The 57,240-nt window shown below is 69.1% G+C and carries 52 protein-coding genes and 1 pseudogene (1 of these 53 only partly in view); 30 read left to right on the top strand and 23 right to left on the bottom strand.

What is annotated here, in order from left to right:
* Positions 1–90 precede the first annotated feature (90 nt).
* From ACIBI9_RS59160 to ACIBI9_RS59190, 7 genes and pseudogenes are all read right to left on the bottom strand, one after another.
* Positions 91–1,026 (bottom strand): integrase core domain-containing protein, encoded by a 936-nt coding sequence (locus tag ACIBI9_RS59160; RefSeq protein WP_397236495.1) that lies wholly within the window; start codon positions 1,024–1,026, stop codon positions 91–93.
* A gap of 485 nt (positions 1,027–1,511) precedes the next feature.
* Entirely contained in the window at positions 1,512–2,081 is a 570-nt protein-coding gene (locus ACIBI9_RS59165; RefSeq protein ID WP_397236497.1) for a TetR/AcrR family transcriptional regulator, read from the bottom strand.
* 238 nt (positions 2,082–2,319) lie between these two features.
* Positions 2,320–2,904 (bottom strand): DUF3533 domain-containing protein, encoded by a 585-nt coding sequence (locus tag ACIBI9_RS59170; protein ID WP_397236499.1) that lies wholly within the window; start codon positions 2,902–2,904, stop codon positions 2,320–2,322.
* Positions 2,859–3,386: pseudogene (locus tag ACIBI9_RS59175) on the bottom strand (YhgE/Pip domain-containing protein); the annotation flags it as partial. The gene ACIBI9_RS59170 and the pseudogene ACIBI9_RS59175, both read right to left, overlap by 46 nt.
* A gap of 277 nt (positions 3,387–3,663) precedes the next feature.
* Positions 3,664–4,764, bottom strand: coding sequence for a 4Fe-4S binding protein (locus ACIBI9_RS59180; RefSeq protein ID WP_397236501.1), 1,101 nt, complete (start codon positions 4,762–4,764; stop codon positions 3,664–3,666).
* A gap of 723 nt (positions 4,765–5,487) precedes the next feature.
* Positions 5,488–7,968, bottom strand: coding sequence for a glycoside hydrolase family 2 protein (locus tag ACIBI9_RS59185; protein WP_397236503.1), 2,481 nt, complete (start codon positions 7,966–7,968; stop codon positions 5,488–5,490).
* Between the two features lie 416 nt (positions 7,969–8,384).
* A complete protein-coding gene (locus tag ACIBI9_RS59190) occupies positions 8,385–9,611 on the bottom strand; it encodes an ROK family protein (RefSeq protein ID WP_397236505.1) in 1,227 nt (408 codons plus the stop codon).
* Positions 9,612–9,864: 253 nt separating this feature from the next.
* Here ACIBI9_RS59190 and ACIBI9_RS59195 point away from each other — a divergent pair, with 253 nt between their 5' ends.
* Positions 9,865–11,361, top strand: coding sequence for a cellulase family glycosylhydrolase (locus ACIBI9_RS59195; protein ID WP_397236507.1), 1,497 nt, complete (start codon positions 9,865–9,867; stop codon positions 11,359–11,361).
* A 232-nt stretch (positions 11,362–11,593) separates the two neighbouring features.
* On the opposite strand, the gene ACIBI9_RS59200 is transcribed toward ACIBI9_RS59195, so the two are convergent.
* On the bottom strand, positions 11,594–13,321 hold the full coding sequence (locus tag ACIBI9_RS59200) for a beta-galactosidase (protein ID WP_397236509.1): 1,728 nt from the start codon (positions 13,319–13,321) through the stop codon (positions 11,594–11,596).
* Positions 13,322–13,366: 45 nt separating this feature from the next.
* Positions 13,367–14,539, bottom strand: coding sequence for an ROK family protein (locus tag ACIBI9_RS59205; protein ID WP_397236511.1), 1,173 nt, complete (start codon positions 14,537–14,539; stop codon positions 13,367–13,369).
* A 168-nt stretch (positions 14,540–14,707) separates the two neighbouring features.
* Between ACIBI9_RS59205 and ACIBI9_RS59210 the strand changes: the two genes are divergently transcribed.
* The 17 genes from ACIBI9_RS59210 to ACIBI9_RS59290 all read left to right on the top strand — a co-directional run bounded on the left by ACIBI9_RS59210 (position 14,708) and on the right by ACIBI9_RS59290 (position 31,494).
* Entirely contained in the window at positions 14,708–16,018 is a 1,311-nt protein-coding gene (locus tag ACIBI9_RS59210) for an ABC transporter substrate-binding protein (protein WP_397236513.1), read from the top strand.
* Complete coding sequence (locus tag ACIBI9_RS59215; protein ID WP_397236515.1) at positions 16,015–16,935, top strand: carbohydrate ABC transporter permease; 921 nt, start codon at positions 16,015–16,017, stop codon at positions 16,933–16,935. The genes ACIBI9_RS59210 and ACIBI9_RS59215 overlap by 4 nt, the downstream gene beginning before the upstream one ends.
* On the top strand, positions 16,932–17,789 hold the full coding sequence (locus tag ACIBI9_RS59220) for a carbohydrate ABC transporter permease (RefSeq protein WP_397236517.1): 858 nt from the start codon (positions 16,932–16,934) through the stop codon (positions 17,787–17,789). The genes ACIBI9_RS59215 and ACIBI9_RS59220 overlap by 4 nt, the downstream gene beginning before the upstream one ends.
* Before the next feature lie 41 nt (positions 17,790–17,830).
* The gene (locus ACIBI9_RS59225; protein ID WP_397236519.1) at positions 17,831–19,945 is read left to right on the top strand and encodes an alpha-galactosidase; all 2,115 of its coding nucleotides are present in this window, start codon (positions 17,831–17,833) and stop codon (positions 19,943–19,945) included.
* A gap of 350 nt (positions 19,946–20,295) precedes the next feature.
* Complete coding sequence (locus ACIBI9_RS59230) at positions 20,296–20,775, top strand: VOC family protein (protein WP_397236521.1); 480 nt, start codon at positions 20,296–20,298, stop codon at positions 20,773–20,775.
* A 778-nt stretch (positions 20,776–21,553) separates the two neighbouring features.
* The gene (locus ACIBI9_RS59235; RefSeq protein ID WP_397236523.1) at positions 21,554–22,501 is read left to right on the top strand and encodes a hypothetical protein; all 948 of its coding nucleotides are present in this window, start codon (positions 21,554–21,556) and stop codon (positions 22,499–22,501) included.
* Between the two features lie 5 nt (positions 22,502–22,506).
* The gene (locus ACIBI9_RS59240; RefSeq protein ID WP_397236525.1) at positions 22,507–23,229 is read left to right on the top strand and encodes a hypothetical protein; all 723 of its coding nucleotides are present in this window, start codon (positions 22,507–22,509) and stop codon (positions 23,227–23,229) included.
* A complete protein-coding gene (locus tag ACIBI9_RS59245; protein ID WP_397236527.1) occupies positions 23,165–24,046 on the top strand; it encodes a hypothetical protein in 882 nt (293 codons plus the stop codon). The genes ACIBI9_RS59240 and ACIBI9_RS59245 overlap by 65 nt, the downstream gene beginning before the upstream one ends.
* Positions 24,047–24,165: 119 nt before the next feature.
* Positions 24,166–24,807: a hypothetical protein gene (locus ACIBI9_RS59250; RefSeq protein WP_397236529.1), complete on the top strand. Its 642-nt coding sequence runs from the start codon at positions 24,166–24,168 to the stop codon at positions 24,805–24,807.
* A gap of 25 nt (positions 24,808–24,832) precedes the next feature.
* On the top strand, positions 24,833–25,039 hold the full coding sequence (locus tag ACIBI9_RS59255; protein ID WP_397236531.1) for a tautomerase family protein: 207 nt from the start codon (positions 24,833–24,835) through the stop codon (positions 25,037–25,039).
* A 165-nt stretch (positions 25,040–25,204) separates the two neighbouring features.
* Positions 25,205–25,612: a LysR family transcriptional regulator gene (locus ACIBI9_RS59260; protein WP_397236533.1), complete on the top strand. Its 408-nt coding sequence runs from the start codon at positions 25,205–25,207 to the stop codon at positions 25,610–25,612.
* Positions 25,576–26,094: a LysR family substrate-binding domain-containing protein gene (locus tag ACIBI9_RS59265; protein WP_397236535.1), complete on the top strand. Its 519-nt coding sequence runs from the start codon at positions 25,576–25,578 to the stop codon at positions 26,092–26,094. The genes ACIBI9_RS59260 and ACIBI9_RS59265 overlap by 37 nt, the downstream gene beginning before the upstream one ends.
* 103 nt (positions 26,095–26,197) lie before the next feature.
* The gene (locus ACIBI9_RS59270) at positions 26,198–27,016 is read left to right on the top strand and encodes an MBL fold metallo-hydrolase (RefSeq protein WP_397236538.1); all 819 of its coding nucleotides are present in this window, start codon (positions 26,198–26,200) and stop codon (positions 27,014–27,016) included.
* Complete coding sequence (locus ACIBI9_RS59275) at positions 27,013–28,320, top strand: ABC transporter substrate-binding protein (protein WP_397236540.1); 1,308 nt, start codon at positions 27,013–27,015, stop codon at positions 28,318–28,320. Before ACIBI9_RS59270 ends, ACIBI9_RS59275 begins: the two co-directional genes overlap by 4 nt.
* Entirely contained in the window at positions 28,317–29,207 is an 891-nt protein-coding gene (locus ACIBI9_RS59280; RefSeq protein ID WP_397236542.1) for a carbohydrate ABC transporter permease, read from the top strand. The genes ACIBI9_RS59275 and ACIBI9_RS59280 overlap by 4 nt, the downstream gene beginning before the upstream one ends.
* Entirely contained in the window at positions 29,182–30,030 is an 849-nt protein-coding gene (locus ACIBI9_RS59285; RefSeq protein WP_397236544.1) for a carbohydrate ABC transporter permease, read from the top strand. Before ACIBI9_RS59280 ends, ACIBI9_RS59285 begins: the two co-directional genes overlap by 26 nt.
* Positions 30,031–30,237: 207 nt before the next feature.
* Positions 30,238–31,494 (top strand): hypothetical protein, encoded by a 1,257-nt coding sequence (locus ACIBI9_RS59290; protein ID WP_397236546.1) that lies wholly within the window; start codon positions 30,238–30,240, stop codon positions 31,492–31,494.
* An 88-nt stretch (positions 31,495–31,582) separates the two neighbouring features.
* Here ACIBI9_RS59290 and ACIBI9_RS59295 read toward each other — a convergent pair whose 3' ends face one another.
* Positions 31,583–33,019 carry a hypothetical protein gene (locus ACIBI9_RS59295; protein WP_397236548.1) on the bottom strand — a complete coding sequence of 479 codons (1,437 nt, stop codon included), beginning with the start codon at positions 33,017–33,019 and terminating at the stop codon, positions 31,583–31,585.
* 247 nt (positions 33,020–33,266) lie between these two features.
* On the opposite strand from ACIBI9_RS59295, the gene ACIBI9_RS59300 reads away from it, so the two are divergent.
* Both ACIBI9_RS59300 and ACIBI9_RS59305 read left to right on the top strand, forming a co-directional pair.
* Positions 33,267–34,265 (top strand): DUF418 domain-containing protein, encoded by a 999-nt coding sequence (locus tag ACIBI9_RS59300; RefSeq protein WP_397236550.1) that lies wholly within the window; start codon positions 33,267–33,269, stop codon positions 34,263–34,265.
* 171 nt (positions 34,266–34,436) lie between these two features.
* Positions 34,437–35,213, top strand: a complete 777-nt coding sequence (locus ACIBI9_RS59305; RefSeq protein ID WP_397236552.1) for a thioesterase family protein — start codon at positions 34,437–34,439, stop codon at positions 35,211–35,213.
* A gap of 22 nt (positions 35,214–35,235) precedes the next feature.
* Here ACIBI9_RS59305 and ACIBI9_RS59310 read toward each other — a convergent pair whose 3' ends face one another.
* A complete protein-coding gene (locus tag ACIBI9_RS59310) occupies positions 35,236–35,895 on the bottom strand; it encodes a response regulator (protein ID WP_397236554.1) in 660 nt (219 codons plus the stop codon).
* Complete coding sequence (locus ACIBI9_RS59315; protein WP_397236556.1) at positions 35,892–37,157, bottom strand: sensor histidine kinase; 1,266 nt, start codon at positions 37,155–37,157, stop codon at positions 35,892–35,894. The genes ACIBI9_RS59310 and ACIBI9_RS59315 overlap by 4 nt, the downstream gene beginning before the upstream one ends.
* Before the next feature lie 145 nt (positions 37,158–37,302).
* Here ACIBI9_RS59315 and ACIBI9_RS59320 point away from each other — a divergent pair, with 145 nt between their 5' ends.
* Positions 37,303–38,865, top strand: coding sequence for an alpha/beta fold hydrolase (locus tag ACIBI9_RS59320; protein WP_397236558.1), 1,563 nt, complete (start codon positions 37,303–37,305; stop codon positions 38,863–38,865).
* Between the two features lie 30 nt (positions 38,866–38,895).
* Here the strand turns inward: ACIBI9_RS59320 and ACIBI9_RS59325 are convergent, their stop codons facing one another.
* Positions 38,896–39,759 carry a LysR substrate-binding domain-containing protein gene (locus ACIBI9_RS59325; protein WP_397236560.1) on the bottom strand — a complete coding sequence of 288 codons (864 nt, stop codon included), beginning with the start codon at positions 39,757–39,759 and terminating at the stop codon, positions 38,896–38,898.
* 170 nt (positions 39,760–39,929) lie between these two features.
* Between ACIBI9_RS59325 and ACIBI9_RS59330 the strand changes: the two genes are divergently transcribed.
* Together ACIBI9_RS59330 and ACIBI9_RS59335 are read left to right on the top strand one after the other, a co-directional pair.
* Positions 39,930–41,297: an MFS transporter gene (locus ACIBI9_RS59330; protein ID WP_397236562.1), complete on the top strand. Its 1,368-nt coding sequence runs from the start codon at positions 39,930–39,932 to the stop codon at positions 41,295–41,297.
* Positions 41,298–41,368: 71 nt separating this feature from the next.
* The gene (locus ACIBI9_RS59335; protein WP_397236564.1) at positions 41,369–42,496 is read left to right on the top strand and encodes an NAD(P)/FAD-dependent oxidoreductase; all 1,128 of its coding nucleotides are present in this window, start codon (positions 41,369–41,371) and stop codon (positions 42,494–42,496) included.
* A gap of 9 nt (positions 42,497–42,505) precedes the next feature.
* On the opposite strand, the gene ACIBI9_RS59340 is transcribed toward ACIBI9_RS59335, so the two are convergent.
* A complete protein-coding gene (locus ACIBI9_RS59340) occupies positions 42,506–44,020 on the bottom strand; it encodes a CHAD domain-containing protein (RefSeq protein ID WP_397236566.1) in 1,515 nt (504 codons plus the stop codon).
* 227 nt (positions 44,021–44,247) lie between these two features.
* Between ACIBI9_RS59340 and ppk2 the strand changes: the two genes are divergently transcribed.
* The 6 genes from ppk2 (at position 44,248) to ACIBI9_RS59370 (ending at position 49,598) form a co-directional block, all read left to right on the top strand.
* Positions 44,248–45,165, top strand: coding sequence for a polyphosphate kinase 2 (gene ppk2 / locus ACIBI9_RS59345; protein ID WP_397236568.1), 918 nt, complete (start codon positions 44,248–44,250; stop codon positions 45,163–45,165).
* A gap of 42 nt (positions 45,166–45,207) precedes the next feature.
* Positions 45,208–45,897, top strand: a complete 690-nt coding sequence (locus tag ACIBI9_RS59350) for a carbonic anhydrase (RefSeq protein ID WP_397236570.1) — start codon at positions 45,208–45,210, stop codon at positions 45,895–45,897.
* Between the two features lie 154 nt (positions 45,898–46,051).
* Positions 46,052–47,350 (top strand): MFS transporter, encoded by a 1,299-nt coding sequence (locus ACIBI9_RS59355; protein WP_397236572.1) that lies wholly within the window; start codon positions 46,052–46,054, stop codon positions 47,348–47,350.
* Positions 47,347–48,177 carry a carbohydrate deacetylase gene (locus ACIBI9_RS59360; RefSeq protein ID WP_397236574.1) on the top strand — a complete coding sequence of 277 codons (831 nt, stop codon included), beginning with the start codon at positions 47,347–47,349 and terminating at the stop codon, positions 48,175–48,177. Before ACIBI9_RS59355 ends, ACIBI9_RS59360 begins: the two co-directional genes overlap by 4 nt.
* Before the next feature lie 429 nt (positions 48,178–48,606).
* Positions 48,607–49,149: an SET domain-containing protein gene (locus tag ACIBI9_RS59365; protein WP_397236576.1), complete on the top strand. Its 543-nt coding sequence runs from the start codon at positions 48,607–48,609 to the stop codon at positions 49,147–49,149.
* A complete protein-coding gene (locus tag ACIBI9_RS59370) occupies positions 49,137–49,598 on the top strand; it encodes a hypothetical protein (RefSeq protein WP_397236578.1) in 462 nt (153 codons plus the stop codon). Before ACIBI9_RS59365 ends, ACIBI9_RS59370 begins: the two co-directional genes overlap by 13 nt.
* Positions 49,599–49,605: 7 nt before the next feature.
* Here the strand turns inward: ACIBI9_RS59370 and ACIBI9_RS59375 are convergent, their stop codons facing one another.
* From ACIBI9_RS59375 to ACIBI9_RS59415, 9 genes are all read right to left on the bottom strand, one after another.
* The gene (locus tag ACIBI9_RS59375; protein WP_397236580.1) at positions 49,606–49,881 is read right to left on the bottom strand and encodes a hypothetical protein; all 276 of its coding nucleotides are present in this window, start codon (positions 49,879–49,881) and stop codon (positions 49,606–49,608) included.
* A gap of 68 nt (positions 49,882–49,949) precedes the next feature.
* Positions 49,950–50,333: a hypothetical protein gene (locus ACIBI9_RS59380; protein ID WP_397236581.1), complete on the bottom strand. Its 384-nt coding sequence runs from the start codon at positions 50,331–50,333 to the stop codon at positions 49,950–49,952.
* Positions 50,334–50,349: 16 nt separating this feature from the next.
* Positions 50,350–50,556: a hypothetical protein gene (locus ACIBI9_RS59385; RefSeq protein WP_397236583.1), complete on the bottom strand. Its 207-nt coding sequence runs from the start codon at positions 50,554–50,556 to the stop codon at positions 50,350–50,352.
* 94 nt (positions 50,557–50,650) lie between these two features.
* On the bottom strand, positions 50,651–51,298 hold the full coding sequence (locus ACIBI9_RS59390; RefSeq protein WP_397236585.1) for a TetR/AcrR family transcriptional regulator: 648 nt from the start codon (positions 51,296–51,298) through the stop codon (positions 50,651–50,653).
* A gap of 71 nt (positions 51,299–51,369) precedes the next feature.
* The gene (locus ACIBI9_RS59395) at positions 51,370–51,762 is read right to left on the bottom strand and encodes a carboxymuconolactone decarboxylase family protein (protein ID WP_397236587.1); all 393 of its coding nucleotides are present in this window, start codon (positions 51,760–51,762) and stop codon (positions 51,370–51,372) included.
* Positions 51,755–52,618, bottom strand: coding sequence for an SDR family NAD(P)-dependent oxidoreductase (locus tag ACIBI9_RS59400; RefSeq protein WP_397236654.1), 864 nt, complete (start codon positions 52,616–52,618; stop codon positions 51,755–51,757). The genes ACIBI9_RS59395 and ACIBI9_RS59400 overlap by 8 nt, the downstream gene beginning before the upstream one ends.
* 5 nt (positions 52,619–52,623) lie before the next feature.
* Positions 52,624–53,859: a cytochrome P450 gene (locus ACIBI9_RS59405; protein WP_397236589.1), complete on the bottom strand. Its 1,236-nt coding sequence runs from the start codon at positions 53,857–53,859 to the stop codon at positions 52,624–52,626.
* A 14-nt stretch (positions 53,860–53,873) separates the two neighbouring features.
* Entirely contained in the window at positions 53,874–55,148 is a 1,275-nt protein-coding gene (locus ACIBI9_RS59410) for an NAD(P)/FAD-dependent oxidoreductase (RefSeq protein ID WP_397236591.1), read from the bottom strand.
* A gap of 1 nt (position 55,149) precedes the next feature.
* Positions 55,150–55,347 carry a ferredoxin gene (locus ACIBI9_RS59415; RefSeq protein ID WP_397236593.1) on the bottom strand — a complete coding sequence of 66 codons (198 nt, stop codon included), beginning with the start codon at positions 55,345–55,347 and terminating at the stop codon, positions 55,150–55,152.
* A 1,289-nt stretch (positions 55,348–56,636) separates the two neighbouring features.
* Between ACIBI9_RS59415 and ACIBI9_RS59420 the strand changes: the two genes are divergently transcribed.
* A protein-coding gene (locus ACIBI9_RS59420) for a hypothetical protein (RefSeq protein WP_397236595.1) crosses the window boundary here: on the top strand, positions 56,637–57,240 show its 5' portion. It continues 362 nt past the right edge of the window; 604 of the gene's 966 nt are visible here — the first part of the coding sequence; it begins with the start codon at positions 56,637–56,639; the stop codon falls past the right edge of the window.

Raw genomic sequence — 57,240 nt, forward strand, 5'->3', positions numbered from 1 at the left:
GAACAGCGACGATTGACTCAATCACACTCAAGATCATGGACAACGGCCATGTCGCCGCACGTCATCTACGTGCTCAAACGGAGTGTCGTTCTACAGCTGGTTGTAGTGGCGCTCATGCTCAGCCAGGATCTGTCTCAGGTGCCGCTCGCCATGGACCAGAAGGTGATCGAGGCATTCGCGTCGGAGCGTACCGACGAACCGCTCGGCGAACGCATTCGCCCGTGGCGAGCGCGGCGGAATCTTGAGCATGCGCACGTCCGCCCCGGCGAGCACATCGTCAAACCCTCCGCCGAATTTGCCGTCCCTGTCGCGGATCAGGAACTTGAACCCGTCGGCTCGCTCGCCCAAGTCCATCAGCAGATTGCGCGCCTGCTGCGCTGTCCAGGCACCGGTCGGATGAGCCGTGACGCCGAGAATGTGCACGCGCCGCGTTTCGATCTCCATAACGAACAACACGTACAGGCGCTTGAGGAACACCGTATCGACGTGGAGAAAGTCGCACGCCAGGATGCCGGAGGCCTGAGCAGTCAGGAACTGGCGCCAGCTCAGTGAAGCCCGACGCGGCGCGGGCCCAAGCCTCATCGCCGCCAGAACCCGGCGGACCGTCCCTTCCCCCACCCGCACCCCAAGGCCAAGTAGCTCGCCCCGGATGCGCCGATGCCCCCATCGTGGATTCTCCCGCGCCAACCGGACGATCAGGTCGCGGATCTCCTCAGAGATAAGCGGCCGGCCGTGTTTGGCAGGGTAGGTCCACTTCTTCTTCACCAGCCTGCGGTGCCAGGCCAGCAGCGTGCCGGGCGTCACGATGCGATGCAGCCGAAGGCGACCGGGTAACAGCCTGGCCAGCGCGGCCAACAGCGCCCGATCGGCCCAGTCCGGCCTGGGCTGGAGGACCTGGCGACGCAGCACCGCGACCTCATGCCGCAACATCAAGATCTCCACCTCTTTGGAGGCGCTGCCCCGAGTGAGCAGCACCAGCCAGCCGAACACCCTGACCACCAGCAGATACAGAAGCCGAAACAACACAAGAGACGAGCCTAGAAGACCAGGTCAGACCCTCATTGCCAGATTCTGGCACTGGACAGGCCTCTTTCCAGCCCGTGCCGGCGAACACCAGGATGGCGGCTTCCAACACCTGGGCACGGGTGGCCGCCGCCTCTTCAGCAGTGCGTTTCATAGGTACATCGCGCGACTTCGGGCGGCACCTGAAGAAGGGCCGCCGCGCCCCCTACGCCATCGACACCTACCTGCCGGCCATTGACGATTTCTACGCCCGTCCCGGCCTCGGCAAACCTCACGCCCAGCGTGAACGCGACTCCCGCCGTACCGCACTCGGCACTCAGCCTCCTCGATGGCCTATCGCCCGATCGCTACGCAACAGTGGGGCCGGCAGCCGGATGCCTGCCGACTTCCTCCCGGCCGGCCGGGAGGAACCTCCCTGGGCAAGACACCTGCAAACGATGCCGGCCATCGGCACACCATTCACCGAGCCTGCTCGGAAAAGCGATGCGTCAGCGCATGCCTGCCGCATCGAGCAGGGTGGCCACAGTGGGCGCAATGAGCCCTGTCAGGTTGTCGGCTCCGATCCCCGCACGGGCGCTGGCGCCGTCGAAGACCACGCTGAGCTGCCGGGCCAGCAGGTCCGGGTCGCTCGCCCCACCTTGCTCGGCCTCAGCGCGGAAAAAGGCCATCAGGTTCCCCTTGACCCGGTGCGCCACCTGGCTCGCAGGATGACTCTGATCCTTGAGCTCGATCTGCACAGCGAGGTACTGGCAATCTCGGAACTCGGGCGCACCCGCCTGCAACTCCACCTGCTCGAAGACGTGCAGGATCCGCTCGCGGGGAGGACGGCCATCGTCCGCCGCAGGCAGGAGCTTCGCCACGAAGGCAGACGAGCGCTCCTCCAGGCTCGCCGCCAGCAGTTCGTCCTTGCTCTCGAACAGCTGGTACATGGAGCGCTTCGACACCCCGGCCGCCTTGCACAGCGCCTCGATGCCGATGCCGACACCGTTTCGGTAGGTGAGCGTGGCCGCCGCCTCCAGCAGCCGCTCGCGGGGACTTAGCCTCACTTCGGTGGTCATACTGCGAGGTTAACTCCATTCCGGCGAAATGAAAACCGATCGGTTTCCAGCGTGTGCCATCGCGATATCCGGCGCCGCGCAGAGCCGAGCGGACACCCGAGGTCCGCTCAGAGGCTCGGCGACGGCCTTGGGGAGAGACCCGCGGCCGATTCCTGATGGTGTGCACACCTTCCCGCAAGGCGACACGCACCGGGACCGCTCGGCACCATGGCCCCGTTCGGGGGTGAGTTGCGTTCCGCTATGCCGGGACAGTGCTCTTCTCAGCCTTCGTCTCGGCGGGGATGCGGTGCAGCCCCTTGCGGTCGTACCAGCCTGTCACACCGAACCCGAATAGCGCGGCCGCCACGAGGCCGACGGCCATCATCACCCACCCCCGGGTCAGGCCCGCGTCACCTTGGGCGTCGTAGTAGAGGATCGAGCGGACACCGCCGGTGATCTGCCGCAGCGGCTCGAACTCCGCGAGGAAGCGGTAGAAGCCGGGCAGCGCCTCGATGGGGGTGGTGGCACCGGCCGTCGGCACCGCCATCGCGATATAGACCAACGTGACCACCAGCAGGCCGGGCGTGCCGAACACGGCAAGGAGGGCGAGCGCACCGATCCCGCAGACCGCGATGGCGCACACCGAGTACAGCCACAGCAGCGGCAGGTGGGAGGCGTCCAGGCGCAGCGGGCCCATGTCGTTGTGGGTGTAGCCGAGGGCGTGGTCCACCTGACCGCTGATGACATTGGCGGCGAGCATGGCGCAGACCACGAGGACAAGCGCGTAGTAGAACGCGGTCAAGCCCAGGCCGCTGTGCGAGTCGAGCAGATGGCTGTCCTCCACCGTGACGGCGGCCGGGTCGCCAGCAGGATGCGTGCCGCGGCGGGCAGCTTGGCCTGCTCGGCCCCATTCTGCGCGGCCAGTTCCGTGCCCACCTGGAGCGAGGCGCTCTTGGCCGCCGCCGTCGAAGCCGCGCGAGCCAGGCTGGGACCGAGGCTGCCGGCGGACTGGTTGGTCAGCACCCGCAGCGTCGGGCGAATCGGGCGCTCGGCGCCTGCGGCGCCGGTCAGTGCGGTGACGGAGGAGGTGAAGTTGCCGGGCACGACGAGCGCGCCGTACAACTTCCCCTTGCCGAGTTCCTCCTTCACCTCCTTCTCGTCCATCAGCTTCCAGTCGATCCTGTCCCCGCTCGCAGTGGACTTTTTGATCGACTCGGTGATCTGCGCTCCCAGGTTGACCTGCTTGCCACCGGCAGCGGCCCCCGTGTCGGCGTTGACCAGACCGACGGGCAGCTTCGTCAACTGACCGACGGGATCGATGTTGGCGCCGACGTAGAACGTTCACCCCTTGGCGCGCCCGGCCGCAGCAGAACGGTGGATCTCCTGGCTCGGTGAGTGCCACCCGGCGACCGCTCGCAGCTCCGTTGGATAAGTCGGGCATCAGGCCGGATGGCATGAGGGATGCTTCGCGAGAGCGAGCACAAAGCCCGTGGAAGCGTCGTACGCCGAAAAACACCTCATGCAGCACGAGCGGGCTCAGTATTCGCCGACAACAGTGCGGACGTTCGCGACCGAGCACGGGCGTGGCCGGGAGTGCGCCGGGTCAGGAGGAGACGGGGCGTTTCACCGGAGGCTGCCAGCCGCCGGTGACTTCTTTGACCGGCTTGTGGGGGAAACGGCGCTGGGCGTATTCCTGCGCGTGCGAGCCCGGCAGGACATAGAGGGTCTCCTCCTTATCCTGGAGCGGCCGCAGTACGGTGTCCATGAAGGTCTTGCGATCTTCCAGGTACGGGCCCAGGACGTCCTCGCCGCCGGGGCAGACGGCCATGCAGTAGCCGGACTTGTAGCCGGGGGGAGCGGCCAGGCTCTGCCACATCGAGGCGCTCTCGGAATCGGTGACCCGGGAGCGGTAGTCGGCGGCGTCCTGGCTGTCGGCCACGGTCTGCGCCCAGTCGGTGAACCCGCTCATGAACTCACGGTAGTTATGCGTGGTGCAGGCGAAGAAGTCGAAGTCGCCGTCCTTGCTGATGGCGCCGACCGGGCAGGCGGCGACGCACAGCTTGCAGTCGATGCAGGGGTTGTAGTCCAGCGCCTGCCCGTACTCGCTCACCTGGGCGTCCACCAGGACGGTGGCCAGCAGCACGAAATTGCCGAACTTCGGGTGGATGACGTTGCGGTGCAGGCCCATCACGCCGAGCCCCGCGGCCACCGCGACCGTCTTGTGTGCCACCACCCAGATCCGTCCGGGGTAGCGGCCCATCTCCTGAGGGAAGCCGACCGACGGGTTGAGCGCGCGGTAGCCGGCGTCCTGCAGTGCCTGGGTGACGCTGCGGGCGGCATGGTTGGCCTGCTCGTCGGTCTGGTGGAACTCCTGGTTGGCCACGCTGCGGGCCGGGGAGCGGCAGTTGTCGCGGTTCATCCGGACCGCCATCGCGATCAGAGTGCGGGTGCCGGGCAACGCGGCCAGCGCGTGCTCGCGCTCGCCGGCCAGGTCGGGGTGGTCCAGGCTGACCGCGGCCGCGTCGTCCGCACCGGCCGCCAGGCACAGCTCGCGCAGCCAGGCCGCGTCGATCACCGCCGGCGGGCTCGCGACGTCACCAGCCCTCCGCCGGGCGAGTACGGCCTGCACCGACGGATGCCCAGCCAGCTTCGCCGGCAGCTGCGGATCCGGCGGTTGCCGCTCGGCGTCGCGCGTAGTAGTCATCCGATTCCCCTAGTGAGTCTCGTTTTCGGACTCGCCTCCAGGACGAGAAACCGACCGGTTTCCACCACCGTAAACCGATCGGTTTCAGTATGCAAGCGCAAGCGGGGGCCCCGACCCACGCGGTCCGCCGAGTCAGAGGCGCGGTTCTCGCAAACGCTGGCCGCGCACGGCATCGACCGCGAGAAAATCTTTTCCCAGAAGATCTCGACGCGGCTGAAGGTGCGGCGGCTGTGCCGCTCGAATATTGAGTTACGTAGTCTGATCTGGGGTTACACCGCCTGGTGGTATTCGCGGATCATGCCTGCGACGACGGGTTTTCGGTGGACGGATCGCAGTTCGGCCACATCCCGGACGGGCTGCGTTTCGGAGTCCGGGGGTCGCTGGTGCCGAGGCGGCGATGCAGCAGGGCGAGGACGGCAACCACCACTGCTGACCTCATCCCTTTGCGACGGCTTCCGTCTGCCGCCCGGCCCAGTAACCGCGCGGGCCATCCTGTACGGACCCGAGGTGAGCATCTACCTCCAGGCGATCCACGACATCGACCCCGACACCGCCCTTTTCATCGTGACCGAAATGGCCACCGGCCTGCGCTGGGGCGAGATCGCCGGACTCCATGTGTCCGGCCTGGATCTGGTCAGCTGCGTGATCCACGTGACACAGACGTACGGCCTCCGGCCCACCGATGCGGCCGGGACGCGCGCCCGTACCACTTCGTCTTCCATGTCATCGCCGCGACCTCCAATCGGTGTTGGTGGTGCTGACTGCGATCGTGTTGGCGTGGCGCAGGACCCGGGCGCCGGCCAGCGCGGCGGGGTGGGGCAGCGTCGTGGCGGTGTGGATGTGAAAGGTGAATGTCTCCCCCGCCGCGAGCGAAACCAGCATGTCGTCGACGATCGCGTCAGGGGCGACCTTGTCCGCCAGGACCACGATGTCGCGCGTGAATAAGGCTGCATGCACTTCGATGCGGTAACCACCGGTGACGCGGTCCACAGTCGCGGTCAGGGGCACCGGGTGGTAGGCGAGGTCGCGGTCCTCGGCGAAGAAGTGGTGGGTCCGGGCGTCCGCGGTGGTCACGACCAGCACCTCGCTGCTCACGTCGACGGGTTTGAGCAAGTCGTCGGGCAGGTCGAGCCGGGTGGCCGACCGCGGTGCGACGGTAAGGGGGAACTCACCGATGGCACGGATCGAGCCGGCGAAGGTCTGTCTCGTCGCGACGATCTCCGCGGTCCAGGGTTCGTCGAGGTCGTTCACGGCGATCAGCGTGGGACGGCCGCCGCGGGGCTGCACGGTCAGCAGCCGGGGGGCGAAAGCGTGCTTGATCGCGTAGTAGAGGGGTTTGGGTCGCTCCGCGCTGTCCACGGCCGACCATGAGATGGCCGGCCAGCAGTCGTTGAGCTGCCATACGAGGGCGCCGGCGGTTCGTGGCCACCAGGAACGGAAGTGTTCGATGCCGAGTGCGACCGCGCGGGCCTGGTTGAGCTGTGTCGCCCAGTGCCAGTCTTCGAAGTCCGCCGGAACGGGCAGGTGAGGGGCAAGGCCGCGATGGAGGTTCCCGTTCCCGTCATGAGCCTTCTGGTGGTGCAGAAAGCCGGGAGAGGTCGATGTGATGGGCTCGTCGTGGATCCACCGGGTGAGCGTGGCCCAGGTCGGTGGTGCCTGAAAGCCGAACTCGGCGCAGAAACGGGGGATGTGGTCGCGGTAGTGGATGTAGTCGACCGCGTTCCACACGTCCCACTCGTGTCGGGTGCCGTGGTCCGGCTCGTTCGGCGGCAGGTCACCGGGGCTGTATGGGCTGCCGGGTGCGTACGGACGCGTGGGGTCCAGCTCGGCGAGGATCTTAGGCAGCAGATCGGTGTAGTAGCCGAGCCCCCAGCTTCGTCCCCGCAGGTCCTCCTGCCAGCCCCAGTCGTGGTAGGCGGGCAGGTTTTCGTTGTTGCCGTTCCACAGCACGAGCGACGGGTGAGCGACGAGTCGGGTGACGTTCTCCCGTGCCTCGGCCTCGACCTCGCTGCGCAGGGGTTCCTCTTCCGCGTAGAAGGCGCACGCGAAGGGAAAGTCCTGCCACACCAGCACGCCGCGCTCGTCGCAGACATCGTAGAAGTCGTCGGTCTCGTAAATGCCGCCGCCCCAGACCCGCAGCATGTTCATGTTCGCCTTGACTGCCTGGTCGACGCGGCGCGCGATCCGTTCGCGGGTGACCCGGGTGAGGAAATGGTCGTCGGGAATCCAGTTCGCACCCTTGGCGAAGAGCTGTTTGCCGTTGACGACGAAGGTGAACGGGGTACCGATCTCGTCGGGGTCGGTGTCGACGGTGACCGTGCGGAAGCCCACGCGGCGCCGGACGACATCCGCCGGGTCATCCGCTGGGTCTCCGTCGGACAGCACGGTCACGGTCAAGTCGTACAGCGGCTGTTCGCCGTACCCGACCGGCCACCACAGCCGCGCATTCGGCACCGCCACGCTGACCGTCGCCGTGTCACCGGTCACGGTCACCCGTTCCTCGCGTCCGTCCACCGCGGCCACCACGGTGTAGGCCCGGTCGTCGGCACGGTCCAGTTCCAGGTTCACGTCGATTCTGCCCGTGCCGTCCGCTTGAACAGTCACGAGGGGACGTACCCGTACCAGCCGCACTGTGTCCCAGCGTTCCAGCCGTACCGGCTTCCACAGGCCGGCGGTCTGCAGGTCCGGACCCCAGTCCCAGCCGAAAGAGCACGCCATCTTGCGGATCGCGTTGTACGGGTGGGGGTAGGCGCGCTGCCGTCGGCCGAGGCGGCCCTCCATGTCCTCGGCATAGGTGAGTGCGGATTTCAGCGTCACGGTAAGGTCGTTGCGCCCCTCGTGCAGCACCTCGCGAACGTCGAACCGGTAGCTGCGGTGCATGTTGGCGGTATGGCCCAGGACGTGGCCGTTCAGCTCGACGATGCCGACCGTGTCGATGCCGTCGAAGACCAGTTCCACCCGCTCGCCGGGGCGAGGCGCCTCGGCATGGAACGTCGTCGAGTACCGCCAGTCGACACGATGTGCCCAGCCCAGGTCGGCCTCAGTGCGATCCAGGTACGGGTCGGCGATGACACCCGCGGCCATCAGGTCCAGGTGTGCACTGCCCGGCACCTGGGCCGGCAAGAGGCGTCCGGCGAGAAAGTCGGGCACCGGCCCGCCCACGGCAGCCAGGTGCCATCCGTCGTGGACCGTGGTACGCATCATCGGAACTGCTCCGATCGGTCGGCGGCGTCGGACCTCACACAGAGGTCATGATCACGTAATAAACTTAATTAAGTCAACACTGCCGGGCTGAAGTCGATCGCGTCGTCGGAGAGGCGGCATGGTTTGAGCTGGCCGATCTTCGCGCCGACCAAGCTACTGAGCTCTGCTAAGACGCACATTCCAGGTGGCGCTAGCCCTGGCTGCACTTTCGTAGACGTCCGAACAAAGGGGGAGCTCCGCTGGGGCCACAGGCGCGCTGCGCCCCATCGGAGCAGATGCGTTCGGTAGGCCATCGCGATGGCGGCGAAAACGTGCTGACACTCCAGGCCCGCGGCGCGGGCCTCCTGCCCGGCGACCGCTGAACACCCTGCTCCGTCGAAGGCCGCGACAGGCCACGTCCGAGCATCCCGGCGACGTCACACGGCGGTCGCGTCCGCCGCCTCGCCCTCGGGAGACGGTGGTTGGGCGTTGTCCGTCGGACGGCCGTGGCCGAGGGTCAACTCGCTCTGCAGGACGAGGACCGCCCCACCGATCGCCGCGGCGTCCGATCCGCTGACCGATGGCACGACCCGCACCCGGTGAGCCCGCCGCGCGAAGGTGCGGCGGTCCACCTCCTCCTGGATCACCGACTGGTAGATCGAGCCGGCGACCGCGAAACTCGGCCCGGCGAGGACCACCGTGTCGAGGTCGAACAGAGTGGCCATGGTGACCGCGGCGCAACCCAGATAGCGGGCCGACCGTTCGACCAGGCCCCGGGCGGCCGGGTCACCAGCGTTCGCCGCGGCCGCGAGCCGCGCGAACTCGGTGAGGAAGTCGTCTCCGGTCGGGTCGAGCGCCAGCCGCTGGCCAAGCCCGGGCGTCGTCAGCGCCTGCCTGACCACCGCCGCCGGGCCGGCGTAGTTCTCCAGACAACCACGGTTGCCACAAGGACACTCGTCCCCGTTGACGTCGATGGAGATGTGGCCGACCTCCACGCTGTTCGAGGAGCTGCCGCGATACACCTCGCCTGCGATCACCACGCCACCGCCGATCCCGGTGGCCATGTAGATGCAGCCGTAGGTGCTGCGTGGCTCCACCGCGCCCATCCAGTACTCACCGATCGCGGCCGCCGCCGCGTCATTGTCCAACAGGACCGGCAGACCGAGGCTCTCGGCGAGACGGTCCGCGATCGGGTAACCGAACCACTCCTCGGTGGGCTGCGGGGTCAGCAACACGCCAGCCTGCCGATCTTGCGGCCCATAGCTGACCAAGCCGACTCCCAGCACCTTGTCGCGATCGACGGCCGCCGTGTCGAGCAGCGCGTTCACCTGCGTGGCCACCGACGACAGCCCACGCTCCGGCGGCATCGAGGACACTCCGCTGAACGACATCCTCGCGACCTGCCGGCCGGCCAGATCGACCACAACGATTACGCACGTATTGCGTTCCAGCTGCACCCCGACGCTGTAGCGGGCTGAAGGATTGAGCTGGACGAGCATCGGTCGCTTGCCACCCGTCGACGCCCCCAGCCCCGCCTCGACGACCAGACCGTCGACCATGAGCTCACGCACGACCTCGGAGATCGTCGGCGCCGTCAAACCGGTCGCCCCCACGAGCTCCACCCGGCTGATCGCCCGCGCCGCCCGGATCAAGTCGAGCACCATTCCGCGGGTCTTCGTCCGAGTTGCCCAGATGGGGCTCGTCACCGTGCCACCTCCCACACCCTGATGTACAAAAGCTACCTTATTTTCATCGATCCGCCGGACGAGCAGCTCCACGTCAAGCCCTTGAGCTGGGGCCTATCCCGACCTCCAGGTGCTCTGCTTCCTGCATATAACTTCGCGATTGACTTTTATAACTTTGCTAACTAAGCATGCTGGAGCAGCTGTCCGCATCTATCTCAAGTAGAGGGATCAGATGAAACATCGTCATGCGCTGCTCACGTTCGGCGCCGTCGGAGTCCTGGCACTGGGTAGCATGGCAGCGACCACGCTCCCCTCGTCGGCTGCTAGCACTGGCTGCTCCGTCACGTACACCGTCCAGAGCCAATGGCCCAGCGGATTCACCGCCAACGTGGCCATCACCAACCTCGGCTCCGCCGTCAAGGGATGGACCTTAACATTCGACTTCCCCAACACCGATCAGAAGGTCACCCAAGGCTGGAGCGCCGCCTGGACGCAGTCCGAGGCTCGCGTATCCGCCGCCAGCCTGGATTGGAACGGGTCACTGGAAACCGGGGCGTCCACCTCCATCGGTTTCGCCGGAGCATGGAAGGGCGCCAACCCCGTACCCGCCTCGTTCGCGCTCAACGGCACAACCTGCACCGGCTCGGTGGCCACGCCGACCCCCACCATAACCACCAGTCCCTCCCCCAACCCCAGCGGTCCAGCACCACGCCTTCGAGTGTCCGGCAACAAGATCGTCACGTCGGACGGCAAGCCTTACCGTCTGCTCGGCGTGGACCGCTCAAGCGGCGAATACGCCTGCGTGCAAGGCAAGGGCCAATGGGACAGTGGCCCGGTCGACCAAGCCTCGGTCGATGCCATGAAGAGCTGGAACATCCACGCGGTGCGCCTGCCGTTGAACGAGGAGTGCTGGCTCGGCGTCAACGGCTCGCCCAGCGGCGCCACCTACCAGCAGGGCGTGAAGGCCTACGTCAACCTGCTGGTCGCCAACGGCATCACCCCGATCCTCGACCTGCACTGGACCTCGGGCGCCTACAGCAACGGGCCGGACTGGCACTGCAAGGACGCCACCGCGACGTGCCAGAAGCCGATGCCGGACGCGCAGTACGCCCCCCAGTTCTGGACCAGCGTCGCGAACACCTTCAAGGGCAACGACTCTGTCGTCTTCGATCTGTTCAACGAGCCGTACCCGGAGATAGGCAGCGACTGGAACAAGACCTTGGGCTGGCAGTGCCTGCGAGACGGCGGCACCTGCACCGGCATTCCCTATGAGGTGGCCGGCATGCAGGAGCTGGTCGACGCGGTCCGGGCAACCGGGGCGACCAACGTCCTCATGGTGGGCGGCCTGGAGTGGGCCAACGACATGCGGGAGTGGCTGGCATACAAGCCGAACGACCCGCTGAACAACATCGCCGCGTCCTGGCACGCGTACAGCTTCAACGCCTGCGCCACCGCGTCCTGCTGGGACACCCAAATCGCCCCACTCGCCCAGCAGGTACCCGTAGTGATCGGCGAGTTCGGCCAGGACAACTGCGGCTACGACTACATGGACACGCTGATGGACTGGGCCGTCGCACACGACCTGTCCCACCTGGCATGGACCTGGAACCCGTGGGGCTGCAGCACTGGCGGCGTCCTTATCAAGGACTGGAACGGTACCCCCGAACCCGGCGTCGGCGAAGGCTACAAGGCCCACTTGCTCGCCCAAAACCCCTACACGACCCCGTAACCAACCACCCCAGAACACCTGGCGGCGCGGACGCCGTCGGGCTGACATTCGACGACGGACCCGGCTCCGGCCGCGTCGTCGTCCCCGCCGCCCGGCGGCGGGGCCTGCACGGGCCACGATTTCGCAGGCCGGCAGTGGAGCGACCGCTTCATCCTGTCGGTGACGGTCTCGGGCACGAGCTCGTGGATCGTCACGGTCACCGTGACCCCGCCGCAGAGATCATCGCAACACGTCAGCACGTGACGCCGGCCAGTGCCAGGACCTTGGCGTAACCGGGCGGGTCCAGCCTGGTGGAGACGTACCAGGCGGTTCCCGATCCCACCTGGTGCCGGGTGACCGCCGGGCGGCCGTCCGCGTACGTCGCGGTCGCCGTGGCGCCCGTCAACAGGACGGTCTCGCTCCAGAAGTCGCCGGTCGTCCCGTCGGACAGCGTCACGGGGCTGGCCAGCGGCTGGAACTCCGTGACCCGGACACCGAGGACGTCGCGCAGGGCGCCGGGGTAGCCGCCCAGCCGGACGCGGGTGTCAGGATCGACGACGCCGCTGAAGTACGACGCGATCAAGGTGCCGCCGCGTTCGACGTACCCGGCGAGGTTGGTGGCGGCCTCGTCGGAGATCAGGTAGAGGGATGGCACCAGGACAACCCGGTAGGACGAAATGTCGTGAGAGGGGTGGACGAAGTCGGCGGCCATGTCGTGCTGCCACAGCACACGGTGCGCCTGCTCTACCGACACACGGAAGTCCAGCCCGGTGGTCGGCAGGGCGGGGTTCTGGAGCGCCCAGTGTGCCTCGTCGTCCCAGAGGATGGCCACCTCGGTGGCCTCGGCGGGCCGCGCCGGAGGAAGCGCGCTGAGCGTCCGGCCTAGTTCCGCGACCTCGCGGAAGACACGGCTGTCGGCACCCGCGTGCGGGACCATGCCCTGGTGCCACTGCTCCGCCCCGCCACGTGAGGCCCGCCACTGGAAGTGCAGCACCCCGGCGGCCCCACGGGAGGCGTATTCGAGGCTGCGCCGGACGTGCTCTCCCGGCTCCAGCGCGACTGTCCGCTCGGGAGTGTACATGGCCGCGACGCCCTGCTCCATCAGCATCCACGGCTTCCCGCGCGCCCAGGAGCGGGCGAGGTCAGCGGCGAAGGCGACCTGGGCGAGGCCGCCGTCGCCGGGTTCGTCGGTGTAGTGGTCGATCGCCACGAGATCGACCTCGGCTGACCATTTCCAGTGGTCCAGGGGCGTCCATCCGGCCATGACGTAGTTGGTGGTCACCGGCTGGTCGCCGTGAACGCGCAGGATGTCACGCTGCTCAAGGTAGTGGGACAGCAGCGCGTCTGAGCAGAACCGGCGGTAGTCCAGCAGCTGGGCGGGGTTCGCCCGATACTGGGTGGCCCGCGGCGGCAGGATCTGCTCCCACGACGAGTAGTGCTGGCTCCAGAACGCCGTGGTCCACCGCTCGTTGAGCGCGTCGAGAGACTTGTGCCGGTCACGCAGCCAGGCGCGGAAGGCCGTCGCACAGTGATCGCAGTGGCAGATCGTGCCGTACTCGTTGTGCACGTGCCACATGGCCGTCGCCGGGTGCGCGCCATACCGCTCGGCCAGCGCCGTCACGATGTGGCGCGAGGCCGCCCGGTACGCGGGAGCGTTGACGCAGTACGTGTCCCGGCTGCCATGGGCGAGCCGGACCCCGTCGGCACGCACGGGCATCGCGTCCGGATAGGCCAGGGTGAACCAGGGCGGCGGAGACGCGGTCGGGGTCGCCAGATTGACCTGGATATCGTTGTCGTGCAGCAGATCGAGCACGCGATCGAGCCAGCCGAAGTCGTAGACCCCCTCCGACGGCTCAAGCCGCGACCAGGAGAAAACCCCCACGGTGGCGAGATTGACACGTGCCTGGCGCATCAGCTCGACATCCTCCCGCCAGACGTCCTCGGGCCACTGTTCGGGGTTGTAGTCTCCGCCGAAGAACATGCTTCCTCCATTGGGGGCGTCTGGGGGGTGTCGCGGCCGCGCCGACTAGTCGCTGCCGGTGACGAAGCCCTGGATGGCGACCACCGCGCCGCCACGGGCCCATTCGCGAAAGTCGTCCGCCTCGATGATCACCTCGGCCGAGTTCGTCACGCCGCGCCGGTTGACACTGAGGGCCCGGTCGAGATCGTCCTTCGCGACGCGGGCCAGTTCAACGCCTTCGCCGGCCACGATCACCCTCTTGACCATGGAGAACGTCGCGATGTGGGCGATGAGCCTGCCGAGAGCGTCCGCGGCCTCGCCGACGACGCCGAGGCACACCTTGTCCCCTCGCGCGGCCAGGCGCATCACCTCCTCGTACGTCACCGGCCGCCGTAGTCCTTGTCCGGCGGCGGTCACGATCGACTCGCTGGACAAGTACGCGGCGGCGCATCCGCGGTGGCCTTCCGGGCACATCGGTCCGCCGCCGTTCAGCACCAGGTGGGCGAACATGCCGAGGTCCGCCTCGGTCGCGGCCACCAGGTGGTCGTGCACGACGAGGGCGTAGCCGATCCCCGCCCCGATCGAGACGAGCGCGAAATCGCGCAACCCGCGGGCCGCCCCGAACCAGTGATGCTGGTGGGCCAGCGCCGCCACGTCGTTCTTGACCACACACGGGACCCCGAGCTCCTGCTCGAGCAGGAGCTTGAGCGGCACCTGCCGCCAGCCTAGGAACCCCGAGTCGACCAGCCGCTCGCCGCCGAGCTGAACCGCGGCGCGGGCGTCGCCGGCGAGCGTGACACCGGCGCCGACGGGTGGTTTCTCGCCGCCGGACAGCTCGTCGAGCAGCCGCCGGGCCTGGCGGCACACGGCCTCAGGAGCGTGGTCGGAGATCGGCTCGTCGCGGGCCGCGACGATCTGGGCGCGCAGGTCGGTGACGACGGCGTGGACGTGGTCCGCGGTCAGCTTGACACCGAAGAAGTGGTGCTCGCCCGCGGCCACGTCCAGGGGGCGAGTGGGGCGGCCGTTGACCGGGTCGTGCACCACGTCGCCTTCGACGAGGAGCCCGGCGTCGACCATGGGCTTGGTCAGTCTCGTCAGGCTGCCGGTCGACAGGCGCAAGATCCTGGCCAGCGCGGTCCGGGACGCGGGGCCGTGGATGATGAGCTCCTTGACGATGGAGCGTGCCGCGTCCGGCAGGTCGTCCCACATGCCGGACCAGCTTCCAAACTCAACCTCCATCAGCTCACCCCCTGTTGGCTTTGCCGCGAAACTAGCATGTCCGCGGAGTAACCGCATCTTCACATCGAAATCACTGAAAAGTGCTAATTGGTAGTGACATTTCTCTCAACTTGTCTCTAGGTTGGCTTTGTTGCGAAGCCACATCGCTTCGCAGTGAAGGAGGCACGGATGCGTATCTCGAGGCTCGGCGGCTCCATCGCGGCGCTCGGCACGGCCGCCGTCCTGGCGGCCTGCTCGTCGGGCACGCCCGCGAGCACCGGCACGCCGGCGGCGAGCGCCGGGCCGGTGACTCTGGAGTTCTGGTGCTGGGGCTCCGCCCAGAAGGCCAACGTCGAGGCGTTCAACAAGGCCCACCCGAACATCCAGGTCAAGCACACCGACGTGGGAGGTGGCACCGACACGGCGACCAAGCTGCTGACGGCGAACCGGGCAGGCAACGGCCCCGACGCCGCCTGCATGGAATACGAAACCCTGCCTTCCATGATCGTGGCCGGGGCGCTGGCCGACATCTCCGCTTACACCGGCGACGTGAAGGACGCCTTCAGCCCGGAAGTGTGGGACCTGACCAGTTTCGACGGCGCCGTCTACGGAGTGCCGCAGGACGTCGGCCCGATGGTCCTCGTCTACAACAAGAAGCGTTTCCAGGAGCTGAAGATCGAGCCGCCCGCCACCTGGCAGGACTTCGCGAAGGTCGCGGCGGACGTGCGCAAGAAGGACCCCGAGGCCTACCTCGCGACCTTCGCGCCGTCGGAGTTCGGCAACTTCGCCGGGCTCGCCCAGCAGGCCGGCGCCTCCTGGTGGAAGGTCCAGGACCAGACGTGGACGGTGGGCATCGCCGACCAGGCCTCCCTTGAGGTGGCCGACTTCTGGCAGGGGCTCATCGACAAGGACCTCGTCAAGGCCGAGCCACTGCTCACCCCCGAGTGGAACAACAAGCTGAACAAGGGCAAGATCCTCACCTGGCCGGCCGCCCTGTGGGCGCCGGGCGTGCTGTACGGAATCGCGGAGAAGCAGGCGGGCGACTGGGCCATCGCGCCTCTCCCGCAGTGGAAGGCGGGCGACGACCGGGTGGCCTTCCAGGGCGGCTCCGCGTTGACCGTCACCAAGGCCTCCAAGCACCCCGAGGCCGCGGCGACGTTCGCCAAGTGGATGGAAACCAACAAGACGGCGTACGACGTCCAGATCGCGCTGGGCGAGTACCCGGCGTCGCTGGCCGGTCAGCAGGCCGCGACCAGCAGTCCGCCGCCCAAGCTGACAGCGAACCAGAAGGACTACTGGGACATCGCCACCAAGGCGGCCCAGCGCACGATCCCGCACATCAGCTGGGGTCCGAACGTCAACACCGCCAAGAGTGCGTACCAGGACGCCGTCTCCGCCGCGATCAAGAACCGCACTCCGCTGAGGGACGCGCTGAAGAAGACGCACACCCTCGTGGTGGAGGACATGAAGACCACCGGCTTCAAGGTCGCGGGTCCATGACCGCCATGACCAGGGCCAGGGCCGAGCGCAGATCCCGGGCGCCGTATCTGTTCGTGGCGCCCGCTGTGCTCCTCTTCCTGGCCTTTCTGGCGATCCCCATCGGCTACGCGATCTACCTCAGCACGCGCGGCCTGCGGTTGACCGGCAAGGGCATCTTCGGCACGCGCGAGGAGGTCTTCGTCGGACTCGACAACTACCTGAAGACGCTCACCGACCCAGAGTTCTTCACCGGCTTCGGCAGGCTCGCCCTCTACGGCCTGATCAGCGTGCCGCTCACGCTCGGGCTGGCGCTGCTGTTCGCGCTGCTCCTCGACCACGCCGGGTCGCGGGCCAGGAGGTTCTCGCGCACGGCGATCTTCATCCCGTACGCCATCCCGGGCGTGACGGCCTCGCTGCTGTGGGGCTTCATGTACCTGCCCTCGACCAGCCCGTTCAGCTACCTGACCCGGGAGCTGGGACTGGGTGAGATCCCATTTCTGGGCGCGGGCGGCATCTACCCGTCGCTGGCCAACATCGCGGTGTGGGGCGGCGTCGGCTTCAACATGATCATTATCTTCACTTCGCTGCGCGGCATCCCGTCGGAGCTGTACGACGCGGCACGCATCGACGGTGCCTCCGAATGGCAGATCGCCTGGCTGATCAAGATCCCGCTGGTGGCGCCCGCGCTCGTGCTCACCGGACTGTTCGCGCTGATCGGAACGCTGCAGGTGTACGGCGAGCCGACCACCGTGAGACCGATGACCACGGAGATCTCTCAGGATTGGGTGCCCTTGATGCACATCTACCGCAACGCCTTCATCCGGGACGACCTGCCGCTGGCCTCGGCCGCCTCCGTCCTGCTGGCAGCAGGTACCCTTGTGGTCTCGGTCGTGCTCCTGAAGGTCACCCAGAAGCGCGCCTTCGGAGGCATGCGGTGAGTACCACCGGCCACGTGCTCCCGCACCGGCGCGCCCAGATCCTTCCCACCCTTGTCCTGCTCATCGGCTCGATCTACTGCCTGGTGCCCGTCGCGTGGGTGCTCGTGGCTTCGACCAAGTCGAGCGGCGAACTGTTCTCGACGTTCACCTTCGCCCCAGGAACGGGCCTGCTGGACAACCTGCGCGACCTGTTCACCTACGGGAACGGCCTCTACCTGCGGTGGACGGCCAACAGCGTCCTGTACGCGGTCGCCGGCTCCGCGGCCTCGACCCTGATCTCGACGCTGGCCGGATACGCCATGGCCAAGTACGAGTTCCGCGGCCGCAACATCCTGTTCTACGCCGTCCTGGCCGGCGTCCTCGTGCCCGGCATGACGCTGGCCATCCCGCAATACCTGATCATGTCCGAGATGGACCTGGTGGGCGGCTACTGGTCGGTCCTGCTGCCGGGCCTCATCTCGCCGTTCGGCATCTACCTGGCAAGGGTGTACGCGATGGCGTCCGTCCCGGACGCGACGATGGAGGCGGCCAGGATCGATGGGGCGGGCGAGTATCGCATCTTCGGCTCGATCGGGTTGCCCATGATGATCCCCGGCATGGTGACGATCTTCCTGCTGCAGTTCGTCGGAACCTGGAACAACTTCCTGCTGCCGTACATCATGCTGTCGGACGAGACCAAGTTTCCGATCACCGTGGGCCTGTACACCCTGCTCAGCAAGGGCTCGGGCCAGCCCGTCCTGTACGGCATCGCCATCGTGGGCGCCGCCGTGTCGGTGATCCCGCTCATCGCCCTGCTGCTGTTCCTGCAGCGCTTCTGGCGACTCGACCTGCTCAGCGGAGGATTGAAGGGCTGACGCCGCGTACGACCTCCGCTCCGCCTCACAGAAAGCCGTTCATGCAGATCCTGCACTTCAGAGCCGCCGGCGTGTCCGTGATCATCGAGTGCCCGTCCGACGCCCTGCCCGCGATCCTGCACTGGGGGCCGGACCTGGGCGTGCTCGACGACGAGTCTCTGGCTCACCTCGCGGCCGAGCTGCGCCCCCGGCCGGACATGACCGTCGACGTGCCCGTACGGACTCCTCTGGTGCCAGAAGCCCGTACCGGCTGGATGGGCATGCCCGGGTTGTCCGGCCACCACCAGGGACAGAACTGGTCCCCCGCATTCACCAGCGTCACCTATCAGCAGACCGGGCAGACCCTCACCGCCACCGCCCGAGACGAGTATGCCCGTCTCACCCTCACGATCATCATCGAACTCGACCACTCGGGCCTCCTCCGCGCACGAGCGGACCTGCGCAACCAGCACGAGCTGCCCTACACCCTGGACACGCTCAACCTCGCCTTCGCCGTCCCCGGCACGCCCACCGAACTGCTCGACCAGGCCGGGCGGTGGGCCAAGGAACGCATCCCCCAGCGGCGCCCTCTCACCGTCGGCACTCACCTGCGCGAGAACCGCCGCGGCCGGACCGGCGCCGACGCCGCCACCGTCCTGCTCGCAGGCACCTCCGACCTCGGCTTCCAGCGCGGCGAGGCATGGGGCCTGCACGTCGGCTTCAGCGGCAACCACCGCCACTACGCCGAACGCACCTCCACCGGCCGCACCATGCTGGGCGGCGGCGAACTGCTGCTGCCCGGCGAGATCATCCTGCCGACTGGCGAGACCTATCGGACCCCGTGGCTCTACGCCACCTACGGCCGCGGCCTCGACCAGGCGGCCCGCCGCTTCCACGACCACCTGCGCGCCCGCCCCTCCCACCCGTCCTCACCCCGTCCCGTCGTGCTCAACACCTGGGAGGCCGTCTACTTCGACCACGACCTGGACCGCCTGCTGGACCTCGCCGACCGCGCCGCCCGGGTCGGGGTCGAACGGTTCGTGCTCGACGACGGCTGGTTCAACGGCCGCCGCGACGACAGGTCCGGACTCGGGGACTGGTACGTCGACCCGGACGTCTGGCCCGACGGACTGCATCCGCTGGTCAAACGGGTCAAGGAGCTCGGCATGCAGTTCGGGCTCTGGTTCGAACCCGAGATGATCAACCCGGACTCCGGCCTGGCCCGCGCCCACCCCGGCTGGATCCTGCGGACCGGCGACCGCCTGCCACCGCCCGCCAGGCACCAGCAGGTCCTGGACCTGACCAACCCCGAGGCCTACGCCTACATCAAGGAACGGCTGCTCGCCCTGATCAGCGAATACGGCCTCGACTTCATCAAATGGGACCACAACCGCGACCTCGTGGACGCCGGATCCACGATCCGGGCCGGCCGGGCCTCTGTCCACGCCCAGACCCACGCCGTCTACCGGCTGCTCGATGAGATCCGGGCCGAACACCCGCGTCTGGAGATCGAGTCGTGCTCCGGCGGCGGGGGCCGCGTGGACCTCGGCATCCTGCAGCGCACCGACCGGGTCTGGGCCAGCGACTGCATCGACCCGGCAGAACGCCGGCAGATCATGCGCTGGACCGGACAGCTGCTGCCGCCCGAGCTGATCGGCAGCCACATCGGCGCCAACCGCTCCCACACCACCGGCCGTCGGCACGATCTGCCCTTCCGCGCCGCGACCGCGTTCTTCGGCCACTACGGGATCGAATGGAATCTCACCACGCTCGCTGACGGCGAACTCGACGACCTGGCCGCCTGGATCTCCCTGCACAAACAGCACCGCCACCTGCTCCACACCGGCGCCATGGTCCGCATCGACGACGTTCCCGAGAGCGTGCAGGCCCATGGCGTCGTCGCAGCCGACGCCACCGAGGCCATCTACGAGATCGCCATGCTGGACCGCCCATCAACCTGGCCACCGGGCCGCGTCCGGCTGCCTGGCCTCGACCCGGCGACCGTCTACTCGGTGCGTCCGCTCATGCCCGTGACCGCGCACGGGACGGCCCCGGCCTGGACGAGCGGCGGCTTCGCCCTGCCCGGCTCGGCGCTCGCCGTCTCGGGCATCGCCGTGCCGCCTCTGTTCCCCGACGAATCCGTGCTGGTCCACGTCATCGCCACAAGCCAGACATGACACTTGAAGGACTCCCCACATGATCGGTGTGCTTGCGGACGGCGCCACGCGGTGGTCGTTGTGGAGTGCCAGGAGGACGCCGTTCGATCAGGGGTGGCGATCTGCTGGTACCTCTCGTCGTCGGTGATTGCCCTGTCAACGAACTGGGCCACACGACGCGGGCTGGTAGCCATCTCCTGGACGACATCTGCGGCGCCAGCCGCGTCGGCGCCGACCTGGCCTAGGCACTCTACGGCGAGGACCACGGCTGGATCGGGTGCCGCGGCTGAGATCAGTGCAGGCAGAACACGGCGGTGTCGCCCGTGGCCGCCCAGGTCTTCGAGCTGTGAAGCGGCCGACTGCGTGGTCTAGTGCGCTTCTGGGCCACCCTCCTCGGCGGTGACCCAGTGGATCGCGCCCGTGGCTGGTCCCATGTCGAACCACCGGGGGGTGTGCGGCTGGCGTTCCAGCCGGTTGCCGAGGACAAAGCCGTGAAGAACCGGCTGCACCTGGACATTGAGGTCGACGCGATCGAGTCGGCCACCACCCAGGCGCTGCGGCTGGGCGCCACGCGGATCGGCGAGACCGTCACTGGTGAGGTGGCCGAGGTCCGACGGGCTGCACGGGCGATGGGACGCCAGCTCGGCCGGCGGGTCCGAACCCATGTCTACGACGACGGGACCGTCATCATCATCGATGACCGCGACCCGCCCCAGGAGGTCCACGAGCTGGCGGCCCGCCGTTCCGCCGATGCCGTATCGGCCCTCATCACCCGAGCGCAAGCCGAGGCCCGCATGCGCCGCACCAGCGCGCCCCCGATCCGCCCACGCGGCCCAGGCGAGGACGTCTGAGCGACCGCACCGCAGGCCAAACCCCGTGGCGGCGCCCCAGCGCCCGTCACCGGCCGGGGCCGGGGTCCACCGCGTTGACGCAACCTTGACCCGAGACTCTCGACCTCATCCCATTGCCGCAGGTCGCGGCAGCTTTCCAGGCGCGATGTCATGGATCCCGCCTTCTTGCTACCGCACGGGCACACGCCCCGATTCCAGCGTTTTCGCAGGTCATTCATAGTTCCGGGGGCTGATCCAAGCTTGGCGTGATCTTTGCCGTGCCCGATGTCTGATCATTTTCTGCCCGGTTGCTGTCCGGGCGCTGTGGCGGCATAGCGACGTCCGAACCGAACACGCCTTTTCGGGAGCGTCGCCATGTCCCGCCCGGTCCATCTCTCCAACACCACCGATGCAGCCATCACCGGCCCGACCACCGATCGTCCGGCCGATACCGGTCCGACCACGACCCACCCGGCCCCGGCCGAAGCGTTGCCCACCAGCTACCTCAAAGCGGACAACGCGCAACCCGGCCAGGCGCCCGACAGCCTCGGCAGCAGCCCGTGCCGCCTGGACGGCTCGCTGCCGCTGGATGTGGCCGACCCGGCGATCCACCCCAGCCCGCCGGAGCCTGGTGTTCGACGAGTGGCGCAGCATGTGCGGTCTGGCCCGGAACCCGGCCTGCTTGGCCAGGCGGCAAAACAGCTCATAGGCCGTCCCGTACGACATGGCCTTGCCCAGCGGCGGCCGGCACGCCTACGTCCTCTTCGCTCAGGACCTCCCCTGGACGGAGCTGCACCGGATGGCCGCCGCGCTGGCACGCCGGTTCCCACCGATCGACGTGTCACCCATGAGCAACCTGGCCGGCCAGATTCGAGTCCCCGGTTCCCCTCACAAACTCCGGGACGGCCGTCTGACCGGGTACATGCACATCGCCATGCCGCTGCAGGAGGCCATCGACATCGCCACCCATCCCTGTAGCGACCGCGTGTGGGAGCGCTTGCACGACGAGCTCGCCGTCGAGCTGGACCTGTACGCCCCCAGTACCCGCAAGCCCGCGACCGCCTCGCTGGTGGGAACGGCATTGCAATCGACGAAGAGAACATGCCGTGGCTACCCCGCCGAAAAGGCCGACGTGCGCCCCGGCCGGACCTCGGCGAGCGTGCCCGGTACCGGCGACTGGAGTGGCTACCGCTCCCGAAGTGAATGCCTGCTGACCATCCTCAACCGCTTCGCGACCGGCGTGGCCTGTGAGCGACTACAGCGGTGTCATCCAACTGCAGGCCCTTGGCGCCTCCATCGCCGAATGTCAACGTCATTTCGACTAGGACACTGTGGAGCGCGAATGCAGCTCGGCGTGTTGGCGGACCTGGTTCGCGAGACAGTGCAGGCGCAGGCCGCCATGCTCGGCGGCGGGCCGGTCGTACGCGTATTCGCAGGGGAGCGGGGCACCCGGCAGGCGTCCCTCGAGGAGTACGTGTCATGGCTTCAGGTCCTGGAGGCGGCGTTTCCCGCCCGGCCCGAGCTCTTCCCCCGGCTCACGCTGCTCTACCACCCCAACCGCTTCGGTCAGCTGCTCGAGCTGGACCCCGTCCACGCCGTGCTTCCGGCCGCCGCGACCCCCGAGGTGCAGGCCGCCTGGGAGTCGCTGCTGCATGCCGGTTATGTGACGGTGCCAGCGGCGGGCGGGAGTCGGTGCGGATCACCGGGCTGTGGCCGGCGCTGTGCGCGCCGCGCTGGACCTCGTTAGGTGCGATGTTCTACTGGAACGGCCTGTCGCTGGTCGCCCACGTCAGCTGGCTTGGCGGCGTACGCGATGTGGTGCTCGAATGGCTGCGGCGCCGACGCGTCGACCCCACCCCGCTCGCATCCGAGACCGCCGCCAACCGGCCCGCCGACGCAGCCGAGTGGCTGCATCGGGCGATCCGGCAGCGGCTGCCCCGGGAGGACCTGCGCGGCCTGCTCGACGCGGTCGTGCTGGCCGCCTGGATGGCAGACGATCCGGCGCTGGCACTGTCCGAGCGTCTGCAGCGCTACTACGGCCTGCAGCTTGGTCCGCATCTGCCCGGCACGCCGGAGGTCGGCGCCCGGCTTGACCACTTCGTGGCTGCGGAGCCGATGCTGTGGAACGGCGTGACTCGTACGGCAGCGTCGCTCGGCGCCGAAATCACCGCCTCGGCGCTCAGCGGCTGGGCGCTCTGGAATGTCCATGACGCGGCCCTGACCCCGTATGTGACCGATGGCACGCGCCTGCGCCCCTGGTATGCTGCCGCCCTGACTGACCTGGCCGCGGCGCTGGTGACCGTCCTGCTGCACGCAGGTGCCGAGCAGCGGACGCTGCCGTCCTGGCCGGCCGAGCCGGATCCGGCTCTACGGCGGCTGGGATCTGCGCCGCGGCGACGACGACGCCACCTTGACCTACGCTGGCCAGGCGCGTCCCGGCGTCCCGGGCGGGCATGTCGCCGCGCTGATCGCTGACCTGTGCTCTGCCGAGAACGCGGCGCCGCCTGGGCTGGGCTTCACCGGCCGCCGCGACGATGGGGACAGCGTGTTCGGGGAGCACCTGGCCTTGCTGGTTCGGGAGTTTCAGATCGAGGCGTCACAGTCCCTGGTGTATTCGCGGATCGCCGCCGACTGGGATTCTCGGAATGCCTACCGCCGGTACCGCGGGCGGATTACCGGCCACCTCGACCGGGACACTCGCCGCACCTTGCATCTGTGGCTCAACCGGCCGGACTTCCCTGTCCCGAACCGCACCGACACGCCGCCGGAGCTGCAGGCGGCAACTGGCCAGATGCAGGTCACGAACGCGCTCACCGTCTTTCAAGCGGACCCCGCCAACCACACCCAGAACGTGCGCGGCGACCTGTGGTGGTGGGACGACAACACGGACTCGGGACGGTGGGTCTTCGCCCGGGACCGGCTGCAGCGCTATCCGATCCCAGCGGGACCCCCCGGAGAGGTGCTGCCGGGCGACCTCCGCGGCGAGGTGGTGGCGCTGGGCCGCTGGACAGACAATAGGGAGCACGCTACCTCGCCGAAGACCCAGCCGATCGGCGGCCCGGTGCTGAACCGTGACGAGGGCTCGTGGAAGTCGGTCGGCTTCACCATGGCGGACCTGCAGGCAGGCGGCCAGTTCCCGGCACCCGGCGCCGCCGACCGGGCCGCCGCGGAGTCAACGTTCGCGCTGATCTATGCGATGTCCACCCGGAGCTCTCTGGGCGGCTGGACATCTACAACGCGTGGGACCGGGCCCGGATGTCGTTCGGGTTGTGCCACTGGGCCTACGCGCTGAACCTTGTCCCGCAGGACCATGATCCGCATGTGATCGGTTAACTGGCGGCGATCCTGGCGCGCTGCCGGGACGACTACCCGCAAGCGTACGCACGCAGTTTCGGCTCCTGGGGGATCGACGTGCAGCCGTTCGCCGCGCTCGTCGGCGGCGTGCGCGGCATCCGGGAAGGGTCGCTGCGGGTCTGGGGGCTGTCGGCGGGCGTACCGCAGACCTCCGTTGCCATCCCGAAAGCCGAGGTGCAGCTGGTGGAATGGCTGTGGTCCTGGCGGTCGATCTTCCGGATTCTGGCCGCGTTGCGCGGCGACAAAGACTTCCTGTACGCGGCCTGGGCGCTGTCCCGCTGGCGGGTACGGGAGGTGCTCGCCGGGCGGTGGAGCAACAAGCCGGTTCACAACACCGACATCGTCGGCGCGCCCGGCGCCCCGGCCACGTTCGGGCAGATCCTCACCTCCGAGGCCGCCGTCGCCGCCCTGATGCGCTGGCACATCAACATGCCGGGGCGCATCTATCCGCCCAAGCAGGCGGAAGGTGTGGTGCAGGGCGCGATCCGCGAGGCGGCGGACCACGCCGGCGTGCCGACCCCGACGACGGCGGCCGCCCTCGTCGCCAGCCCCATCTTCGCCGACGCGGTGGTGGCCATCCTGGCCGACCCGAACAACGATCCCGGCACCATACGCGCCGACGCCGCCGTCGCCGCGAACGTGCCCGGTCTCGGCCGGGTGGCCTCAGCAGACCTCTTGTCACCTACCGCCTCACCATGAATCACGATCATGAAAGGAAACTCGCATGCCATACGCCAACCTCAAGGTGCCTGCCGACACCCTGACTCCCGAGTCCAAGAAGAGGCTCATCGACGCCGACACCGGCGCCTTTGCCGGCGTCTATGGAGAACGAGCCCGGGCCACCACCCTGGTTCTGCTGGAGGAGGTTCCCGACGGCGGCTGGGGTCTGGGCGGCAACATCCTCACCGCCGAAATGCTCGGCCGAAGCTGACCCCGACCGGGGCCGGGCCAAACACCCCGTTGACCAGCCCTTTGTCCGGGCGCGCGGTGGGCGTGACACGACGGGCGTAACACTCATCTGCCGTTGCGTGCTGCTCAACCCGAGGCTCACTTCGGGTTCGCCATCGGCTCCTACGCTGGCGTCGGAGGAGCTGATATGGAACTCCGGCAGCTGACCGTCTTCCTCGCCATCGCCGAGGAACTGCATTTCGGACGCGCGGCCGAGCACCTGCACCTGGCGCAGTCGTCGGTCAGCGAGCGGCTGCGGCAGCTCGAACGCGAGGTGGGCGTCCGGCTGATCGCCAGGAACTCGCACCGGGTTCGCCTCACCCCCGCCGGCGAGACCTTCCGTGACGAGGCGCGTCGCGTGCTCGACCAAGCCGAGCACGCGATGCGCGCGGCCAGACAGACGGCCGCCGGCACCATGGACGCGATCAGCATCGGGTTCAACTTCGCCGCCGGGCAATTGGTTCTGCCGAAGACGCTGGCCCGCCTGCACGCCGAGTACCCACGATTGAAGACCACGTTGTGGGAACGGCTCACCGGCCCCAGCTCACTGCGCTGAAGGCGAAGGAGCTGGACGTCGGCCTGGTCTTCGGGCGGCCTCCGGCGGCGGAGTTCGGCTCGTGCGAGATGTTCGAGGTGCCGCTCGTGGCGATCGTGCGCGACTCGCACCCGTGGGCGGGACGCGATGCCGTGCCGATGGGCGAGGTGGCCCGGCAGCCGTGCGTCATGCTGCGCCGTGAGCACAGCCCCGCGATGCATGACGCGATCACCGGCGCCGCCGCGCGATCGGGAACCCCGCTCAACGTCGTCGAGGAGATGGACGATCCGACCGCGACGGCGATCACGATCCAGGGCGGCGACCTCGTCGCGTTCGCGTCGAGGATCCGGATGCCCCATTCGATGGCGACCGGCTTGGCGGCCGTGCCGCTGGTGGATCCCACGCCGATGCTGGGCGTCTGCGTCGCCTGGCGATCGGGCGACTCCCGCGCCCCGATCCGCGCGTTCCTCGACTGTGTCGCGCACGCCGGCCCGTTCGACTGACGATCGGCTGAGCCGATCGCGCGTTCGCGATCTGCTCGTTGCCGCTCCCAACGGCCCCGCCTACGGTTTCGACTGCGAAACACGTCAAAGAGGGGCCTCTACCATGCGGTTGACAGTCCTCGGCTGCCGGGCGGGAATGCCGTCGGACGGACAGGCGAGTTCCGGCTATCTGGTGACCAGCGAGTCCACGAAGATCCTCCTCGACTGCGGGCCGGGCGTCGCCACGGTCCTCAGCGGCACGTGCCCGCCGGGCACGCTCAGCGCGGTCGTCATCAGCCACCTGCACAGCGACCACTGCTACGACCTCCTACCGGTCGGCAAGAAGATCATCGCCGACCAGCTCAGAGATCCGATGGCTCCCGCCGAGCCCGCGGACCTGCGCCCGCCGATCCCGCTCTACGTGCCCGCGGGCGGCCGCAGGCTCCTCGAGGAGCTGTCGGCGCTGTTCCCGCTGGCGACCCTGCCGGTGCTGGAGAAGTCGTTCGAGATCGCCTTCCACGTCGTGGAGTACGAGCCGGGCGACACCTACGAGGTGGGCGGCTGCGTGATCGGCCTGCACGAGCTGCGGCACGCCCTGCCCAACTGCGGCGTGCGCGTGGAGTCCGCCGACGCGAGCCTGGCCTACACCGGTGACACCGGCGTGACCGACGCGCTGGTCACCCTGGCCGAGGGCGTCGACCTGCTCCTGGCAGAGGCGTCCCTGACCGAGACGGACACCGGTGATCACGGCCACCTGAGCGCTGCCGACGCCGCCCGCGCCGCCCGAGCGGCGGGCGTCGGCCGCCTGGTCCTGACCCACCTCCCCTCTGCCGAGCCCTCCTTCCTCGACGCGCGCGCGGCGGAAGCGGCCCGGGTGTTCGGCGGACCGGTCCTGGTGGCCGCTCCCGGCAGTTCGTACGACCTCGCGAAGGACGGCGCATGAAACTCCACGTCCCCACGGGCGCCCGGTCGGCTGCCGTCGCCGTCGTGCTCGGCCTGACCGCGGCCTGCGGAGGAACCGCCAGGGCTCCCGAAACGGACGGCCCCATCACGATCAGCTTCCTGTCGTACAACTACGGCACCCCCGACCTCGGCGGCCAGGGCACCCAGCAGCTCATCGACGCCTTCCAGCGCGAGCACCCCGACATCCGGATCAAGCCCCAGGGCGTGGCGACGAAGGATGTGCTGACCAAGCTCCGCACCGACACGGCGGCGGGCAGCCCGCCGGACGTGGCCCAGATCGGCTGGAGCAAGATGGCCGAGGCGGCCACCAGCCTGCCCCTGGTGCCCGTGCAGGACATCCCGTCGGCCGGCGCCTGGTCCAGTCACGTCGCCGGGATCTCACCGGCCATCATGAAAGCGGTCCAGCGGGACGGCAAGGTGTGGGCGATGCCGTACACGATGTCCGTGCCGGTGCTGTACGTCAACGCCGACCTGTTCAGGAAGGCCGGGCTGGACCCGGCCAGGCCGCCGGCAACGGTCGAGGACGTCAAGAGCGCGGCCCTGAAGATCAAGGCGAAGGGCGCCGAGGGCGTCTACTTCGACGTGGCCAACGCCGGCAAGTCCGACTTCCTCACCCAGTCCGTGATCGCCAGCAACGGCGGCGGCCTCGTGGGCTCTGACGGGTCCGTCACCCTCGACCAGCCCGACGCCGTGCGGGCGCTGGCCGCGATGAGCGATCTGACGAAATCGGGGGCCCAGCCCGCCGTCTCCACCGACGACGCCACCGCGGCCTTCGCCGCCGGCCGGCTCGGCATGCTGGTGACCAGCACGGCGCTGCTCACCTCGCTGGAGAAGGTGGCAGCCGGGAAGTTCGAGCTCAGGACCGGCGCCTTCCCCGGCTTCGCCGGCAAGCCGGCCCGGCCCACCTACTCCGGCGCCGGCCTCGCCGTACTGGCCAAGGACGAGCGGCACCGGCAGGCGGCCTGGGAGTTCATCCGGTTCCTGAGCAGCGAGCGCGGCTACACGATCATCACCTCGACGATCGGATACCTGCCCCTGCGCAGCTCCATCGTGGACGACGATCGCTATCTCGGGCCGTACTTCGCCAAGAACCAGCTGCTGAAGCCGTCGCTGGAGAAGCTGGAGGCGGTGGCGCCGTACACCTCCTTCCCCGGCAAGCGGGCCAACGAAGCGGTCGTCGTGCTGCAGGACCAGGCCGTCGAGCCCATCGTCTTCCGCGGCGCCGACCCCGCCGGGACGCTGTCCGCGGTGGCGGACAAGATCCGCGCGCTCGTCCAGCGATGACCACGGCACTCAGGGGGCGGCACGGCGCGGCGGCCTGGCTCTTCCCCGCGCCGGCGCTGCTGGGGCTGGTCGTCTGGATGTACGCACCCATGGTCGCCACCGGGGTGCTCAGCTTCCTGGAATGGGACCTCACCTCGCCCACCCGGTCGTTCGCCGGGGCCGGCAACTACGTGCGGCTGGTCACGCAGCCCGAGTTCGCCAACGCGGTGGGGCACACGCTGCTGTACGTCCTGGCCATGCTGCCCTTCGCCACGGTCGTCCCGCTCGGGCTGGCCATCCTGTTGTGGAAGCGGCCGGGACGTGCCTCGGACGTCTACCGGGCCCTGCTCTTCCTGCCCGTCATGCTGGCGCCCGTGGCCACCGCCATCTCCTGGCGGTTCCTGCTCAACCCGCTGCAGGGGCTGGTCAACACGCTGCTCGGCGGGCTCGGGCTGCCGCAGCCCAACTGGCTGGGCGACCCCGGCACCGCCCTGCCGGTCATCGTGCTGATCACCGCGGCGAAGGTCGCGGCGCTGAACATGCTCCTGTTCGGCTCCGCCCTCACCGCGCTGGACCGCAGCTGTCTCGAGGCCGCGCACGTGGACGGCGCCACCGAATGGCAGACCACCCGGCACATCGTCCTGCCGCAACTGCTGCGAACCACCGTGTTGCTGACGCTGCTGTGCGTCGTGCTCGCCGGGCAGTGGGTGTTCACGAACGTCGCGGTGCTCACCCAAGGCGGTCCCGACGGTGCCACTGACAACATCTACTACCGGCTTTATACCTACGGATTCACCTTTTTCGACATCGGCACCGCTTCGGCGGCGGGAGTCGTGATCGTCCTGGTCCTCGGGCTCGTCGCCCTTGTCGGAAGGAAGCGGCGTGCGCGCGCATCACAGCACCTATGACAGCGCTCGTAGAGGGAACGTGCGCCGGCTCGGCTGGCACGCCGTGCTGCTCGCGTCGGTCGCCGTGATGATCTTCCCCCTGCTGTGGGCGCTGCTCGCCTCGTTCAAGCCGGCGAACGAGATCTACGGCGCCGGGCTCCTGCCGTCGTCCGCGAGCCTGGAGAACTACCGGGTCGCGCTGCTCGACTTCCCCATCGGGCACGTACTGGTCAACACGCTGGTGATGGCGAGCGGCGTCACGCTGGTGCAGCTCCTGGTCGCGGTCCCGGCGGCGCACGCCTTCGCCCGGTTCCGCCTGCGTCACGAGCGCATGGCCACGGCACTGCTCACCGGGGCGCTACTCATGCCGCCACAGGCCGTGATCGTGCCCCAGTTCCTCATGGTGTCGGAGCTGGGGTGGCGGGACACGTACTGGGGGCTGATCATCCCGCAGTTGTCCGGCTGCGCCCTCGCGGTGCTCCTGCTGCGCGAACACGTACGCGCCATCCCGGCGAGCCTGTTCGAGGCGGCCGCCGTCGAGGGAGCCTCGGAGTGGTCCGTGCTGAGATTCGTCACGCTCCCTCTTCTCCGCCCGGCCCTGGGCGCCGTCGCGATCCTCGTCTTCATCGGCACGTGGAACGAGTACCTGTGGCCGATGATCGTGGCGCCGCGCCCGGAACACACGACGATCCAGATGGGCCTGCAACTGTTCCTGAACCAGGAGGGCGCCAACCCCGGCCCGCTGATCGCCGCCGCCATGCTCACGACCCTCCCGATCGTGGCCGTCTATCTCGTGGCCTCGCGCCGCGTCATCCACGCCTTCCTCCAGGCCGGGCTCCACTGACCCCTCCGTAACCGCCACTGTCATCTCGGACGCTGTCTTCGCTGTCCGGCATCCTGCGCCGGCACCGCAAGACATGCCACGTCCGACGGCACCACCCTTCGTGTCGTCTGCGGACGGGCGCCGGAACGTGATTCCATCGGCGCCCACGGCCGCGTCGAAGCCGCCGAACCATGGCGAGCCCGGTTGCGTCGAACCCATGTGGATCACGTGAGAAGTCGCGCGCTCGCCCTTGCCACGGCCGCGGGAGCGGCGCTGCTCCTGGCCGCTTACGGTTGTCAGGTGCCGGCCGCGCCGCCGTTCGACACGCCGTACGCGGCGGCTGCCACGATCGAGGATATCGCCGAGCGTCTGCGCCGCCACGTCGATGACGGGCACCTGATCGACGGGCAGAATGACGCGACGTCGCCCGTCGTGCCTCTGATGTCGGTGTGCCAAGAGGAGAGCGGACTGACGCCACCGATGGGCGTGCCCGCCTACAGCGCGGAGCTGAAGGTGGCTGCGTTGCCGAGGCCGCTGACGTTGAGGCTCTGGGTCGTCCCGTTGGAGCTGTCGCAGCCGCTGGCGGACCTCGCGGGCCGCGCGGCGCGGCGGTGCGCGGACGAGGACAGCACTGTCACGCTGCCCTTCGACCGCGAGGGCTGGCGTGGGACGCAGCTCATGAACACCGCGGCGCGGAGCCCGGACATGGGGGACGTGTCGACCGAGGCCTACATCGTGGCCGCCCGCGGCCAGTTCCTGGCCGAGGCGTCGTGGTGGTGGCCCATCGAGCAGGGCGAGGCCGAGGACTCGCACTGGGTGGGACAGGGTGCCGCGGCGTCCGCGTCCGCGCTGACCGCCGTCGGAGGCCGCTGGGACGGCCCCATGCCCGTTCCGTCCCCGCAGCCGGGCCTGGGCGCGCTGGCCGCGGCACTGCCGCGGCCCTCGGCGTACGGGCCGGACGTCGCGCCCTGGACTGGCGGCGATGACCGATCCGATCTGGCGTGCGCGTCCTACCTGGTCTACAAGAACCTGCCCGCCGCGGTCCCCACGGTCGTCAGGGTCCTGACCGGACGGGTCACCGTGCGCGAGGAGGTCCTTCTCATGCCCGACGCGGCGCGAGCGGAGAGGGCGCGGCGGCTGCTGGTGACGCCGGAGGACGAGTTCAAGAGCGAAATCACGGGCAAGGACGTCATCACGCCCTGCCAGTATGAGGACGAGGCCGAGCCGGTGCGGATCCCGTACAAAGTGGAGCCCTTCGCACGGGGCGGCTGGACGGGCGAGATGGAGAGCTTCGCCGTGCGGCGTCCGGAGTTGCCTCGTGAGCCGACGTACAAGGACTCGGTCGCGCACGTCGCGTTGATCGTCCGGCGCGGGGCCACCGTTGTGCGCCTGCTCTGGCAGGGTCCGGCGGGAGCCGACCTGGCCGGTGCCCTGCGCGAGGGCCGCGCCGCCCTCACGCGCACACTCGACCGCTTGCCCGGCTAGAACATCTACCTTTGACCCTGCGCTCCAGGTAGGCGCAGACGGGCAGATGGCTCACTCCCGCAGCCCCGCCAGGTACGCGGAGGGTCGGTTATTTGATCCATACCTGGTAGTCGCGGGCCGCGTCGAAGCGCAGCGTCGGAGTGAACGTCGACTTGCCGCCGACCTTGCCGTAGTGCACGCCGTAGGCAGTTCCGCCGTAGAACCACGGGCCTCCGGAGTCGCCCGGCGCGCTGACGTTCCGGTCCATCTGCACCATTCCCTCTATATCGCCGACGTTGACGACGCTGTTGGCGACGCTGGCGCAACTCCCGCCGGTCGTCATTCCGAAGTGACAGATCCGCGTGCCCCGTCGCGGGCGGCCACCTCGTTCGGTCGCATACCGGGTCTTGTTCCAGTTGTGGTAGAACGTGCGGGTCGGGGTCTTGCTACCGGTCGTGTAATAGGCCAGGTCTCCGTATCGGCCCTCGTGTTTCCACACTCGTTTGATGGTGGTGCTGCCGCCTGCTTGGCTGTGATTGCTGTACGTCTGGTTCGCGCCGGCACTCCCGCGTGCGCAGTGGCCGGCGGTGCCTTGGCGCTTGGTGTTACTGGATTTGTACTTCAGGTTGAAACCGGCGGTGCACCCCGAATACAACCCGCCACCGCGAATGTATTTGTCCTCAGGGGCGGCCACCTCATCCATGAGCGATACCGCCAGGCCGACACCCGGGATCTGCGGCTGCGGAGGCGTGACCCGCTCGATGGCGGAAGCGTCTCTCGCGATCGACGGCTGCAACTGCACCCCGACGCCGATGGTCCCGGTCTCGATGTCGTACCAGGTGGCCACGCCGGCAACCTCGGGCTTGGCCGCCACCTGATCGCGCGCGGTCAGGCTCGCCTGTTCCAGATCCGCCTCCGTGAATCCGCGTCCGCCCTGCAGTTTCACTTCCACCGGCAGTTTTCTGGCCAGCGCGACGGCCCCCTCGGGGACTTCGCCCTTGAACGCGAACCATGCGCTCTTGCCATCCTGGCTGCGGGCCGCACCAGAGAACTCGGTCCCGTAGCTCGCCTCGATCTCGTCCGCGACGTCGTTGAACGCACCCTGCCAGCCGTGTGCTGCGACGGCCTCCTCGAAGCTGATCCCGTCCTGCGCGCCGATGAGCCGCAGGTCTTCCAGCTCACCCGCCGTCAAGTCGTCGACACTCACCTCCGGCGTATCCGCGGGCCCGTCGGGTTCAAGTTCGGCAGTGAGGCTCATGCGGGCCCCAGAGAGATATTCGTCCAAGGCGGCCTCCAGGGGCACACCCCGCTGCGTTGCCTCGGCCTTGATCGCGTCCAGTGTGGGACGCGCGATCTGCGCCTGCTGATCGGCGGCGAGGACGATCACATCGGACTCGGACTCGGGCTGCGCTGCCGCAGGAGCAGCGACCAGCAATCCCCCTATCAGGGCAGCAGGTGCGACGAAGATCAGGCCGCGGCGCCGGAGAACACGAAACTTTCGGGACGTCCGACTCACGCTGGACGCCCCTTCGTAAGGGGGATTCATGAGAGAACGATCATGGATGTTTGAGGCGCAAGTCAATAGATGTGATATCTGATGCAACGCTCAATACATCTGGTGCCTCTTTGAGCACGTACAGTGCGTCCCGGGGCACTGCTCAAACCGGCCGAAAGGATGATCGGGCCAGCGCTGATTGTGCCGTTCGGCCGATATCCGCAGGGAGTCAGGGCCGCAGAATCACCCCATGCGATCAGAAGGCGTACCTCCAGCGCCGGATCCGCCCCGTTCCTCCATGCGGACGCGGATCGCCGCCCTCGACGTGCTCCGCGGTTTCGCCCTGTGCGGGATCCTGCTGGCCAACATCCAGCCGATAGCCGGCGGCGGCGACGTCGTCACCGGAGAGGCATGGATGGACCTGCTGGTCCACGAACGCTTCTACCCGATCTTCTCCTTGCTGTTCGGCATCGGGTTCGCGCTGCTCATGGAATCCGCGGCAGCGCGCGGCGCTTCCCCGCGGTGGCTTCTGCTGCGCAGGCTTCTGACACTGCTCGCGATCGGCCTGGTTCACTACGTGCTGCTGTGGCAGGGCGAGGTCCTGACGGTGTACGCGGTCCTCGGCCTGCTGATCCTGCTGCCCTCGACCTGGCTGCCGCGGTGGGCCGCGGCAGGTCTCTCCGTCGTGCTCCTGGCGGCGTCACTGCTCGTCGGCGGCTTCTACGCGATGGTCCCCGCATTGTTCCTGCTGGGCTCGTCGTTGGTCCGGTACGGCGCGATCGACCGGATCGACCGATCCACCCGCGTGCCCGCCCTCCTGGCATCGGCCTTCGCGGCAGGGGCGGCACCCGCCCTGGCGGTGCAGGCGGGATTACCCGGAGGCGACATGGGCAGCCCGGTCGTCCGGCTGGCTTCTGTCGTGGCCGGTCTGCTTCTCGCGGGCGTGTACATATGTCTCATCCTGGTGCTGCTCCGGGCACCGCTCCAATCGGCGTTGAGGGCCTTGTTCGCGCCGCTCGGCCGCATGGCGTTGACCAACTACCTCACCGCCACCCTCCTCGTCCTGGCGGCCGGGCACCTGATAGTCGGCCGGCCACGCGAATGGCCCTCCACGACGGTGGTCCTGCTCGCCACCTCCATCCTCGCCGTCCAGTGGCTGTTCTCCACCCTCTGGCTGCGCCGTCACCACTACGGCCCTGTCGAATGGCTCTGGCGCTGGGCCACCTGGGCCCGCCGCCCACCGCTACGGCGGGGCGGCCGAGTCGATGGTGACGCTGCACCCGTCGCCTCACCCTGAACGTCAAGGGAATCGCGGGTGGTAGCGGCCGGCTCGCTCGCGTCCGTGGGCGGCGGTCCGTGCCGCGCGGTGCCGGTTCGTTTGGTAGGACAATGGCGAGCGGCGTGACCTGGGGGTCCCTCCGGTCTTCGCCTTGATGAGCGCCTGCCGAACCATGCCGACTGGAGAGTAATGCCTGCTGAGAAGGATCTGGAGTCGATCGGCGACGGCTGGTTGCTCAGGGGTGGCCCGAACGGTGGCTATCTGGCCTCGATGGCCATGCACGCCATGACGCGAGCCGTGCCCGGCCGGTCGCCGCTGGCCGCGACGGTGCAGTTCCTGTCCCGTCCCAAGGTGGGCGAGGTGGAGGTGTCGCTGCGTACGCTCAGGGCCGGACGTACTCACTCGACGGTGCAGGCGGAGCTGAGCCAGGAGGGCCGCCCTCGCCTGCTCGCGGTCGCCACCTTCACCGAGCAGGGCACCTTCGACGAGGACGGTGCATCGGCAGCCTTCGAACACCGGCCCATGCCGGCCGTGCCCGATCCGGAGCAGTCCGTACCGCTCCCGCTCGACCGGCTTACCGGCAGCTTCGAGCAGCGGCTGGATCGCCGGGCGCCCTCGGCGGAGACGGTGGAGTTCCTCAAGGGGGCGACCTCCGGCCCTGCCCAAGTCGGCGGCTGGACGCGGTTCGCGGACGGGACGCCGCTCGGTGCCACGACCGTGCCGCTGCTGATGGACTCCTGGCCTCCGCCGCCGCATCGGCACTTCGGCTTCGGCGGCGGGGTCGTCACCGTCGACCTGACCGTTCATTGGCGAGGGCGGCCGGGGGACGGCTGGCACTTCGTGTGGTTCGAATCGACTCTCCTGCGGCACGGCTACGCCGAGATCGACGGCCTGCTGTGGCGGCCGGACGGTGTCCTGGTGGCGCAGAGCAGGCAGCTCGCTCGTTATACGCCTCCGACCGAGTGAGAGATCCGGGCTGTCCGCCCGCTCAGGTGGCTCCGGTGCGTACGAGGCCGCTTTCGTAGGCATAGACGACGGCCTGGACGCGGTCGCGCAGGCCGAGTTTCGCCAGCACGCGGCTGACGTGGGTTTTCACGGTGCCTTCGGACAGGAAGAGGCACTCGGCGATCTCGATGTTGGACAGGCCGCGGGCGATGAGGCTCAGCACCTCGCGTTCGCGTTCGGTCAGGGCGTCGAGGCCGGCCGCTGGGGTGAGCGGAGCGACGCCGATGCCGACGTAGCGTTCGAGGAGGCGCCGGGTCACGCTGGGCGCGACGACCGCGTCGCCTCGTGCGACCACGCGGATGGCCGAGAGCAGGTCGGCCGCGAGAGTGTCCTTGAGGAGGAATCCGCTGGCACCGGCGTGGAGGGCCGCGTAGACGTACTCGTCGAGGTCGAACGTCGTAAGGATCAGCACGCGGATCCGATCGGTGCCGGCGCAGATGCGGCGGGTCGCCTCGACGCCGTCGACCTCGGGCATCCGGACGTCCATCAGCACGAGGTCGGGCCGGAGGTCGAGGGCGAGCCGCGCGGCCTGCGCGCCGTCGCCTGCCTCGCCGATGACCCGCATGTCGTCGGCGTTGTCGAGGATCATGCGGAAGCCGGTGCGGACGAGGGCCTGGTCGTCGGCGAGGAGCACGCGGATCATGCGGCGTCTCCTTGGATCGGGAGCGCCGCGCGTACGGCGAATCCGCCCTGGGGCCGGGGGCCGGCCGAGAACGTGCCGCCGAGCAGCCTGACGCGTTCGCGCATGCCTCGCAGGCCGTTGCCGCTGCCGGTCGCGGTGGCCGTGCCGTGGCCGTTGTCGCTGATCTCGATGCCGATCTCCGTGTCGTGGTACGCGAGGACCACGCTGGCGGTGGCGCCCGTTCCGGCGTGTTTCATGGTGTTGGTCAGCGCCTCCTGCACGATGCGGTAGGCCGACAGGTCCACCGTCGAGGGCAGCGTCGCGGACGTGCCCTCGACGCGCAGCCGTACCGGGGTGCCTGCCCTGTTGACCTGGGCGATCAGGGCCGGCAGGTGCGCCAGGCCGGGCTGCGGATGCCAGGCGTCGTCCACCTCGCCGACCGTGGTGAGCACCCGTCGCATGTCGGCGAGGGACGCGCGGCCGGTGGTGACGATGGCTTCCAGCGCGGCCCGGGTGCCGGTGGGATCGTTGCCGAGTGCGGCGGCGCCGCCCTGGGCCTGGACCACCATGAGTGACAGGCCGTGGGCCACGACGTCGTGCAGTTCGCGGCTGATCCGGGCGCGCTCGGCGGCCACTGCGAGCGCGGCCCGCTGATCGCGTTCGCGTTCGAGGTCTGCGGCGTGGGCGTGGAGCTCGTCGAGGTAGGCGCGGCGGCTGCGGGCGCCGGAGCCGATCGCCCAGGAGGCGACCAGCGCCGAACCCAGCGCGGACAGGCCGATCCAGGCGTCGGCCGAGGCGCTTCGGTGGACCGTCATGACGTCCTTCGGCGCCGACGGGACCGTGGCGAGCACGGCCGCCGGCCCGAGGATCGGACGGGGGGCATGCAGGCTCCATCCGGCGGTCAGAAGCAGCGGCAAGGCCAGGGCGGACAGCGAGACGGCCCGCGGGTGACGGGTGGCCACGCTGTGGAGCAGGACCAGCACACTCAGATCGATGATCGTCAGGGGTGCCGCCTGGGCCAGGTGCATCACGGCGGACAGCACGCAGCAGGCGAGCATCGGCAGCGGCCGGCGTCTGCGGAGCGTCACCCCGAGCGCGGCCAGCGCGCTCGCCCCCCACCAGAGGGCGAGCCGCGGGGCCTGCCCTTCGGCGACGGGGGCGCCCGCCGTCCCGCCCACGATCGCGTCAGGGTCGTTGACCAGCACGCAGGTCAGGAGCAGCACGGCGGCCAGCGCCGCGTCCTGCGGCACCGGAAGGCGTGCCCACGCGCGGAGAGCCGTCATAGTGCTGCGAGCCTACGGCCGGGCCGGGTGCGCCCGCGTCCATCCCAAGTCTGATTCGGCAGCGCCCGGATACATCTTGCGACGGACGCGCGCGTGTGGCCGAGGGCAGAGGCGGGTGTACTCGCGTGGACAGCAGGGTTGGCGCATGCATGAACGTGGATCCCTGACCGGCCGCGCGCTCACCGCCGCGGCCGTGAGCGCCGTAACCCTGACATCACTGATCGCGGGCTCGCCCGTGGCCGCCGCCGCGACCGGGCAAGCCGCGCGGGCCTCGGTCGAGTGGCGGTCGTGTCCCGCCTACTCCGACGACGTGATCGCCGCGTACGCCGTCACCGACGAGCAGCGGCAGCGATTCCGCGCGCTGCTGGGCCGGATGGAGTGCGGAACCGTCAGCGTCCCGCTGGACTACCGCGAGCCGCAGGGGCGGCAGATCACGATCGCGATCACCCGCGTCAAGGCCGCCGACCGGGGCCGCCGGCTGGGCAGCCTGGCGCTCAACCCGGGCGGGCCGGGCGGCGCCGGATATCTGTTCCCCCTCCAGATCGCCTCGATGAACCAGGTGAACGCGAAGCTCAACGACCGCTACGACCTGATCGGCTTCGACCCGCGCGGGGTCGGCTACAGCACCAAGGTGGACTGCCCCGCCATGGGCGGGCCGCCGGAGCCGGGTCCGCTGACCAAGGCGGCGGCCCAGCGCGCCCATGACAGCGGCGTGGCCGCCAACAGAGCCTGCGCGAACTCCGACCCCGCCTTCCTCGGCCGGCTCACCACCCTGAACTCGGCCCGCGACCTCGATCGGGTGCGGATCGCGCTGGGGGAGCGCAAGCTCAGCTTCCTCGGCGTCTCCTGGGGCACCTGGCTCGGCGCCGTCTACCGCAGCACGTTCCCGGACAGCGTCGGGCGCATGTTCCTGGACAGCGTGGCGCCCGTGAAGTTCCGGCTGGACGACTTCGAGGACGGCCACGCCGCGGGCACCGAACGTAACTTCGGGCGGATGGCCGCCTGGATCGCCAAGCGCGACGACACCTACGGCCTCGGCGCCACCGCGAAGAAGGTGCGGGCCAAGGTCCTGGCGCTCGGCCGTGCCTATGACGACAAGCCCAGGCATTACAGCGACTGGGAGATGGTCGCCGACGGTTCCACGGTGGCCATGCTGGCCATCCAGAGCGCACCGGACTGGCCGCAGGTCGCCCAGGCGTTCAAGGAACTGCAGGACGAGGGCGACACCGCGCCGCCCGCCCTCAAGAAGCTCATGAGCCATGGACCGCAGACCGCTCCCGCTCCCGGCGCCCCGGAACGCTTCAACCCGACCGCGGGCCAGGCGGTCTTCTGCAACGAGGACCCGAGCAGGCTCGGGTTCTCCGACGCCTGGGCCACCTACCAGCGCCGCCTCCAGCGCAACCCGGTGACCGGGCGGGCCGTCGCCTTCACCGCACAATGCGCCGGCTGGCCGCTGCCGGTGCAGAAGATCGAGGTCCGCCGCACCGGCGGGTCGCTGGTCCTGTCCGGACACCGTTACGAGTCGGTCTCCCTGTACGAGTGGACCACGCAGATGCGCGCCGCGATCGGCGGCACCGTCTACACCGTCGAGGACGACATGCACGGATCGGCGCCGCGCGAGCCGGAGTGCGCCGCCGACCTCGTGTCGTACTTCAACACCGGCCGCATCGACCGGGGTTGCGGCGGCACGCCCGTACCCGGGAAGTGAACCCCGGCCACGCGTGCCGAGCGCAAAAGGTCAGAACAAGTCGGTGAGGGCGTCCTCGAGGACGTGCAGCGCGGCGTCGTTGGCGGCGCGCCGGCGCCGGCGTTCCACCCAGTAGACCGCCCGCTCGGGAGGGTTCTCGGCCAGGGCCGCGGCCCGGCAGCCGGTCTTGGCGGTGAGGTCGGTGACCATGAACGAAGGGACGAGGGCCCACGTGCCGGGCGCGCGCAGCACGGGCGCCAGCGAGTGGGCCCTGGTGACGGTGTGGGCGGGTTTCCTGGGCAGGTGCCGTTCACGCCACAGGTCGTAGTCGGGCCCCCACGGCAGGTAGATCTCGTCCCGGCCGGCCAGCTCGCCGAGGGTGATCCCGCCCGGGCCGAGGCCGGGCTTCTGCTCGCGGAACACGGCGACCATGGGATAGCGCGCCAGGACGCGGACGCGCAGGTCGGTGTGGAAGGGCTCGTAGAAGACGAACGCCACGTCCAGGTGGCCCGAGACCACCCGGTCGCACAGCTCGCCACCCCTGCCCGTCTCCAGCGTGAGGTGCAGCCGGGGCGAACGGCTCAGCAGCTCCGACACCAGCGGGTCGAGCAGGTAGATGTTGATCGCGTCGGAGCTGCCCATGGCCAGGGCGGCCTCCTGGTCGGCGCGGATCCGCGCCGCCTCCCCGACCAGGTGCTCCCACTGCTCGGCCAGGTCGAGGTACCGTCGCCCGGCCGGAGTCAGGCCGACGCCCTTGGTGCCGCGGGCCCGCAGCACCAGCGTCTGACCGAGGCGCTTCTCCAGGCAGTCGAGGCGGTAGCTGACCGTGGACTGCGAGGCGTGCACGATGCGCGCCGCCTGAGTGAGACTGCCCGACCGGGCGATCGCCAGGAACGTCTCTACTTCCTCGATCACGAACATCGTCCAGAAATCATCAATCGCTTCGATATTTGATGTCAAGAAATTCGACGTGACGGACATATGCCCCCGGTCCTAGCTTGGGGTTCATCGCTGCGGCACCTGAGCGTCCGCCGATGTTCGCATCCCCCACGCAGCAGGCACGACCTGCGTAAGGAGGTGAGGTCGTGGGCCCCAAGATCCCTCTGGACGACCTGCCGACTTCTCCGTTCCACCGGAAGGTGGCCTTCGTCGCCGCCGGAGGCCCCTTCTGCGACGGCTACCTGCTCGGCATCATCACCGTAGCGCTGCCCGCCGCCTCCGCCGAGCTCGGCCTCGGATCCGCCTGGAAGGGGCTCATCGGCGCCTCCGCCCTGATCGGCATGTTCTTCCGCGGGCTGGTCTTCGGCCCGCTCACCGACCGGCTGGGCCGAAGCGGCATGTACCCGCTGAACCTGCTGGTGTTCCTCCTCTGCTCGGTGCTGCAGTTCTTCGCCGGAGACGCCTGGCAGCTCTTCGCGATCCGGCTGGTCATGGGGCTGGCGCTGGGCGCCGACTATCCGATCGCGACCGCGCTGGCCACGGAGTTCCTGCCGCGGCGGATGCGCGGCCCCGCCCTGGCCTCGCTGGTCCTGGTGCTGTGGGTCGGCTACACGATGAGCTTCGTCGTGGGCTACCTGCTCGCCGACCTCGGACCGGGGGCCTGGCGGTGGACGCTGGCCAGCGCCGCCGTACCGTCGCTGGTCTTCCTGCTGCTGCGGCTGGGCACCCCCGAGTCCCCGCGCTGGCTGCTCAGCGCCGGGCGGACGGAGGAGGCCCGCGCGATCGTGGCCAGGCACCTGGGCCCGGACGCGGACTTCGAACAACTCGTGGCCGAGACCCGCGCGGCCGCCCCGCGCAAGGGCGTGGGGCTGAGCGCCATCGCGGAGCTCTTCCGCCGCGGGTACGGGCCCATGCTGGTCTTCTGCGCCGTCTTCTGGGCCTGCCAGGTGGCCCCGTCGTTCGCCGTGAAGACGTTCCAGCCGCAGCTGCTGACCTCGCTCAACGTGGGCGACGCGCTGGCCGCCAGCGTGCTCATCCAGTCGTTCGCGATCGTCGGCACCGCCATCGGGCTGCTCGTCGTCAACTCGCTCGGGCGCAGGACGCTGCTGCTCGGCTCCACGGCGATCTTCACGGCCGCCCTGCTGCTGCTGGGGCTCAACCCGTGGCCGGTCAGCGCGGTCATCGTGACGCTGTTCATCGTCTTCAACCTCGCCGAGGCCGCCGGCTCCGGGCTGCAGTTCGTCTACCCGAACGAGCTGTTCCCCACCGAGTTGCGCGGCACCGGCATGGGGATCGCCACGGCCCTGAGCCGCCTCGGCTCGGCCGCCGGAACCTTCCTGCTCCCGGTCACCACCGACCGCTGGGGCCCGTCCGCGGCGCTGTTCATCGCGGCCGGCATCGGCGCCGCCGGGCTGCTCGTGTCGTGGCGGATGGCGCCGGAGACGCGCCATCTCGGCCTGGCCCAGGCCAGCGGCCAGGCCGCGCGGCGCACCGCCGAGCATCACCCCCTATGACCCGGGCGACCGCAGCGAACCCGCCGCCTCCCGCTCCCCGTCCTCATCGCACACCGAAACGGAGCACTCCCATGCAGACCGTGTCCTCCTGCCGCCGCGTCGCCGTCGTCGGAGCCGGGATCATCGGCACCGCCCTGGCCAGGCAGCTCGCCTTGCGCGGCGCCGAGGTGACCGTCATCGACCGGGAGGCCCCCGCGGCGGGAGCGACCAGCGTCTCTTTCGGCTGGCTCACCAACCAGACCTACTTCCGCAACGGCACCTCGCTGTCGGACGCGTCCTCGCGCCACTACTTCGGCCTGCACCGGCTCGCACTCGGCGCCTGGCGGGCGCTGCACCACGCGCTCGGCGACGCGCTGGGGGTGCGCTGGCACGGCGCGGTGCAGCTCGCTCCGGCTCAAGGCGAGGACCGGAATCTGCTCGAAAGCGACCTCGGCAGGCGGCTGGCCTGGGGCAGCCCGTCGTACCGGATCGACGCCCGCCAGGCGTGCACGCTGCTGCCCGGAGCCGTCGTCGCCGACGACCATGAGGGCTTCCACACCCCCGACGAGGGCTCGGCCGACCCCAACGCCGCCGTCGCCGCTCTGGTCGAGGCCGGCGAGGAGCTGGGCGTACGATACGTGACCGGCGCCGAGGCGCTGTCCGTGGAGGGCGATCGCGGCAGGGCCACGGCCGTCGTCACCAGCGCCGGACGCGTCGAGTGCGACGAGGTCGTCATCGCGTGCGGAGCCGACTCCCCGGCGCTGCTGGCTCCGCTGGGGACCGACGTGCCTCTGGCGGAGTCGTACGGGTCGATCGTGCATCTGACGCCGGTGCCGCTGTTCCTCGGGCCGGTCCTGCTGTCATCCGACGTCCACGTGATCCAGCGGGCCGACGGGCGGGTGGTCGTGGCTCGCCATTACTCCGGCAGTCCCGTCGGCGACCCGGACGGGCTCGACAGCGAGCGCCTGTACGCCGACGTGGCCGCCGTCCTGCCCGCGCTCCGCGACGCCTCGATCGAGAAGGTGACGGTGGGCCGCAGGATCGTCCCGGCGGACGGCCTGCCCGTGATCGGGCACAGCCCGCTGTACTCCAACGTGCGCAGCGTCACCACCAACGCCGGCATCACGCTGGGGCCCGTGCTCGCCCAGCTGATGGCCACCGAGGTGCTCGACGGGGTACGCGTGGACGTGCTGGATCCGTACCGGGTCGACCGCTTCTGACTGGCCCTTTCAGGCTTTCATCGCGCGCAAGTGCACGGCGCTCTTGGCGGCGTGCCTGCGGGCAGGTCTGAGATCGCGCACCGCCTCGGCCGCCGCGCGGCGTTCGGCGCCCAGCAGGAGGCCGAGGGTGAAGGCGTCGGCAGTGGACAGGTCCGGCTCGGCGGCGATCTCCATGAGCCGCTGCCTGGCAACGACCGCGTCCTGGTGGCGGCCGAGCGTCTCCTGCAGATCCTCGGCGCGTGCGGCGAGCTTGGCCGCCGGCTTGCCGAGCGCGGGCGCCGCGGCTTCGGCGGTGTAGCGGGCCCGTTTCGCCGCTTTGCGGGTGGAGTGCAGGGCCCGGTCGCGCTCCTCGCCGTCCGGCAGGCGCTCGGCGTGGGCGTACTTGTCCAAGGCCTTGCACCAGCTCCTGGCCACCAGACGGGCCGACTGGCGACGGGCCTTCTTCCCGGCCCTGCCGGTGAAGGGCGGGTCGGCGATGAAGGCGTCGAGCGCGGCCAGCAGGGCGAAGTAGCGCGGAGTCGACAGCGTGCGCTTCAGCGCCTGCCGGGCCTTGCGCTCCCGGGCGGCCAGTTCGCGCGGCCAGCCCGGCGTGCTCCCGGGTGCCGGCTCGCCGGTGAGCCCGCGGTCGAAGCGGGCGTTGAGCACCTCCAGGTCGCGGACGTCGCCGAGCTTGTCGGCCAGCCACTTCAGCTCGGCGTCCAGCGCTCGCGTCGGAGCGGGGTCCAGCAGGCGGGCGTGCGTACGCAGGAGGCTGCGGACGCGACGGACGGCCACGCGCATCTTGTGCACCGAGTCGTCGTCGTGGTCGGCCAGCCGGACCAGCGGGTCATAGGTGAGCAGCTGGTCGCGCTGCCGCTCCAGGTAGTCCGTCACGACCTCGCCCGCGGTCCGGGCGGCGCGCCTCGGCGGCCGGGCGAGATCGTCCCCCAGGACGCGGTGCAGCTTGGACGGGCCCGCGGCGGGCACGGCACCGGCCGCGTGCAGGGCCGGCTCGAGCGCGTCCAGCAGGTCCGGCGTGCCTTCGACCAGCTCGATCTCCACCTCGTGCCAGGACTCCGAGCTCGGCGCCTCCCCGCCCAGGCGGCGGCCGACCACCCTGTCATCGGCGAGCTCCGCGACCACCCGGCCGTCGCGGTCGCGCAGCCGGCACGTCGTGCGGTCGGGCTCCACGGTGGCGACGGGCACCAGCTCCTGGCCTCTGACGTGCGCGGCGATGAGCCTGGCCAGCCGGGCGGGCACGTGGTGGACCCCGGCGCCCAGCGGCCCACGCACCTCGCGCCGGGCACTCTTGGCCGCGGGCAGCTTGAGGTGCCAGCCCTCGTCCTGGCCGCCTTCGCGGCGGCGCAGCGTGATGCCGTGCGCGGCCAGCGTCAGCGCCGGGGTGTCGACGTAGTCGGCCACCAGCCGCCAGGTACGGGGCTCGTCCGCCACCACCGGCGCGTCCGGGCCGGTGATGTGCCCGATGACGAGACCTGCGCCGCCGTCGACGTCGTATTTACGCTCGATCTCGGTGTGCTGCGACATATCCCTTCCTCCGTGGCGACGGGAAACAGGGGAAACGAATCCCCTGCCCAGCTTGGCCGCGGCAAACTCAAACAATGTCGCTCGCATCGCCCCGGCGGCCGACAGGTGAATTTCCAGGGGTGGGGGATTAATTCGCGGCCCCTGGTCAAGGGACGGGGCATGGATGCGAGCACCTTATTGCCGGCCGTCGTCGGGGTCGCCGCGGTGATCCACCTCATGGCGGCCAGATGAGCAGCCCGTACCGCGAGCCGGACGAGCTGCTCGACACGACCTCCGGCCTGTGGGTGGACGATCAGGACGACGACGAGCCGGTGCTGATGCGCTCCGACGGCCGGCCGGTCGACACCTGGCGCCAGCATTACCCGTACGACTCCCGCCTGCCCCGCGATCGCTACGCGCGCGAAAAGCGGCTGCTGCAGATCGAACTGGTCAAGCTGCAGTACTGGATCAAGGACACCGGGCGCCGCCTGGTGGTGCTCTTCGAAGGGCGCGACGCTGCGGGCAAGGGCGGCACCATCAAGCGTTTCATGGAGCACCTCAACCCCCGCGGGGCGACCGTCGTCGCGCTGGAGAAGCCCAGTGAGCGCGAATCCGGCCAGTGGCACTTCCAGCGCTACATCGCTCACCTGCCCTCCAAGGGAGAGATCGTCCTGTTCGACCGCTCCTGGTACAACCGGGCCGGCGTCGAGCGGGTCATGGGGTTCTGCAGCGAGGAGGAGTACCTGGAGTTCGTCGAGCAGGTGCCGCGCCTGGAGAGCCTGCTGGTGGAGTCGGGCCTGCACCTGGTCAAGCTCTGGTTCTCGGTCTCGCGCGCCGAGCAGCGCACCCGGTTCATCATCCGGCAGGTGGATCCGGTCCGGCAGTGGAAGCTGTCGCCGATGGACCTGGCCTCGCTGCGCAGGTGGGACGACTACACCCAGGCCAAGGAGGACATGTTCCTGCACACCGACACCGAGTCCGCGCCCTGGACGGTCATCAAGAGCAACGACAAGAAGCGCGCCCGGCTGGAGGCCATGCGTCACGCGCTCAGCCTCTTCGACTACGAGGGCAAGGACCACGAGATCATCGGCGAGCCCGACCCGCGCATCGTGCTCTCGGCCGCCGACATCTTCGACGAGGACCACGTCCGACCCGAGCAGGTCTGACCTCTCCTCGCCAACGAAGTCAGCATACTGCATACTGCATCCATGACACAGAAGATCATGAATCGCCGCACCATGTTGGGAGTCGCCGGGCTGGTGTCCGGCGGACTGCTCTTAGACGGCGGGGCGGCACACGGCCTCGCCGGGCTCGCCCGCCGGCCCGCCGCCCCCGACCAGGCCTGGGCCGAGCTGCGGGAGGGCAACCGGCGCTGGGCCGCCGATGCCGCGATCCACCCCCGTCAGGACCTCGCCAGGCGGGCCGAGGTCAGCCGGCGGCAGGAGCCGTACGCGGTGGTCGTCTCCTGCATTGACTCCCGGGTGGCTCCGGAACTGGTCTTCGACGCGGGGCTCGGCGACCTGCTCGGCGTGCGCAGCGCCGCGCAGACGCTCGACCCCCTCGTGTCGGGCGCCGTCGAGTACGGGCCGGTCGAACTGGGCACGCCCCTGATCGTGGTGCTCGGCCACCAGCGCTGCGGGGCGGTGACGGCCGCCGCGCACGCGCTGCATGAGGACACCGCGCTGCCCGGCGACCTCCAGCGCATCGTCGAGGCCCTCCGCCCCGCCTACAAGAGCGCCCGCGGCGACGTGGACAAGATGATCAGGATCAACACCGTCCAGGCCGTGGCCAGGCTGAAGGCCGGCAAGCTGCTCGCCCCGCGCATCGCCCGCGGTCGGCTCAAGATCGTGGGTGCGTACTACTCGCTCGACACCGGGCAGATCACCCGCCTCGTCTAGGCCCACCCCCGTCGGCCGACGCGCGTTCTTGGCCATTGACACGATGGGCCATTTGTCTGCATCTTCTTATGCGCGCGCAGGAGGTGATCGAGTGGCCCAGCCAGGTACGGCCCCGGCCCAGGGGCGGACCCCCACGTGGCGCTACGCCATCGGGATGTTCGGCACCTCCATCCCGATCAACATGATCAAAGGGTCGATGATCCTCTTCTACGTCGACATCCTCGGGCTCGACGTACGCGCCTACGGTGCGGTCATGGTGATCTACGCGGTCATCGACGCGCTCGACAACCCGCTGCTCGGCCACCTCTCCGACCGCACGCGGAGCCGGTTCGGCCGGCGCCGGCCGTGGCTGCTCGTGGGCGCGCCGATGCTGGCGGCCTGCATGATCGGGTTCTTCTCCGCGCCGACCTCGCTGCGGGGCGCCGGCCTCGTGCTCTGGTTCGCGGTTTTCGCGATCCTTTGCGAGGCCTTCGACTCGATGCTCAACGCGAACTACGGCGCGCTGCTCCCCGAGCTGTACCCGAGGGAGCGCGACCGCGCCGTGGCCAACGGTCTGCGCCAGGGCTTCCAGCTCGTGGCACTGGTGATCTCGCTCGCGGTGACCCCGTTGCTCACGACGGGCGTGTTCGGCACCGAAGAATCCACCCGGGGCTTCCAGATCACAGCGATCATCTATGGAGCCGTCGCGCTCGTCGTGATCGTGTTCATGGCGCTCGGCGCGCGCGAGAGTCCCCGCTACTCCACGCGCGAGCGGCCGCGGCTGCTGCCCAGCGTGTGGTCGATCGTGCGCAGCCCGATGTTCTGGACGGTCGGGCTCACCGGCGCCTGTTACGGGATCGCCATGGCGCTCGTGCTCGCGGGCATCCAGCTGTACGTCCGCTACTCGCTCGGGCTCCCGGTCGGGAACGCGCTCTACCTTCAGGGCATCGTCATCCTCGTCGCGGCGGGCGGCCTCGTCGGGTGGACGCGCGTCGTCGCCCGCCGCGGCGCCCTGTGGACCTGGCGGCTGGCCTTCGCGGTTCTCGCGGCAAGCTTCGCGGCCCTGTTCTTCGCCACCGACCTCGCCACCGCGATCGCCGCGGGGGTGCTGGTCGGGGCCGGGTGGTCGGGAATGCTCGCGACGAACGACCTCATCGTCGCGCGGGTGCTGGACGCCGACGCCGCGCACAACGGGGAGCACCGCGAAGGGCTCTTCCTGTCCGCGTTCGGCTTCTTCGCCCGGCTGAACGGGATCGTGACCGGTCTCGCGCTCACGTCGCTGGGCGTGTTCTTCGGCTACAACTCGGGCGACGACCCCGGCACCGACCCCGGGCTCGCGTTCCGGGTGTATTTATGCGTGTATCCGTTCGTGCTGACGACGATCGGCGCGGTCGCGGCGCGACTCGTCTCGGTCCCGCTCCAGCCACAGCCCTCCGGGCCTGTGGACGAGCGGGACGCGGAGCGTCCCCGATGACCCGCCGCGTCGTGATCACGGCCGACGACCTCGGCCGTGAGCCCGGGACGACCGAGGTCATCGCGGCACTGCTCGCCGAGGGACATGTCAGCGCGACGACGCTCATCTGCGTCTCGCCGACTGCGGAGCAAGCCGCGAACCGGGTCCGGGAGCTCGGCGTCGTGCCGCGGCTGCACGTGACGCTCACGAGCGAGCGCGGGCTCCCGCGCTGGCGGCCCCTCAACGGCGCGGAGAGCCTCGTCGACCCGGACGGGACACTCAGTGACAATCCGTGGGTTCTCGGAGCCCGCGGCGAGGCCCGGGAGGTCATGCGGGAGGCCGACGCACAGCTGCACTGGATGCGCGAGCATGGCTCCACGCCTGAGGCGGCCGACTCCCACGCCGGCACCCTGTACGGCCTGCACGGCAGATCGTGGCTCGCCGAGACGCTCGAGTGGTGTGCGCGCCACGGCCTCGCCTTCCGGCTGCCCCGTGACCCGGAGCCGTACTTCGGCGGCCCGCTCCCCCCGCAGCTCGCGGCAGCGCACGAGCGCGCCGTCGCCCTCGCCGACGCGCTCGGCGTGTCCATCCCGCAGACGATCGCGACCAACCGGCGCGGCGCACACGATCTCGGCGCCTACGAGCGGCTGCGCGACGACTACCTCCGTCGGCTCGCGGCCCTTCCCGAGGGCACGAGCGAGCTGTTCCTGCACCCCTCCCGCGAGGACGCGGTCACGGGACCGGACGGCATCGTGCGGACGTGGGAGGCGCGGCTGCTGCGTGACCCGGTGTGGCACAACGCCTTCGAGAGCGAGGGAGTCGAGGTCGTCGGAGGCTGGTGGGCCTGACCCGTGAGAGGCCGGCGCTCGCGGAGGGAATGCGCACAGATCGGAGAGATGTTGGCGCCCACGTGGATCACGTTCCGCTCGTGGGCCGAGGCGGCCTCATGGCCGAGTTGCGCTCGGCCGTCCGCGAGGCGGCCGCCGGGACCGGCGGAGCGCTTCGACCGCGACCAAGCTCCCTACCTGCGCTACTTCAACCACAAGATGAAGCGCGAGGCACTCGTGCACCTCATCATCGAGCAGCAGCAGCGCGCCCGAGCCCAGTGGCCGGACGGCGCACCTGCCCGCCGCCGTCCTGGCCCGCATGCTCGGCATCCACATCACGGTGGCCGTCACCTGGCAACGCGCCTCCGCTGGCGACTGGACCGCCTACGCGGCCGAAGTCAGCCGCCGAGCCCCACAGTGACCGCACATCTGGAGGAGAACACAGCCACGATGAGCACCTTTTACGCGACTGAATGCTGGCTCACGCCAAGCGCCGAGACCAAGCCCTCATCTATCCAGGGGATCGGACTGTTCGCCATCGAACGGATCCTTGAGGACGAGGTCGTCATGCGACTCGGCGGAAAGCTGATCAACGATGAGACCTTGGCCTCTCTCGCACCGCCCTACAGCAGCCTGACCGTCGAGGAAGGACTGCACCTGCTTCTCGACCCCGCCCATCCGGTGCGCTACGGCAACCATTCGTGCGACCCCAACCTCTGGCACCGCGACGCGACCGACGCGACCACCGTGATCGCCCGCCGCGACATCAACCCCGGCGAAGAACTGGCCATCGACTACGCCACCCACACGGGCGTTAAAACCTGGTCGATGACCTGCCACTGCGGCAAACCCCTCTGCCGCGGCACCGTGACCGGCAACGACTGGCAACTCCCTCAACTCCAGGCCGCCTACGGAACCCACTGGAGTCCGCCCCTACTCGATCGCATCATGACCGCCACCAGACAGAGGCATTCGGACCGTTGGAATACCTGACGTCGCCAGAGGCTGTGTTCAACGAGGACGTCGTTCGCCACTACCAAGGGTTCCTCGACCGCCGCCGCCAGACTCGACCACTCGACGAATATCGCCCGATCGACAAGGAGGAGTGGCTCGATTTTGAACAGCACTTCGACCAGCGCAAAGTCGAACTGGGAGGATGCGCCCGCCCCTACGCAACCTCTTGCCAGCATGAACACGCCTGCCTGAGATGTCCCATGATCAACATAAACCTGAGGATGCTGCCCCGACTCGATGAGATTGAAGTGGACCTCCTAGCCCGCCGGGCCCGGGCCGAAGCCGAGGGCTGGCTCGGTGAGATCGAAGGCATCGACCTCACTCTCACCTTCCTCCGGCAGAAACGAGACCAGACCCGCCGACTCGCCAAAGTCGCCCCAATCCATCTCGGCATGCCAGGCCTGCCCCCGCCCAGGGCACAGACGTGATTCGCGATCAATACGGCACGATCAAGCCGAGCTCGCGGAGTCGGGCGACTGCCATCGACAGACACAGCGCGGCGCTCGCGCCGTCGGCACGCATGCCCGCCTCCAACGGACCGCCGCTCGCCGCGAAGGTCCAGGAATGCTGACCCTCTGCCAGCCGTTCGGCATCAACCCTGAGCATTGCATTGACACCCTGCTCGGCGAGCCACTCCAAGATAAGCAGGGCCGCGTCCTCGATGCCGCCGTCTTGGTCAGCCTTCGACCATCGGCCTTTCCGCCCGGTCACGACGCGATCCTATCGACGAGGGATCGCCATGGACCTGATCGCCGCCAGGGTCGCCAGAACCCGATGAACTACAGGTCGCGGTAGTCGTCCTTCAATACACCCCACACGCCCACCGTCATCCCATCAACGACGCCCTCGATCTCGTAGACGATCGCGACACCTTCACGGAACTCGCGAGGTGGCAATTCATGAGGCAGCAGGCCCGCGAAAACCTGATCGATGATCTTTCGGACTCGGTCAGGTGCGGCTCTGATACGGCCATCAAGGATCGGCAATCGGCCATACAGCCGACCTCCCCGCACCTCGAACGGGTGCTGCACGCTCCAGGTGATCTGCCTGGCGTCGTCTGCGCTCACCCCGCTGGCTACCAGCGTTGCGTTCATCGTCTCAGCGGCCGCAGCCAGGACCGCTGCCGCCCGGGATTTCAGCTGCTGGATCCAGCTGACGGTCAAGCACCGTCCGCCTCCCCTATGAGATCGCCCAACTGGAGACCGACTGCCTGGACAAGGACGGCGAGCACTGGCAGTTGCGCTGGGACAACGGCAACGGCCTGCGCAACGGGCGCCTGCCTTTCTTGGCGCCCTGGGTGATGACGAGGCGGACGGCGATCTCGGGAAGAATGAGGTCCTGCTCGCGCAGGTGCAGGGCCATGGACAGCATGGCTGGGTCGGTCATCGTGGGCGTGACGACCATCGCTGATGGCAGGGCTGGCAGCGCTGTCCACTCTCGGCCCGACGGCCGGCCGCCGACTCGGTCGTCCACGCTTCACTCACCCATGTGCGTCACGCAGTACGGTGCTGACCATGCGCTCGACGAAGTTGGTGAGGTCCTGCGGATCGTGCTGTCCGAAGGCGGAGGTCCACAGGGCGAAGCGGCCGAAGATCGCGGACCATACGAGCATGGCGATGTGTTCGGCGCCGTCCGGCCAGTGCATTCCCTCCTCCTCGCACGCGTGGATGGCGTCCAGCCATTGTTGCCACAGCTGCCGGGCCGGATGGACCTCGGTGGGCTGAGCGAACCGTGAGGAGTCGTGACCGAACATCAGGCGGGTGACACCGCGTTCGGCGCGGGCGAAGTCGCAGAAGGCGTTGGCCTGGACGCGGAGGCGTTCGCCAGCGTCGGCTCCGCGAGTGGCCGCCTGGGAGTCGGCGTCGCGCATGGCGGCGACGACCCGCTGGTAGCCGTCCTCGGCGACGGCCTGAGCGAGTTGGTCTTTGTCGGCGAAGTGCAGGTAGAGGCTCTGGGCGGCGATGCCGACCTCGCGTGCGACCTCGCGGAGGGACACCGGGAGGGCGGTGTCGGTGAGCTCCCGATCGAGCAGTCGTGCGACGGCCGCCAGGATTTCCGCGCGTAGCCGGTCCCCTTGGCCGCGGGGGTTGCGCCGGCGTGTGGTCGTGGTGCTGGTGTCCTGGCTCATGTGTTCATTCTCCTGCGTTTTCCTTGCTTCGCGGATTCCCGGTCGTGTCCGGGAATCCGCGAAAACGGCGGCTAGGCCTCCTTGAGGGCCTGAGTCGCGGAGGCCATGGCCTGGCCGGCGGCGGGGAGGCCGATGTAGGGGATGGTCTGGATGACGGCTTCCAGAATCTCCTCTGGGGTCAGCCCGTTGGAGAGGCCGCCCAGCACGTGGTTGCGGATCTCCCACTGATGACCCTGGGCCATGAGCACGCCGAGGGTGACCAGGCTCCGGCTGCGCCGGTCCAGGCTTGGCCGCGCCCATATCTCGCCGAAACACTGCTCCAGCGCAAGCCGGGCCACCACGGCTCCGGAGCCGTCACCGTCCGCGACCGCGGCCATGTTCTCGGTGAGGAACGTCTCGCCGAACATCTCCCGCACGACCTGCTCGCCGGCGGCCCTGCGGTTCCCTGACGCGCTGCTACTCATTGTTGTCCTTTCCCTGGGAACCGGCTATCCGGGGGAGCATGGCCAGCACGGTGGCTGTGGTGGTGCCCGCGTCGACGGGCAGTACGGTGCCGGTGATCCACCGGGATTCCGCACTGGCCAGGAAGAGAACCGCCCAGGCCAGGTCCCAGGCGGTGCCCTCGACACCCAGCAGGTTGGCCGCGCGGCGGATCCGCCGGCCCTCCTCGCCGCCGTGGTCTCCGATGGGGGTGTGCAGGTGACCGGGAACCAGGCAGTTGACCCGGATGTTGTCCGGTCCCCAGCTGTAGGCGAGGTCAACGGTCATCGACTGCAGCGCGCCCTTGCTGGCCGCGTACGCGCCGCTGCCGAAACCGCGCAACGCCGCGATCGAGGAGATGTTGACGACGGAGCCGCCGCTGCTGCGGACCAGATGGGGATGGGCGGCGCGAGCCACCTGCATGGCCGCGGTGACGTTCAGGGCGAAAACTCGGTCCCAGCCCGCGCGGGTGGTCCCGGTGATATTGCCCTCGCCGCTGATGCCGGCGTTGTTGACCACCACGTCCAGGTGTCCGGCTCGGTGGGTGAAGTCGTCCACCGCGATACGCGCGGCCTGCTCGTCGGTGATGTCCGCAGTGAGTGCGACGGCCTGGCCGCCTGCGGCCTCGATGCGCTTGCGGGTGTGTTCGGCGCGCTCGTCGCTGATGTCGACGACGCCGACGGTGGCGCCCTGGGCGGCCAGCAAGATCGCCGTGGCGGCCCCGGTGCCCAGGAAGTCACCCGAGCTGCCGGCACCCGTAACCAGGGCGGCCTTGCCCGCCATCCGCTCGCCGCGGCCGTCGGCGTGCCCGCCGATCTCGAACTCCGGGCGGCTCGGCATGCTGCTCACCAGGTCACCGGAAGGGACTTGAGCCCGTAGACGATGGAGTTCTTCTTGAAGGGAAGCTGGTCCTGGGCGACGGCCAGCCGCAGGCCGGGAATGCGCTCGAACAGCCGCGGCCAGGCCACCTGCATCTCCACCCGCGCCAGGTTCTGCCCCAGGCACTGGTGGGAGCCGAAACCGAAGGCCACGTGGTGGCGGGCGCCGCGTCCGATGTCGAGCTTGTCGGCGGGGCACTCACCCTCGCCGGTGCCGAAGGCGCGGGGATCGCGGTTCCCGGCGATCAGCGAGACGATGACGCCCTCACCCTTGCGGACGAGTTGCCCGCCGATCTCCACGTCCTCCGTCGCCACCCGCCGCGGATCGGTGGAGACGATGCTCCAGTAACGCAGCATCTCTTCGGCGGCGCTGGGCGCCAGCTCGGGGTGCTCCCGCAACCGATCGCGCTGGTCGGGGTTGAGCAGCAATGCCACGGTGCCCAGGCCGAGCATGTTCGCGGTGGTCTCGTGCCCGGCGCCGACCAGGATACTGACCAGGACGGGCATCATCTCCGGCGCGAACCCGTCCGGGCCGGTGTGATCGGCCAGCAGTCGGCTGACCATGTCATCGGCCGGTTCCCGGCGCTTGCGCTCGACCAAAGACGTGTAGTACTCGAATGCCTCACGCTGGGTACGCGCGCGCTCCTCATGGCTGACGTCCAGGTCGGTCCCCGCATTGGCGTGCTGCTGGAACATCTCGTGGTCCTCGTAGGGGACGCCCAGGATGATGCAGATGGCGCGGGAGGGCATCGGCAGGCAGAAGTCCTGGATGAGATCGACCGGTCCGCCCTTGGCAAGCATCGCGTCGATCAGCTCATCGGTGAACTCCAGCAGTTTCTCGCGCATCGCCTGGGTGCGCTTGACGCTGAACTCCTTGGTGAGCATCTGCCGCAAGCGGGCGTGCTCGGGGTCGTCCAGCCGCAGGAACATGCCGCCTTCATGCTCGCGCTGGTTGGAGTGGACCAGCGGGAAAGCGAGGTTGCGCACGTCCGCGCTGAAGGAGGGGCTGGACAGCACGGCGCGGATGTCCTCGTGCCGGGTGGCGAGCCAGTGCTGGGAGCCGTCCCAGATGGTGACCTTGTGCAGGCCGCCGGTCTCGCGGAAGTCGGCGTACTGCGGCGGTTCGCTGAAGGGGCAGCTGCGCGGAGCCGGGAAGAACGGTGCTTCCCCGGCGGAGGTGGTCTCGGGCGTGGTGGTCGTCATGTCGCCTTCCTTGATCAAAGAGTTGACGCCGCGGCGGTGGGAACCGCCGCTGCGGATGCAGATGCGGGCCAGGGGGCTCGGTCGAGTACGGCCTGCCGCCAGGTGCGCAGGGCCCGGGCCATGCCGTTGCCCAGCACCCCGTCGACCTGGCGCGGTCGTCCGTCGGCGTCGCGGTGGCCGTAGACGCCGACGAACCGGCCTTCCTGCAGGGAGCCCTCCACGGCCGTGAAGGCCATCTGCCGTCCGGTGGAGCCATAGGACTGCAACTTCAGGTCGTACTGGTCGGACCAGAAGTAGGGCAGTGTGGCCGGGGCCGGCTCAGCGCCCATCAACGCCGCACCGACCGCGCGGCCCTGCTCGGTGGCCGCGAGCCGGTGCTCACTGCGCAAGTGGCGCCCGGTCACGGGATCCAGCCAGGCGGCCACGTCGCCGGCGGCCCAGACACGGTCGCCGGCCCGGCCGCGGGCGTCACACAGCACCCCTTCGACGCCGTCCCGCTCCCGGCTGCCCAGCGGCACCCCGGATCCTCTCAGCCAGTCCACCACGGGCCGGGCGCCGACCGCGATCAACACCGTGGACGCCTCGACCACGGCACCGTCGTCGAGGACGACCCCGACGGCCCGACCGTCCGCCGCCAGCACCTCGGTGACCCCCTTGCCGCAACGCAGGTCCACCCCGGCGGCGTGGTGACGGGCCTGCAGCAGGCCGGCCACCTCCTCGCCCAGGACGTTGACCATGGGGAGTGGGAGCGGGTCGACCATCGTCACCGGCACTCCCATCCCCCTGGCGACCGCGGCCGCCTCCGCGCCGACGAATCCGGCGCCCACGACGACCAGCCGCCCGCCCCTGCCGAGCGCCTTACGCAGCCGCAGGGCGTACGGCAGGTTGCGCAGCACCTGGACACCGGACAGGCCCGCGCCCAGGAACGACGGATGCACCGCCTGCGCGCCGGTGGCGATGACCAGCGCGTCGTAGTGGATCTCCTTGCCATCGGCCAGACACACCTTGCCGGCGGCCGGCTCCAGTCGCACGACGGCGGTGCCGGGCAGGTGAGTGACCTGGAGGGAGTCCCACTGCTCTTGCGGGCGCAGCAGCAGCCGTTCGACCTCCCACTCACCCGCCAGCAGTTGTTTCGACAGGGGCGGACGGTCATAGGGCAACCCCGGCTCTGCGTCGACCAGCGTCACCTCGCCGCTGAAGCCGCGACGCCGTACCTCCTCGACCACCGCCAGCCCAGCGGCCGAACCGCCGACCACGACGAGCCGGCGAAGCCCTTCAGCGGCCTTCACGTCAGTGTTCCTCAATGAGGATCGCCGCGGCCGGGCACACCTGCGCCGCCTCCCGCGCGAGGGAGTGCTGCTCCGCCGGGGGTTCGGCGTCCAGCAGGATCACGATGCCGTCCTCGTCCCGCTGGTCGAACACCTCCGGTGCGACCAGCACGCACTGGCCCGCGCCACAGCATTTCGCTTCGTCAACGGTGATTTTCATGTTCCTTCGGCCCTCCCTGGTGACGCTCCAGCAGGCGTTGCCGACCCCGCTTGCCCTTACAGGTGTCACCTTATTGCTGTCAGGTTAACTCCGTAAGCTGACAAGCGCAAGGCTAAAATCGGCAAGGCCGGGGAAGTCGCCAAGCGCGCTCTGCGCCTGCCGAAAATCACGTCCATGCACGTCAGGCAGACCATGCATCGCATCCGAGGTCTACTGCGAGCCATCCTGCCTGCGGACGCAAATGACCAGGCGATGGCTGCTCGGTGGTTGCTCGCACACGTTCGACCCGCCGTGAAGTTCGAGCTCACCACGCGAGCCTGGCCCCAGACAGCCGCGCCGAGATGGGGAACAAATGACACAAAGTGCCGATGGTCAAGAACGCATGGTTGCTCGGTGGTTGCTCGCGTGTACGCGATACAGCACGGCACACGTCAGCACAGACCGACACGACGACGGGGATAATTCCTGCCACGGCAATACAAAACAGCACTCCGCGGCACTGAGCGGCACCAATCGAGCCGACTCATAATCCGTGGGTCGTGGGTTCAAGTCCCACCCGCCCTACTCACCAATACCGCGTTCGACCTGGGGTTTCTCGGTCCTCGTCGGCCTTGAGCCTCGTTGTTGATCATGGTTGGTTGCTCGGTGGTTGCTCTTGTGTACGGACCGTGTATCGCGGTAGATCATTTAGACCGCTAACGTCACAACAGACCTCGCGGACCATCAATGGAAGACCAAGCCGGAATGCCCCAACGGCTTCCCCCTCAAGCCGTAGTACACGGACGTTCAGATCTTGCACTCAGCGAACCTCGCGCCGAGCGCCACCTCCCAACCAAGCAGATTTTCCGTCCGCTGGCTCGCCAATGCCAGCAGAGCCCGCCCGCCAGGGCACCCGGCCATAGACAACAGCCGCAGCTTCGACGGCGACGACTGCCGGGGGCTACGTTGCGCGCGTCCCAGCTGTCAGCACAGACGCGCCATGCACCAGCGCCGAAGCCGAGCCCGCCCCGACGCGACCCATGCGCCACGCGAAGACGCCGCGACACGCCCGAGCTTTGCGATGCCAAGGGCATGAGCAGGCACTTCTCGGATAATCACCGCCTGTGATTGCACACCTGCGGCCGCACTTCTAGCCTTGAACCACAATATGTAGTAGGGCCACCAGCACGACCCTCTACAAGTTGTGGTTGGCATGCCTGGACTCTGCCGTTGAAGCATCCGTTCCTCGCCTGCCGTTACGCGTCCTGTGAGCTACGGGTTCGCACACCTACGACGATGACGAGGCGACCATGGCGTCTGGCGAGCTGGCAACCGGCACGATTGCCGAAGCTGCCCTGGTAGAGCTGAGCGAGGGGCAGCCAGGTCCGGCGAGCGTGACGCTTCTGCAGCAGTTGGGACGGCAATGTACGCGATCTGCACGTACCAACTTCCCGCCGCCCGAGGGCCACAGCGGTTGGAGTGACGATGCCGTCGACCACCTGCTCGCCGACATGTTCGCACGGGAAGAGCGCGACCATCCCGGACAGGGACACAGGTTCCTTCTCAATTGCTACCTTCGGGCTACAGATGGACCGTCCCTGGAACGGCTACTGCTGGCCACGATCGAGAACTTCCTCAAGGACCAGGCCAAGGGCACCGCACGGGGCCAATTGCGGCGAAGGCTGCAGACGCTCTTCGAAGGCGGCGAGCGGTTCCAACCCGTTGACGGCGATCGGTGGATGCTGGCCAGCGGGCCGGTTCGGATCTGGCAGGGCGACCTTGACGCCTTGGAGCGCGCCGCTTTCGGCGTGCGGGGTGTGGAAATCACTCGGTGGAACCATGCCGGCATGACTCCCCGTGTGACTAGGGACGCCTTGCTGACGGTGGCCGAGGCGATCCTGGAGTCGGCTCAGG

The organism is Nonomuraea sp. NPDC050451, from assembly GCF_044458585.1.

Bases quoted from the DNA above. Each gene is read 5' to 3' on its own strand.
- ACIBI9_RS59395 (WP_397236587.1), bottom strand. From the start codon at position 51,762: ATGAGTAGCAGCGCGTCAGGGAACCGCAGGGCCGCCGGCGAGCAGGTC.
- ACIBI9_RS59275 (WP_397236540.1), top strand. From the start codon at position 27,013: ATGAAACTCCACGTCCCCACGGGCGCCCGGTCGGCTGCCGTCGCCGTC.
- ACIBI9_RS59235 (WP_397236523.1), top strand. From the start codon at position 21,554: ATGGCCGCCGCGCTGGCACGCCGGTTCCCACCGATCGACGTGTCACCC.
- ACIBI9_RS59300 (WP_397236550.1), top strand. From the start codon at position 33,267: ATGCGGACGCGGATCGCCGCCCTCGACGTGCTCCGCGGTTTCGCCCTG.
- ACIBI9_RS59225 (WP_397236519.1), top strand. From the start codon at position 17,831: ATGCAGATCCTGCACTTCAGAGCCGCCGGCGTGTCCGTGATCATCGAG.
- ACIBI9_RS59200 (WP_397236509.1), bottom strand. From the start codon at position 13,321: ATGTTCTTCGGCGGAGACTACAACCCCGAACAGTGGCCCGAGGACGTC.
- ACIBI9_RS59210 (WP_397236513.1), top strand. From the start codon at position 14,708: ATGCGTATCTCGAGGCTCGGCGGCTCCATCGCGGCGCTCGGCACGGCC.
- ACIBI9_RS59315 (WP_397236556.1), bottom strand. From the start codon at position 37,157: ATGACGGCTCTCCGCGCGTGGGCACGCCTTCCGGTGCCGCAGGACGCG.
- ACIBI9_RS59415 (WP_397236593.1), bottom strand. From the start codon at position 55,347: ATGAAAATCACCGTTGACGAAGCGAAATGCTGTGGCGCGGGCCAGTGC.
- ACIBI9_RS59280 (WP_397236542.1), top strand. From the start codon at position 28,317: ATGACCACGGCACTCAGGGGGCGGCACGGCGCGGCGGCCTGGCTCTTC.
- ACIBI9_RS59320 (WP_397236558.1), top strand. From the start codon at position 37,303: ATGCATGAACGTGGATCCCTGACCGGCCGCGCGCTCACCGCCGCGGCC.
- ACIBI9_RS59360 (WP_397236574.1), top strand. From the start codon at position 47,347: ATGACCCGCCGCGTCGTGATCACGGCCGACGACCTCGGCCGTGAGCCC.
- ACIBI9_RS59405 (WP_397236589.1), bottom strand. From the start codon at position 53,859: ATGACGACCACCACGCCCGAGACCACCTCCGCCGGGGAAGCACCGTTC.
- ACIBI9_RS59205 (WP_397236511.1), bottom strand. From the start codon at position 14,539: ATGGAGGTTGAGTTTGGAAGCTGGTCCGGCATGTGGGACGACCTGCCG.
- ACIBI9_RS59390 (WP_397236585.1), bottom strand. From the start codon at position 51,298: ATGAGCCAGGACACCAGCACCACGACCACACGCCGGCGCAACCCCCGC.
- ACIBI9_RS59215 (WP_397236515.1), top strand. From the start codon at position 16,015: ATGACCGCCATGACCAGGGCCAGGGCCGAGCGCAGATCCCGGGCGCCG.
- ACIBI9_RS59385 (WP_397236583.1), bottom strand. From the start codon at position 50,556: ATGACCGACCCAGCCATGCTGTCCATGGCCCTGCACCTGCGCGAGCAG.
- ACIBI9_RS59335 (WP_397236564.1), top strand. From the start codon at position 41,369: ATGCAGACCGTGTCCTCCTGCCGCCGCGTCGCCGTCGTCGGAGCCGGG.
- ACIBI9_RS59400 (WP_397236654.1), bottom strand. From the start codon at position 52,618: ATGCCGAGCCGCCCGGAGTTCGAGATCGGCGGGCACGCCGACGGCCGC.
- ACIBI9_RS59305 (WP_397236552.1), top strand. From the start codon at position 34,437: ATGCCTGCTGAGAAGGATCTGGAGTCGATCGGCGACGGCTGGTTGCTC.
- ACIBI9_RS59195 (WP_397236507.1), top strand. From the start codon at position 9,865: ATGAAACATCGTCATGCGCTGCTCACGTTCGGCGCCGTCGGAGTCCTG.
- ACIBI9_RS59240 (WP_397236525.1), top strand. From the start codon at position 22,507: ATGTTCTACTGGAACGGCCTGTCGCTGGTCGCCCACGTCAGCTGGCTT.
- ACIBI9_RS59365 (WP_397236576.1), top strand. From the start codon at position 48,607: ATGAGCACCTTTTACGCGACTGAATGCTGGCTCACGCCAAGCGCCGAG.
- ppk2 (WP_397236568.1), top strand. From the start codon at position 44,248: ATGAGCAGCCCGTACCGCGAGCCGGACGAGCTGCTCGACACGACCTCC.
- ACIBI9_RS59270 (WP_397236538.1), top strand. From the start codon at position 26,198: ATGCGGTTGACAGTCCTCGGCTGCCGGGCGGGAATGCCGTCGGACGGA.
- ACIBI9_RS59355 (WP_397236572.1), top strand. From the start codon at position 46,052: ATGTTCGGCACCTCCATCCCGATCAACATGATCAAAGGGTCGATGATC.
- ACIBI9_RS59255 (WP_397236531.1), top strand. From the start codon at position 24,833: ATGCCATACGCCAACCTCAAGGTGCCTGCCGACACCCTGACTCCCGAG.
- ACIBI9_RS59180 (WP_397236501.1), bottom strand. From the start codon at position 4,764: ATGACTACTACGCGCGACGCCGAGCGGCAACCGCCGGATCCGCAGCTG.
- ACIBI9_RS59190 (WP_397236505.1), bottom strand. From the start codon at position 9,611: ATGGTGCTCGACTTGATCCGGGCGGCGCGGGCGATCAGCCGGGTGGAG.
- ACIBI9_RS59185 (WP_397236503.1), bottom strand. From the start codon at position 7,968: ATGATGCGTACCACGGTCCACGACGGATGGCACCTGGCTGCCGTGGGC.
- ACIBI9_RS59295 (WP_397236548.1), bottom strand. From the start codon at position 33,019: ATGAATCCCCCTTACGAAGGGGCGTCCAGCGTGAGTCGGACGTCCCGA.
- ACIBI9_RS59165 (WP_397236497.1), bottom strand. From the start codon at position 2,081: ATGACCACCGAAGTGAGGCTAAGTCCCCGCGAGCGGCTGCTGGAGGCG.
- ACIBI9_RS59340 (WP_397236566.1), bottom strand. From the start codon at position 44,020: ATGTCGCAGCACACCGAGATCGAGCGTAAATACGACGTCGACGGCGGC.
- ACIBI9_RS59260 (WP_397236533.1), top strand. From the start codon at position 25,205: ATGGAACTCCGGCAGCTGACCGTCTTCCTCGCCATCGCCGAGGAACTG.
- ACIBI9_RS59350 (WP_397236570.1), top strand. From the start codon at position 45,208: ATGACACAGAAGATCATGAATCGCCGCACCATGTTGGGAGTCGCCGGG.
- ACIBI9_RS59310 (WP_397236554.1), bottom strand. From the start codon at position 35,895: ATGATCCGCGTGCTCCTCGCCGACGACCAGGCCCTCGTCCGCACCGGC.